The organism is Micromonospora sp. NPDC003197 (genome assembly GCF_053590565.1).
Genome location: NZ_JBSFTE010000001.1, coordinates 285,673 through 343,343 on the forward strand (window position 1 = coordinate 285,673; position 57,671 = coordinate 343,343).

At 69.1% G+C, this 57,671-nt stretch carries 39 protein-coding genes (1 of these 39 running past the window's edge); 14 read left to right on the forward strand and 25 right to left on the reverse strand.

The features are described 5' to 3' along the window. Nucleotides 1-742, forward strand: the 3' portion of a protein-coding gene (locus ACWDV4_RS01340) for an AraC family transcriptional regulator (RefSeq protein ID WP_449973886.1). The gene continues 59 nt to the left of window position 1, outside the view; the window shows 742 of its 801 coding nt (coding positions 60-801); the start codon falls outside the window, past its left edge; the stop codon is at nucleotides 740-742. 39 nt (nucleotides 743-781) lie between these two features. Here ACWDV4_RS01340 and ACWDV4_RS01345 read toward each other — a convergent pair whose 3' ends face one another. After that, nucleotides 782-1,096 carry a hypothetical protein gene (locus tag ACWDV4_RS01345; RefSeq protein ID WP_449973888.1) on the reverse strand — a complete coding sequence of 105 codons (315 nt, stop codon included), beginning with the start codon at nucleotides 1,094-1,096 and terminating at the stop codon, nucleotides 782-784. A 147-nt stretch (nucleotides 1,097-1,243) separates the two neighbouring features. Here ACWDV4_RS01345 and ACWDV4_RS01350 point away from each other — a divergent pair, with 147 nt between their 5' ends. Next, complete coding sequence (locus tag ACWDV4_RS01350) at nucleotides 1,244-1,786, forward strand: DinB family protein (RefSeq protein WP_449973890.1); 543 nt, start codon at nucleotides 1,244-1,246, stop codon at nucleotides 1,784-1,786. Here ACWDV4_RS01350 and ACWDV4_RS01355 read toward each other — a convergent pair. Beyond that, nucleotides 1,783-2,181: a nuclear transport factor 2 family protein gene (locus ACWDV4_RS01355; protein ID WP_449973892.1), complete on the reverse strand. Its 399-nt coding sequence runs from the start codon at nucleotides 2,179-2,181 to the stop codon at nucleotides 1,783-1,785. The two genes, ACWDV4_RS01350 and ACWDV4_RS01355, sit on opposite strands and share 4 nt — an antisense overlap. A gap of 95 nt (nucleotides 2,182-2,276) precedes the next feature. Here ACWDV4_RS01355 and ACWDV4_RS01360 point away from each other — a divergent pair, with 95 nt between their 5' ends. Next, complete coding sequence (locus ACWDV4_RS01360; protein ID WP_449973894.1) at nucleotides 2,277-2,696, forward strand: DIP1984 family protein; 420 nt, start codon at nucleotides 2,277-2,279, stop codon at nucleotides 2,694-2,696. Between the two features lie 285 nt (nucleotides 2,697-2,981). Here the strand turns inward: ACWDV4_RS01360 and ACWDV4_RS01365 are convergent, their stop codons facing one another. The 4 genes from ACWDV4_RS01365 to ACWDV4_RS01380 form a co-directional block, all read right to left on the reverse strand. Further along, on the reverse strand, nucleotides 2,982-3,662 hold the full coding sequence (locus tag ACWDV4_RS01365) for a GOLPH3/VPS74 family protein (protein ID WP_449973896.1): 681 nt from the start codon (nucleotides 3,660-3,662) through the stop codon (nucleotides 2,982-2,984). Then, nucleotides 3,659-4,666: an acetamidase/formamidase family protein gene (locus tag ACWDV4_RS01370; protein ID WP_449973898.1), complete on the reverse strand. Its 1,008-nt coding sequence runs from the start codon at nucleotides 4,664-4,666 to the stop codon at nucleotides 3,659-3,661. The genes ACWDV4_RS01365 and ACWDV4_RS01370 overlap by 4 nt, the downstream gene beginning before the upstream one ends. Beyond that, nucleotides 4,663-6,051 carry an APC family permease gene (locus ACWDV4_RS01375; RefSeq protein ID WP_449973900.1) on the reverse strand — a complete coding sequence of 463 codons (1,389 nt, stop codon included), beginning with the start codon at nucleotides 6,049-6,051 and terminating at the stop codon, nucleotides 4,663-4,665. The genes ACWDV4_RS01370 and ACWDV4_RS01375 overlap by 4 nt, the downstream gene beginning before the upstream one ends. A gap of 550 nt (nucleotides 6,052-6,601) precedes the next feature. Next, nucleotides 6,602-7,984, reverse strand: coding sequence for a glycosyl hydrolase family 28-related protein (locus tag ACWDV4_RS01380; protein WP_449973902.1), 1,383 nt, complete (start codon nucleotides 7,982-7,984; stop codon nucleotides 6,602-6,604). Between the two features lie 245 nt (nucleotides 7,985-8,229). Between ACWDV4_RS01380 and ACWDV4_RS01385 the strand changes: the two genes are divergently transcribed. Then, nucleotides 8,230-9,357 carry an asparaginase gene (locus ACWDV4_RS01385; protein ID WP_449973904.1) on the forward strand — a complete coding sequence of 376 codons (1,128 nt, stop codon included), beginning with the start codon at nucleotides 8,230-8,232 and terminating at the stop codon, nucleotides 9,355-9,357. 121 nt (nucleotides 9,358-9,478) lie between these two features. On the opposite strand, the gene ACWDV4_RS01390 is transcribed toward ACWDV4_RS01385, so the two are convergent. The 7 genes from ACWDV4_RS01390 to ACWDV4_RS01420 are packed head-to-tail and all read right to left on the reverse strand — an operon-like array spanning nucleotide 9,479 to nucleotide 29,116. Next, entirely contained in the window at nucleotides 9,479-10,333 is an 855-nt protein-coding gene (locus tag ACWDV4_RS01390) for a peptidase (RefSeq protein ID WP_449973906.1), read from the reverse strand. After that, nucleotides 10,330-11,643, reverse strand: coding sequence for a VWA domain-containing protein (locus tag ACWDV4_RS01395; RefSeq protein ID WP_449973908.1), 1,314 nt, complete (start codon nucleotides 11,641-11,643; stop codon nucleotides 10,330-10,332). Before ACWDV4_RS01395 ends, ACWDV4_RS01390 begins: the two co-directional genes overlap by 4 nt. A gap of 59 nt (nucleotides 11,644-11,702) precedes the next feature. Continuing rightward, a complete protein-coding gene (locus ACWDV4_RS01400; protein ID WP_449973910.1) occupies nucleotides 11,703-12,329 on the reverse strand; it encodes a DUF6406 domain-containing protein in 627 nt (208 codons plus the stop codon). Further along, nucleotides 12,322-13,221 (reverse strand): hypothetical protein, encoded by a 900-nt coding sequence (locus tag ACWDV4_RS01405; RefSeq protein WP_449973912.1) that lies wholly within the window; start codon nucleotides 13,219-13,221, stop codon nucleotides 12,322-12,324. Before ACWDV4_RS01405 ends, ACWDV4_RS01400 begins: the two co-directional genes overlap by 8 nt. Continuing rightward, nucleotides 13,218-15,245: a type VII secretion protein EccE gene (locus ACWDV4_RS01410; protein ID WP_449973914.1), complete on the reverse strand. Its 2,028-nt coding sequence runs from the start codon at nucleotides 15,243-15,245 to the stop codon at nucleotides 13,218-13,220. The genes ACWDV4_RS01405 and ACWDV4_RS01410 overlap by 4 nt, the downstream gene beginning before the upstream one ends. A gap of 32 nt (nucleotides 15,246-15,277) precedes the next feature. After that, on the reverse strand, nucleotides 15,278-28,735 hold the full coding sequence (locus ACWDV4_RS01415) for a zeta toxin family protein (protein WP_449973916.1): 13,458 nt from the start codon (nucleotides 28,733-28,735) through the stop codon (nucleotides 15,278-15,280). 33 nt (nucleotides 28,736-28,768) lie between these two features. After that, complete coding sequence (locus tag ACWDV4_RS01420; RefSeq protein ID WP_449973918.1) at nucleotides 28,769-29,116, reverse strand: hypothetical protein; 348 nt, start codon at nucleotides 29,114-29,116, stop codon at nucleotides 28,769-28,771. Between the two features lie 234 nt (nucleotides 29,117-29,350). Between ACWDV4_RS01420 and mycP the strand changes: the two genes are divergently transcribed. Then, the gene (gene mycP, locus ACWDV4_RS01425) at nucleotides 29,351-30,676 is read left to right on the forward strand and encodes a type VII secretion-associated serine protease mycosin (protein WP_449973920.1); all 1,326 of its coding nucleotides are present in this window, start codon (nucleotides 29,351-29,353) and stop codon (nucleotides 30,674-30,676) included. A gap of 85 nt (nucleotides 30,677-30,761) precedes the next feature. Here mycP and ACWDV4_RS01430 read toward each other — a convergent pair whose 3' ends face one another. From ACWDV4_RS01430 to eccD, 4 genes are all read right to left on the reverse strand, one after another. Then, entirely contained in the window at nucleotides 30,762-31,052 is a 291-nt protein-coding gene (locus ACWDV4_RS01430; protein ID WP_449973922.1) for a WXG100 family type VII secretion target, read from the reverse strand. Nucleotides 31,053-31,077: 25 nt separating this feature from the next. Further along, the gene (locus ACWDV4_RS01435; protein WP_449973924.1) at nucleotides 31,078-31,413 is read right to left on the reverse strand and encodes a WXG100 family type VII secretion target; all 336 of its coding nucleotides are present in this window, start codon (nucleotides 31,411-31,413) and stop codon (nucleotides 31,078-31,080) included. 174 nt (nucleotides 31,414-31,587) lie between these two features. Next, a complete protein-coding gene (gene eccB / locus ACWDV4_RS01440) occupies nucleotides 31,588-33,012 on the reverse strand; it encodes a type VII secretion protein EccB (protein ID WP_449973926.1) in 1,425 nt (474 codons plus the stop codon). A gap of 81 nt (nucleotides 33,013-33,093) precedes the next feature. Continuing rightward, nucleotides 33,094-34,482: a type VII secretion integral membrane protein EccD gene (gene eccD, locus ACWDV4_RS01445; protein WP_449973928.1), complete on the reverse strand. Its 1,389-nt coding sequence runs from the start codon at nucleotides 34,480-34,482 to the stop codon at nucleotides 33,094-33,096. Between the two features lie 158 nt (nucleotides 34,483-34,640). Here eccD and eccCa point away from each other — a divergent pair, with 158 nt between their 5' ends. The 4 genes from eccCa to ACWDV4_RS01465 all read left to right on the forward strand — a co-directional run bounded on the left by eccCa (nucleotide 34,641) and on the right by ACWDV4_RS01465 (nucleotide 42,474). Further along, entirely contained in the window at nucleotides 34,641-38,591 is a 3,951-nt protein-coding gene (gene eccCa, locus ACWDV4_RS01450) for a type VII secretion protein EccCa (protein ID WP_449973930.1), read from the forward strand. 183 nt (nucleotides 38,592-38,774) lie between these two features. After that, nucleotides 38,775-39,530: a hypothetical protein gene (locus tag ACWDV4_RS01455; protein ID WP_449973932.1), complete on the forward strand. Its 756-nt coding sequence runs from the start codon at nucleotides 38,775-38,777 to the stop codon at nucleotides 39,528-39,530. 32 nt (nucleotides 39,531-39,562) lie between these two features. After that, a complete protein-coding gene (locus ACWDV4_RS01460; RefSeq protein ID WP_449973934.1) occupies nucleotides 39,563-41,269 on the forward strand; it encodes a hypothetical protein in 1,707 nt (568 codons plus the stop codon). A gap of 56 nt (nucleotides 41,270-41,325) precedes the next feature. Then, on the forward strand, nucleotides 41,326-42,474 hold the full coding sequence (locus tag ACWDV4_RS01465; RefSeq protein WP_449973936.1) for a hypothetical protein: 1,149 nt from the start codon (nucleotides 41,326-41,328) through the stop codon (nucleotides 42,472-42,474). Nucleotides 42,475-42,484: 10 nt separating this feature from the next. Here ACWDV4_RS01465 and ACWDV4_RS01470 read toward each other — a convergent pair whose 3' ends face one another. Further along, nucleotides 42,485-43,726, reverse strand: a complete 1,242-nt coding sequence (locus tag ACWDV4_RS01470) for a helix-turn-helix domain-containing protein (RefSeq protein ID WP_449973938.1) — start codon at nucleotides 43,724-43,726, stop codon at nucleotides 42,485-42,487. Between the two features lie 158 nt (nucleotides 43,727-43,884). On the opposite strand from ACWDV4_RS01470, the gene ACWDV4_RS01475 reads away from it, so the two are divergent. Then, on the forward strand, nucleotides 43,885-44,130 hold the full coding sequence (locus ACWDV4_RS01475) for a hypothetical protein (protein ID WP_449973940.1): 246 nt from the start codon (nucleotides 43,885-43,887) through the stop codon (nucleotides 44,128-44,130). Here the strand turns inward: ACWDV4_RS01475 and abc-f are convergent. Further along, nucleotides 44,112-45,725, reverse strand: coding sequence for a ribosomal protection-like ABC-F family protein (gene abc-f, locus ACWDV4_RS01480; RefSeq protein WP_449973942.1), 1,614 nt, complete (start codon nucleotides 45,723-45,725; stop codon nucleotides 44,112-44,114). The two genes, ACWDV4_RS01475 and abc-f, sit on opposite strands and share 19 nt — an antisense overlap. 172 nt (nucleotides 45,726-45,897) lie before the next feature. Here abc-f and ACWDV4_RS01485 point away from each other — a divergent pair, with 172 nt between their 5' ends. Together ACWDV4_RS01485 and ACWDV4_RS01490 are read left to right on the forward strand one after the other, a co-directional pair. Further along, nucleotides 45,898-46,497 (forward strand): TetR/AcrR family transcriptional regulator, encoded by a 600-nt coding sequence (locus ACWDV4_RS01485; protein WP_449973944.1) that lies wholly within the window; start codon nucleotides 45,898-45,900, stop codon nucleotides 46,495-46,497. A gap of 75 nt (nucleotides 46,498-46,572) precedes the next feature. Then, nucleotides 46,573-48,198 (forward strand): ABC-F family ATP-binding cassette domain-containing protein, encoded by a 1,626-nt coding sequence (locus ACWDV4_RS01490; RefSeq protein WP_449973946.1) that lies wholly within the window; start codon nucleotides 46,573-46,575, stop codon nucleotides 48,196-48,198. 82 nt (nucleotides 48,199-48,280) lie between these two features. Here ACWDV4_RS01490 and ACWDV4_RS01495 read toward each other — a convergent pair whose 3' ends face one another. Then, nucleotides 48,281-49,537, reverse strand: coding sequence for an erythromycin esterase family protein (locus tag ACWDV4_RS01495; protein WP_449973948.1), 1,257 nt, complete (start codon nucleotides 49,535-49,537; stop codon nucleotides 48,281-48,283). Nucleotides 49,538-49,631: 94 nt separating this feature from the next. On the opposite strand from ACWDV4_RS01495, the gene ACWDV4_RS01500 reads away from it, so the two are divergent. Then, complete coding sequence (locus ACWDV4_RS01500) at nucleotides 49,632-49,823, forward strand: DUF2795 domain-containing protein (RefSeq protein ID WP_449973950.1); 192 nt, start codon at nucleotides 49,632-49,634, stop codon at nucleotides 49,821-49,823. Between the two features lie 35 nt (nucleotides 49,824-49,858). Here ACWDV4_RS01500 and ACWDV4_RS01505 read toward each other — a convergent pair whose 3' ends face one another. The 5 genes from ACWDV4_RS01505 to erm form a co-directional block, all read right to left on the reverse strand. Next, a complete protein-coding gene (locus ACWDV4_RS01505; protein ID WP_449973952.1) occupies nucleotides 49,859-50,602 on the reverse strand; it encodes a bleomycin resistance protein in 744 nt (247 codons plus the stop codon). Then, complete coding sequence (locus ACWDV4_RS01510; protein ID WP_449973954.1) at nucleotides 50,595-51,092, reverse strand: MarR family winged helix-turn-helix transcriptional regulator; 498 nt, start codon at nucleotides 51,090-51,092, stop codon at nucleotides 50,595-50,597. Before ACWDV4_RS01510 ends, ACWDV4_RS01505 begins: the two co-directional genes overlap by 8 nt. Nucleotides 51,093-51,153: 61 nt before the next feature. Beyond that, entirely contained in the window at nucleotides 51,154-51,807 is a 654-nt protein-coding gene (locus ACWDV4_RS01515) for a response regulator transcription factor (protein WP_449973956.1), read from the reverse strand. Next, nucleotides 51,771-53,723 (reverse strand): sensor domain-containing protein, encoded by a 1,953-nt coding sequence (locus ACWDV4_RS01520; protein WP_449973958.1) that lies wholly within the window; start codon nucleotides 53,721-53,723, stop codon nucleotides 51,771-51,773. Before ACWDV4_RS01520 ends, ACWDV4_RS01515 begins: the two co-directional genes overlap by 37 nt. Before the next feature lie 102 nt (nucleotides 53,724-53,825). Then, a complete protein-coding gene (gene erm / locus ACWDV4_RS01525; protein WP_449973960.1) occupies nucleotides 53,826-54,620 on the reverse strand; it encodes an ErmE/ErmH/ErmO/ErmR family 23S rRNA (adenine(2058)-N(6))-methyltransferase in 795 nt (264 codons plus the stop codon). 433 nt (nucleotides 54,621-55,053) lie between these two features. On the opposite strand from erm, the gene ACWDV4_RS01530 reads away from it, so the two are divergent. Beyond that, nucleotides 55,054-57,477 carry an acylase gene (locus tag ACWDV4_RS01530; RefSeq protein ID WP_449973962.1) on the forward strand — a complete coding sequence of 808 codons (2,424 nt, stop codon included), beginning with the start codon at nucleotides 55,054-55,056 and terminating at the stop codon, nucleotides 57,475-57,477. Nucleotides 57,478-57,671 lie beyond the last annotated feature (194 nt).

Genomic DNA, 57,671 nt, shown 5'->3' on the forward strand with positions numbered 1-57,671 from the left:
CTTTCCTCTGGCCTCTGGGCAGTGGTTTGTCCCGCACAGTCACCCGCAGCACCAGTTGGCCTGGGCGCGGCGTGGGGTACTCAGCGTCGCTGTCGACAATGCCTACTGGGTACTGCCGCGCACGCGGGCGTTGTGGCTACCCGCAGGGGTTGTCCACCGGACCGGCGCGACCCGCGACGCGGTGCTGTGCAGCCTCTACTTCGAACCACACAGATGCGATCAGGGCTGGACAGAACCCATGCCGGTCGGCGTCGATGGGCTGCTGGCCCACCTAATCGCCTACCTCAGCCGCAAGGACCTCCCCGACGACGCACGGCTACGGGCCGAGGCGGTCGTGCTGGACCTCCTGCGCCCCTTGCCGGCCGCACCCATCGATGTGCCGGACCTCGCCGACGACCGCGTACGCGCCGTGGCCGACGCGCTGCTCGCCAACCCCGCGGACCCCCGGAGCCTTGACGCACACGCACGGGCCGTCGGCGTAAGCCGACGCACCCTGACCCGGTTGTTCGCCCATGACGCCGGCATGAACTTCGACCGCTGGCGCACCAATGTGCGACTGCGTGCCGCCCTTCCCCTCCTCGCTGAGGGCCAGCCCGTTTCCCGGGTCGCACATACCGTGGGATACGCGACGCCAAGCGCCTTCCTCGCGGCGTTCCGGCGAACCGTCGGCACTTCCCCGGGACGTTACCTCGATGGCGACACTTCGTTTGAGGCATCCGCTTCGCGCACCGCCGATGAATGACGACTACCGGGGCAAGGACCCAGCGAGCCTACTCCCGTCTTACAAAGAATGAGCTGCGCTCATCAATCGACCGACTGATGAGCAAAACCGATAAGCGGCGACGCGCGGCCGGATCGGCGCCGAATCATGCGACATACCCAACGGCACACTGCGAAAGATCGAAAAAGACATGGAACCCGTCTTCGGCAAAGGATGGCTCCGATAAACACCGGAGAAGAACAGGAACGATCCGGCGAGATCATCTACCCAGTGCCAGTCACCGCAGATCAGGTACGCGGTATGCCGGACCGCCTCGCGCCGAGCAGCGAAGTACTCGCTGAACTGGCGCCTGTCCTCATCCTCGTCGCGTCGCATCCGACTCCCTTCACCAGTAGGTGCCTCCCCGGGACGGGATCGGTTGCCTGGACTTCCGAAGAATTCTTCGCGACTGAGAAACCAGGTCGCCAGCGACTGAGAAGAAACCCGGTCGGCAGATGGTCGGCGGCATGCCAGGATCCCGGGATGCCGACAACTCGCGTGGATCTGCTGACCCGACAACTCGACATCGCCTGGGCACTGTTCGAATACCACCTGGCCAACCTCGACGACACGGTCTGCCACTGGGAGCCGGCACCGGTCTGCTGGACCGTACGACCGGACGAGCACGGTCGCTGGGTGGCCGACTGGGCGGTGCCCGAGCCGGATCCCGTACCGGCCGTCTCCATCGGCTGGGTGACCTGGCACATCGGCTACTGGTGGACGACCACGCTGGGGCACTGCTTCGGGTCCGGCGCACCCGAGCGCGAAGAGATCACCTGGCCGGGCAGCATGGCAGCGGCGGCAGACTGGCTACGCAGCCTGAGGGACGACTGGCAGGCAAACCTGCTGCCCCTCACCGATGCTGACCTCGACTCCGTCGAACGGACCGCCGGGCTGCCCTGGGGCGAGAAGCTGACGTTGGCCGACGTGGCGGGTTGGGTAAACATCGAGCTGACCAAGAACGTCGCCGAGATCGGCCTGGTACAGAACCTCTACCGGGTGCAGCGCGAACCGGGCAGCGTCTAGTCGAAGAGGCCGTCCGGTGGCAGGTGCCGCCCTTCCCTGACGTGTGAATAGTCCCGGGCCTCCGCCACCAGGCCGGACTCGTCAAAGCGCAGCACCGTACAGCCGGAGATGGTGGTCGGCTTCTCGTCGACATAGATCACCGACCAGTACTCCACGGCCGCCGTAGCGCCGTCGACCTGTGGCTCGGCGAACCAGGTCTCGGCGGGGCGGGTCTCCTCGGCGAAGCACTCCGTGACGTACTCCCGAAGCCCGTCCCGCCCCCGGTAGGGCCGGAACATCGACGCGAAGTGGTCGCCCTGCTCGGCCTGTAGGGCGACGATCGCCTCCACGTCCTTGACCGGCCAGGCTGTCGCCCACGTCCGAGCCCAACGCTGGGCCGCTTCCCGGGTTTCCATGCTTTCCCCCACCACGAACCGCTACCTGATGTCGTGGCTACTCATACCAGCAGCCTCTGACATCGGAGTGGGCCGCACGCGCTGCGGCGCGCCGGGTGGAACAACTTCGTGCGCGCATCACCGCCAGCGCTCGGTACCAGGAGGGCGAAACACCGGCCGAGGACGCGCAACGGCTGCTGGTCGAGGTCGGTGACGTGCTGGAGACGCTTGAGTCGTTGATCCGCCGAATCAACCGGACCAACGCCGCTGTCTCGATGGGCGACGACGGTACGTTGACTGATGCGCTCGCCCGTCGGGACATCCTCCGTACCCGCCATTCGGTGATCACCGCTGCGGCGGACGCTGCAGCCGACAGTCAGCGGGGGTACGTGCGCCAGCTCAGGTCCGAGTTGATGATGATCTCCGCGCTTCCGGTCGCGGAACTACGCGAACAGGCCGACCGACTAGCCCGAGAGATCCGCGAGTTGGACGTACGGATCCAGCGCACAAACTGGGAGGCGGACCTGCTGGACTAGACGCAGGGCGACAACGTGAGCAGGTAGTCGTCACGGAGGCGTGCACACACCGAGGTCGGCGGTCTCCGACCCTTTCTTGGCGCGTGACGGGCAACGCGGGGTTCGACTCCCCAGTAGACAACGCAGCCCAGCACCGCGTACAAGTGACGGCGCACAACGCACAGCACACCACCACGTGCAGATCCGCGACGACGAGGGCGGGCTCGGGGTTATCACGTTGTCCACCCCACAGGCGGTCACATGAGTCCCGGGACGAGCGGGACCCACGTGCCGAAGCCGGGAAAACTAGCCGTACACCGAGATGGCCGACTCGCCGATCAGACCCTCGACCACCTTGACGATTTCCTTCACCCCTGGGTACTCGGTGGCGGCCCGGTTGAGCATCCGCCGCATCACCGGGCGGACATCCTCACCGCCCGCGTCGAGGTACAGGGTGGACTCCAGCCCGAGGGCCCGAATCAGACCGGCAAGGACGTCGGTCTGCGGATCGGCTGCCTCGACGCCCTGTAGGACGTATCGAAGTCGACCCCGTACCCGAGGAATGATGGCCGAGTCGGACGGCGGGTAAGCGACAGTGCGGACGAGCAACCGGCGGCGGTTGGTCTCGGTCACCAGGCCGCCAGCGATGAGCCCGGCGCTGGTGCGCTGGTACGCATCAACCGCGAGCAGCCGCAGCGCGTCCGGCACCGAGATCGACGCCTGCTGCCCGGCCAACATCGTCACCGCCCAGTCGGTAACCGGGTCACCGGTCATCTGACGGTCCACCACCACCGCCGCTGAGCCACCGATGACTCGGACCCGTTCGACCGGCATCACCAGTCCGATCAGGATCGCCCCGGCCAGCCCGATGGAGAGCGAGGGCCGGTGGGCCATGGGCTCGCCTGCCTCGGTGTGGGCCAGTACGAAGAGTTCGCCCCGCAGCGGCAGCCGGTTGGGCGGTGGCGTCAATGTGAAGGGTTGACTCATCCCGACCTACCGGAGCGCCCAGCCAACTCCCGCAGACGCTGATGCGTGCCCTGGTAGGCCGGCGCCCCGGAGAGTACGGCCTTGTCGATCGAAGCGTGCATCGTGTAGTTCGGGTCGCACACGTTGCCGGGTGCGGCCAAGCCCGCCTGCGAGACCAACTGGTAGGCGTCCAACAGTTCCAGGCCGGTCAGGTCGACGGCCCAGGTGACCAGATCGTGTTGGCTGATCCGGTAGGCATCCTCCAACGGCCGGGCCGCACCGATCGAGATCAGCTTGTCGTCTGTCTCGATCCGGGGCCACGGCGTGGTCACCCCCTTGATCAGCTCCACCGCGACGGTGACCTGCATGGCGGTCTCCACGGCCACCCCACAGACCTCCCCCTGCCCCTGGCGGGCGTGCCCGTCGCCGAAGGCGAACAGCGCACCCGGCACGTTCACGCCGAGGTAGACGGTGGTGCCGGCACGTAACTCCGGCGTGTCCAGGTTGCCGCCGTGGGCATCCGGCACGATCGTGGAGCGGGCCTCGCCACCGGCCGGTGCCACGCCGACCGTGCCGAGCATCGGGTCCAGCGGCAGGTCAACGGTAAAGTCGGACCGGCGTGCGTGATAGCGCACTATCCCCGCCTCAACGTCGATGTCGTAGCGCCAGACCCGCTCCTCCAGCGGAGGTTGCAGCGTCGCGGTGGTGTGTGTGCTGGTCAACGCACCGAAGTGCGGGAAGGTCGCCGACATGCCCCAGTCCCGAGCCGGGGTGAGGTCGGCAAAGTGCAGGGCCAGGGTGTCCCCCGGTTCCGCGTCGACTACGTGGAACGGCCCGACGACCGGGTTGAATGCCTGGCAAACCTGGGTGGGCAGGTCGTCGACAGTGCGGACCGCACCGCCGAAGCAGTCCTCGGTGGTGGTGACCAGGACGTTTCCCGGCTTGACCTCCGCGACCGGCTGGTGTCCGCCGAACGTGTAGATCGGCTGAGCGCCGGATGGGGCGTGACGGATGAGACGGGTCATTCGGAGTCCTCCTCGTTGCCCAGGCCGGACAGCACCGGACGGCGGCCGGCCACGTACAGCCCGATCAACACGATGATGCCGATGCCGAGCCACACGAAGCCGAGACGCTGCGCGGCGATGTTGGCGTTGATCACGACATAGGCGAGAATCACGAACCCGACGGCCGGCATGACCAGGTGGACGAAGTAGTTGCGGCTACGCCGACGGACCAGGTAGTGCCAGATCACCGCCAAGTGCAGCACCAGGAATGCGGTAAGCGCGCCGAAACTGATCAGGCTGCTCAGCACCGAGATGCCGTCGTCGCGTGCACTCATGTAGAGACCGATCACGAGCGACACGGCGGCGGTCAGCAGAATGGCGTTGGCCGGTACACCATGCTTCACAGAGACCTTCGACAGGAACCTCGGCAGCTGACGGTCCCGAGCCATCGCGTACAGCAGCCGAGAGGTCGCTACCTGGGCCACCAGGGAGTTGGCGAAGCCCCAGGCGAGTGCGGTGGCGATCGCGCAAAGGGTGGCCAGCCACGCCCCGCCGGCCTCGCGGGCGGCGTCGTAGAAGGCGACCCCGTCCGGGTCTCCGGTTTCCAGTACCTCAGCCGCGTTCGGCAGCAGCATCGCGGCGACCCAGGTCTGGGTGATGAACAGCAGGCCAGCCAGACCGAGGGCCGCTGCCATGGCACGGCCGATCTGCCCTGCGCCGCCCCGGTTCTCCTCTGCCAACATGCTGATGCCGTCAAAGCCGAGGAAGCTCAACACCGCTACCGAGACCGCACCGAAGACGATGGGCCAGGTGAAGGTGTCCGGGTTGAACAACGGTTCCATGGAGAAACCGGTGCCCTTGCCCTCCAACAACGCGACGAGGCCCACGGCAAGGAAGACCGCCAGGACGATCACCTGGCCGATCAGGAAGATCCGCGTGATCGCCGCGGTGAGCCGGATACCCCGGTAGTTGACGATCGTATTGAACAGGACGAACAGGATCAGCCACCCCCACACCGGAATCACCGGCACGGTGGAGTGCATGGCGACCGAGGCGACCAGATAGAGCATGCTCGGCACCAGTACGTAGTCCAGCAGCACCGCCCAACCGGCCAGGAAGCCGACCGGCGCGCCGATACCCCGACCGGCGTAGTTGTAGACGCTGCCGGCCAGGGGGAATGCCTTGACCATCTGCGTGTACGACGATGCCGTGAACGCCAAGGCAACCATGCCGATGAGGTACGTCAGGACGACCATCCCACCGGAGCTGCTGTAGACCGACCCGAAGATGCCCATCGGGGCGATCGGCACCATGAAGATCAATCCGTAGAACAGCAGGTCCGTAAAGCCCAATGTGCGGCGAAGTTCCTGCCGATAGCCGAATTGGGTCGGCTGCTCGGTACGCATTGCTTTGTTCCTCCCCTTTGGTGCGCCAGCCCGGTGTACTACCTCGGTACCGGTCCCTGAAGCAGGGATGGGGGTGGTCGGACTGGGCATATCAGTTTCGAGGTCCGGTTCGCCGGCAGATCACGCGATGCCCAGGGGCAGACGGGCGAAGAGCCGGCAGGTGCGCCGGATCAGCATAGATGTCGCAGCGTGGCCACTTGTGTCCAGAGTGGCATGTGTACGCTCTGTGCAAGCGTGACAGGGCTGCCGTTATACGGAACGCCATCGCCGAAAACCGGAATAGTTCCTCTAAAGTCGACAGTCGACGCGCTGTACTGCACTTCTATTGACGGGGCTGGTTCTACACCCCGATACGCAGCGCTACTTCAGCTCGACCGCTCTCCCAATCGCATACGTTGCGTGATGACGCTGGAAGCCTCCACGCGAGCCGGGGGGCAACGTGGTCGGGGGGGGCAACGTGGTCGGGGGGCAACGTGGTCGGCGGAGTTTGCGACCGAAGCGGGCCGATCAACCGTAGCGGTCGACCGGCCCGGAGTGGGGATGCTCGTCGTCAGCCGGAGACGTCGGCGATCGCCCAGCTGTCGCGGAACGCGTACCGGGCGGGCGTGCCGGCGTACTGCAGAAAGGCGTCCGCGTCGGACGTGCCGCCGACCGCCTTGGTGTTGTGGTACGTCCGGCAGCCCTCGTAGATCATCTTTCCGTTGGTGAGACTGGTGCCATTGGCGCTCACCAGATGCCGTCCGGCGAGTACGCAGTCCTGGTAGCGCACGATCGGCAGCCGATTGCTGGTGGCCTTGTACTCGTGGAAGCTGTACGGCTTGCCGTTGGTCCCCTGCACCGCCCCCACGTCGGAACAGGATGTGAACGTCACCGATCCGTTGTTCCAGTTACAGTCGATGATCCGGTGCTTGTCCGTAGCCCGGGGCTCGAACCGGACGCCATTGACGTTCAGCCGGGCGGCTGTCGTGTTGCCGTTGGCCAGCGGCAGGTAGAAGTACTTGCAGGTGTTCTGCGTCCCGTCGCTGTTGCCGACCATCGACCAGGAACCGCCGAAGACGTTGATCGATCCGCCGCGATCGAAGCGGAAGAAGTTACCCTTCCGCAGCGCGAAGTTGCACGACAGCACAAAGAAGTTGAGGAACTGGTTCTGCTGGTCGTTCGTGGGGCTGATGCCGCCGCAGCGCAGGAACGCATCGGTGTATTCCGAGGCGGTGTCCGTCGAGCAGAGCATGAAGTGGTGCTCGCTGTTGTTGTTGGCCTGCTGGTCACCGTCGATGCCGATGACCCGGTCCCACTGACCACGCCACTCGACATTCTGATAGACAAAGTACTGGTTCTGGCCGTAGCCGTACTCCGGGTATTGGTAGTTGGTGTCGTCGCCGTCGCGAGAGTAGTAGTAGGCGAACCGGTTGTTCGGGTTGGTCGAGCTGAAGCTCATGTCGTAGAAGTAGGCGTACCGCAGCCGCATCGCAGCGGTGATCAAATTGTTCTCGCGGGGGTCGGCGTTCGCGGCGAAGCTGCTCGCGAAGTTGATGTTCGTGACCCGAGGGCCACCGCCTCGAAACCGCAGGCCGAAGACCTGGTCGGACTTGCCGGCGGTCGGCGACCACATCAGCGTGTCCTTCTTGGTGACCCGGTACTGCCCCGGCGGGAAGTAGACCTCCCGCTGAACGTGCACTCCGTTCCGGGACGCGACCGCAGCCGCGACCGCAGCCCGGATGGCGTCGGAGTCGTCCGTCGTGTTGTCGCCCTTGGCACCGTAGTCCCTGACGTTGATCGTGTAGACGCCGTCACCCACGGCATCCACGGGGGCCGCCATGGCCGGCGAGGCACCGGCGACCGCGAACGCGCCGACACCTCCCGCCGCACCGAGCGCGAACCCGCGACGGCTGAACATCCTTGGTTGCTCTGGTTCACCCTGCTGTGCTGGCATCCCGACGACTCCTCAGCGGTCAGGCTCGAACTGCCGTCCAAGCTGGTCCACAGTAGATAGACCGCCCGAAACCGGACAAGAAACTTGATCAGAAATTAAGGATCTTGTTTATGGGCACTCCGGGCCACGTACGACATTTCTCTACGGGTATGGCTACCCGCAGCATGAAGAGTCAGGCTGGCCGCTACCTGAAGAGTCGGGCTGGCTTGATCGAATTCCAGCCCGGCAAACGGCAGGCTGACGACATGACAAAGTCGCGTTCCCGCAGCGCAGGCATGCTGGCACTGGTCGTCCTCGGATTCCTGACGGTAACCGCAGTACCAGGCTCGGCCAGCGCGCCGACCATAGCGCCGAAGCGGGAGAGCCGCCCGAAGGTCGCCGTCATCGGCACCGGGGGCACGATCGCCGGAAAGTCCGAAAGCCGGGTCGGCTTCCAGAGCTACCAGCCCGGCCGTACGCCGGTCGCCGAGCTGGTCGAATTCCTGCAACCGGAGGTCGGTCAGGTCGCCGACGTCTCCTCGGTCGACTTCGGCGAAAAGGGCTCCAGCGAGTACACGATCGCCGAGTTCCACGACCTGTCCCGGCTGGTCGACGAGCAGTTGACCCGGGCGGACGCGGTGGTCGTGGCCACCGGCACGCAGACCATGGAGGAGCTGGCGTACTGGCTGGACCTGACCGTACGCAGCCCCAAACCGGTGGTGGTCACCGGCTCGATGCGCCCCTGGACGGTCATCGGCAGCGACGGGCCGCCCAATCTCTACAACGCCATCACGCTCGCGGCCGGTCGGCGTACCCAGTGCTTCGGCACTGTGATCATGATGAACGACGAGATCCTCGCCGCCCGGGACGCCACCAAGACCAGCACCACTCGACTGGACACCCTCCAGTCACCCGAGCTGGGCGTCCTCGGCACGGTGGACGAGAAAAACGTACGACTGCACCGCGCCCCCGCCCGGGTCCGCGACTGCGATCAGCCGAAGCAGTGGCGTACGCCGTTCGACCTGGCCACGATGCCGCGTGACCAGCTGGCCAAGGTGGAGATCGTCTACTCGTACGCTGATGCCGGTGGCGAGTCGATCACCGCGATGGCGGCGGCCGGAGTCAAGGGCGTGGTAGCTGCCGGCACCCCGTCCCCGGCACAGACGGCGGCGCTCATGTCGGCGATGCAGTCGGGCATGGCCGTGGTCGCGGCGAACCGCAACAACACCGGTGCCGTGTACGACACTCCCGGTCCGGTCATCCCCGCCGAGGACCTGCTGCCGCAGAAGTCCCGGTTGCTGCTCCTGCTCGCGCTCAGCCGTACCGGTGATCCGGCCGAGGTCCGCAGTCTGTTCCAGCGCCACGCCGTACCGGAGTTCGACCCGATCCGCTGACCACCCCGGCCGACCACCCCGACCGACCACCCCGGTTGATCAAGAGATTTGCGTCAGCCAAGAACCAAAAGTTGACGCAAATCTCTTGATCAACGCGGCATAGCGGGGTAGGTACGGAGGGTCAGCTGACGCGGTTACGGGGACGGGTCAGGGCGAAACCGACCACACCCGCGACGGCGGCCAGGATGCCGCCCCCGATGGTCCAGTACCAGCGGGACGACAGGTTCGGCCACCGTACCCAGTCGAACCAGCCGTCCTCCTCGTCACCGGCCGCCGCCGGGTCCGGCTTGCTGAGGGTCGGATCGTCGACCACCACCTTGCCCGGCTCGACCGGCATCGCCAGCGACTGCTTGAGGTCGCCGCCCTCCGGCTTGGTGTCCCCGTCGGACTCCACGCCGACCACCAGGCTCACCTCGATCGGCAGGCCCAGCTCCTGATCCGGCAAGGCGCTGCCGGAGAGTCGGACGTAGTAGGTGCCCGGCAGTGGGTCACCAGACCACGGCTCAGCCCATGAACGTACCTGCCGCAGTTCACAGTCGAGCTCGACGCTGGTGGCGGCCTTGGCCGCTACCGGGGTCTGCGCCCCGGCGACACACGCCTGCCGTCGGCGCAGCCCATCGAAGACCTCCACGGTCCAGGTGGAGTCGCCCTGCCGACCCGCCGTCGGCAACGAGACGGTCGCCGCCACGTGATGGGTCTCCCCCGCCTTGGCCGTGAACGACCAGTACAGGTAGTCACCAATGGAGGCGCCGACCCGTACCGGTTGGCCGGGACTGATCCCGGCGGCGGTGAGGAACGAGGTGCCCGCCTTGTTGATCGTCGCGGCCCCCGGGGACGGGGTCGGTGTCTCCGCACTGGCGGCGGCCGGCAGCCCGATGGCGATACCAGCAGCGGCAAGCACCACCGCCGCCCGCCGAGCCGAGGTCGAGGCCGGCGTCAAGGCCGGCGTCAAGGCCGGCGTCCTCCGAATCGTCATCGGGTCCTCCAGACCGCAACCCACCAGCGGGTCAGCCAACCGACGAGCAGGCCACTGAGCAGACCCGCCAGGGTCAGTACGCCCAGCAGCACCCAACCCCGGCCGAGACCCGGGCTGTTCGGGGCAGGCGAGGCGTCGACCAGGTCGATGGTCAGTTCGAGCGGCATACCCGGAGCCTGACCGGCACCGGCCGGTGCGGAGAAGGAGTTGCTGACGACCAGGCAGACGACGGTGGGCTCGGGAGCCTTCTCGGTCGAGTTCGTGAAGATCCCGCCCTTCTCGTCGTCCTCCGCCTCTTCCTCGTCTTCATCGTCCGCCGCCGACCAGCGCACGCCGGTCGACAGTACGTCCGTACGGCCGCTGCCCGCGTCGTTGCCACGGACCAGTTCCCGCCCGTCGGTGGCGGTGGCCCGCAGCAGTACGCCGTAGTCCCGGTTCAACGGCCGGTCCAGGGCGATGCTGACCGAGGCCCGCAGCTCCTGCCCCGGCTTGACCGGAATCCGGTACCAGCGGTGCTCCTCGAAGCGCTCCCGGTCGGTGTAGACCCCGGGGGAAAGTACGGGTGCCTTGGCGCAGACGTCGGTGCCGACCACCTTCGCCGGGGTCTTGGCGTGGGTGTCCTTGGCCCGTTCCACGATCTGCTTGATCCGGCGGGTCAGGTCCTCCTTGCTCTGCGCGGAGGTGTACGTCCCGCCGGTCGCCGAGGCGATGCAGACGAGCTGCTTACGTACCTTCTCGTCGGGGATGAGGCCGAGCGTGTCGACCACCAGGTGGGTGCCCTGGGCGGCCAACTCGCGGGCCACCTCGCACGGGTCCGGCGGCGCGCAGGTGTCCTCGCCGTCGGTGATGAGCACGATGCGACGGGTCGTCTCACCGGTGCCGAGGTCCTTGGCTGCCTCCCGCAGGGCCAGCCCGACCGGGGTGAAACCGGTGGGGCGCAGGCTGGCGATGGCATTCTTAGCCTTCACCCGGTCGACCGGGCCGACCGGTACGAGCTGCTGGGTGTCCTGGCAGCCGACCTTCTTGTCGTCGCCACCGTAGGTGGCACCGAGGACGCGAATGCCGAGGTCCGTCGTCTCGGGCACCGCGTCCACGACGTCGTTGAACGCCTCCTGGGCAACCTCGATGCGGGTACGTCCGCCGATGTCCTTGGCGCGCATCGAGCCGCTGACGTCGAGCACCAGCTCCATTTTGGGCGGTTCGACGGGTGTGGTCTCGGGCTCGGCGGCGTACGCGGGAGGCACGCCCAGTGTCGGAAGAGCGGCTAATAGTCCTAACAGGACTATCGGAAGCCGTCGTTTAATGATCACGGCGACGATCCTAGTAATCGCCACATTCATGGTTGATTTGGTGGCGTCACGATCATCTACTAAGGATCAGCCAGGTCCTCGGTAGCCGATGCCGTGCTCTGGTGGTCGTCGCGAAGTCGACGCAGCAGCGCTGGATAGTCGCGCAGGATCTGGTCGACCTGTTCGGTGTCACCGGGCCGCAGCGCTCGTCGCTCACGCGCATAGCCGGCCTGCTCGGCGCTCAGCCGCTCCTGCTGCCCGGGGTCGGTGGCGTTGGCCAGCCGGGTCGAGCACGAGGCGATCAGCGCCGACAGGGTCTGCTGGGCCAGCCCGAAGCGCGCCGCTTCCTCCTCGGTCCAGGCACCCAGATCGGTCAGCCCGGCGGCAGGCCGGTCCCGGACGGCCCGGGGCGGCTCGCTATTCGGCTCGGCCCCGGACGCCGGCTGGTCCGGCTGGTTGGTCGGCTCGATCCGTACGGCGTACCCATTGGTACCGGCTGCGGTGATCGCGCTGACCATCCATGCGTGCCCATCGAGCGGAAAGGTGTCTCCCTCCCGCAACGCGTGCTCAGTTTCCCGTCCATCCATCGCGGCCACGGTCAGACCAGCCAGCGCACCGCTGGCATCGACGATGGTGTACCGGGGGGCGATTCGTACCCGACCCACGGTGTACGACCGGTTGGCCAGCAGCCAGATACCGTCACTCACCGCTCACTCCCCGCTGTCCGACCGGACGTTCCCGAGAACTCGTCGCCGACGCATCCGCCGCCTGCGCTGCGATGTGCACCTCAGCCGTCTGCGCATAAGTCGGCTGCGCTGCGGTCTGCTGCACATCAGTCGGCTGCGTCATGGCCTCGCGGTCGGCCTCCATCAGCCGCCCGGCCAGCACCTTCAGCACCTCACCAGGCACCCGTGCCCCGGTGGGCTGGTCCGGATCGACGAGCGCATCGCACCCCTGCGGCCAATGAGTCAACACCTCGTGGAAAGGCGCGATCAGCCAGGGCACGTCGCCGAGGCGGGCCTGCACCCGGGCCGGCGCACTGAAGAGGACTACCTGCACGCTCGCATCCTCGGCCGTCGCCCCCCACCAGCCGAACTCCGGATCGGTCAGATCCCGGGACAGTGACCCGTACGGCCAGATGGGCACGACCACCTCGGAGGTGAGCAATGCCTCCAGGTAGGGGCCGAGTTCGGTACGCGCCGCCCGAAGTGCCGCATCCAGCGGGTACGCCGCACAGGCGCGCGTCGCCAACTCGCTGACGAGTTCCGCCCCGATCACCGCCTGGGTCTCCAGGGTCGGATCGACAACCAGCGAGTACGCCGGATCAGGCCAGGTCGCCACCAGATCAAGAACCGGGCAGACAAGGTACCGGGAATCCGCATCCCCGATCGGGCTGGCACGCAGCCCGTCCACGGTGGTGAAGGTGATGACACACGTGTCATCGCCGACCGGCAGCACCGCCCACCGATCGGCGTCCGGATCGGTGGGCATCACCAGACAGCTGTCGAGCAGCGAGCCCAGGTAGGCCTCCCCGTCCCCACTGCGCGCCGCCTCGTGCAGCAGCCGCGCCTGCTGCTCGTCCGGCAGCCAGTCGGTCATCGCTGGCCCCTCTCCACGGTCGCACCGGTCATCGCCACGTCCGGGATCAACCGGCCTGGTACGCCGAAACTCCGCTCCCAGTCGGTCGGTTCCAGCCACACATAGCTGTTGACGCCGCCGCCGACCAACGCGACCATGTCGTCCGGCAACCGGGTCAGCGCCCGTGGTGTGTCGCCCGTCATGCCAAGTACCTCAGCAGCGACCGTTGCCTCATCGTCGGTCAGCCGGTGCAGTACGACCAGCTGCGCCTCCCCCAAGCGGCGGGCGTTGAAACTGGTCAGCCGGCGGAGCACGGTGAGCCGGGTCTGCCAGGGGCGCATGCCCGCCCGGGGAGTGGTCTCGTCGGCACCGAGGTCATCGACGATGAACGTCGGCTGCCGCGGATCCGCCACAACCGGCGGCTCCACTCCGACAAACAGTCGGTCCGCCAGTCCGGTGGCCGCCGCGAACTCGTGCCAGTCGTCCGGATGCGCGGTGAACAGGTGCACCCGGGCACCCATCGCGAGGGCCCGGGCCGCAAGCACCCGGGCGGTCCAGGCACCACCGACCAGCGTCAGCTCGGTGGGGCGTACCCGGAAGACCCGGACCACTGCGGGGCGACGGTCGACGTCGTAGCCAAGCCACAGTCCCACGGCCGGACGAGCCCCGCCGACCCGCCCGCCAGTTGCTGGCAGCCGCTGCCACGGCACGTCCAGCGGGTCGAGCCCGGCAGCGGCAGCCGAGGTGGCGTAGCTGCCGGTTGGCGGAAGCGCCGCGCTGGTGGGTCCGGCGGCGTAGACAGCCGGGGCGTGCCGGCCGTCGAGTCGCACTGCTGTGTGGCTGGCCCGCCGTGCGCTGTCCCGTACCGCGCTCTGGCAGGCAGCAAGCCCGCCCTCAAGCGCGACGACCCGAACGAGCCGCCGGGCCAACAACTCCCCCGACACCTGCACCAGGGTTACCGCTGCTGTCGTCGCGATCGCTGGTACGGCTGTGACGTCCGGCCCGGCACCACCGGCACCACCGGCATCGCTGACGGCGTAGACGCTCTGCGCTGTCCCGTCCAGCCGTACCGCCTGCCACCGTTCATCAACTTCGACCGGCCGATCGGGCACGAGTCCGGTGATCGTGAGCGCCGCCGTCAACTCCCGTTCCCCAAGGATCTGGCAGGCGTAGCCGGCCTGCCGAAGCAGTCGACTGGCCCGCAGCATCGCCGTGGCCGTCGCCCGTGCAGCGGCACCCGGGTCGCCCCCGTGCCGGGCTGCTACCACCGCGCTGTCACAGGTGTCGATTCGGACACAGAGCCAGGAAAACCGTTGTGCCACCGTCTGCTGCCCGGCCACCAACTGGCGGTACGACGTGACCGCTGGTGCCCCGGCCGGCAGCAGGCCACTCGGTGCGCCGACGATATGGTCGATCAACTGGATCGCAGACGGATCCGCGCGGTCCTGAAAGATCCGCGCAAGCACCTCGGTCGGTGGCCCGTCCCGGTCATCGGAGCGTAGGTCGACGCGGGGTGCCAGCTCCGCGACGGCGAACCAGCCACCGGCGTCCTCAGCCACGCCGACCTGGCCGCCGCCGCGCTCGACGGTTCGCGTCCGCAGTGGCCCCGCAACCGTCACCAGCCCCGCAACCGTCACCGGCTCGGCTACCGCCAGCGGGCCGCTGGTCGTCGGGTGTTCCGCACCCGCGAACGAGCCGGCGGACGCCGAAAGCTGCGCAGCAAGACGGCTACGTCGTCGAACCATCCTGCGCCATCTGCCCAGCGAGCGGTAGTGCCACCTGCTGCCCGGCAGCAGGGTCACCGGGCCGAGACAGACCAGCATCCCGATCAACGTCGCCCAGGACCACCATCTGGTGGGAGACACGGCGACGAGTGCCATCCCGACGCCGATGCCCTGTACCGCCACCAGCGGTCCCGCCCACCGGAGGAACAGAGGGCTCGCATCCGGTCGGGTCGCATCGACGGGGTCCGGTGTGGCTCGCTCGGCCGAACCACCGACGACGGTGGTGCCGGGTGCCGAGGCGGGAGTCGGAAATGGCGACATGTCAGCGCACCTCGTCTCCATGCGGCGACCGGTCAGTTACCGCTGTCACGATCGGTCCTTGTCCGGGATTGGAGCACGGGCGGCAGGGAAATCCCCGGCGGCAGCAATCCGGCATCCACGGCCGAATCCAGCGTCGCCAACACGTCCGGCCACAGATCCTCCGGGACCCGTTGCGCCAGCCGGGCCAGATCGCTCAGAAACTTCTCTGCCTGCTGCGCGCTCCACGGCGCGCCGTGGTGACCATCCACAATTTCCCGACTGATCGGATCGACGTGCCACTGCCCGTCCTCACCACGTTGATTGTCGTAGAGCAGGCGGCCGTCCCAGGTATAGGCCGTCACCGTCTTGATCGCTCCCGGTTCGCCCGCCGCCACGGCATCGATCATCGCAAGGCTGGCCAGCAGCCCTTCGTGATCGCCACGCAGCCGGTCGGTAGGCACGTACCGGCCGTAGTTCAGCAGCGCGCGCTCCCGAAGGTAGCGATCGAGCATCTTCAGCCGGTTGATCGGCTCGGGCGTGACGACAACGGCAAGCTCCATGTCGTATCCGGCCTGACGGTACCGTTCGATCAAGACTGTCGCAGCCTGGGGATCAGCCAGGACGGCCTGCCGGATGACATCGACGCGCTGCTCGATCGCGTACCCGTCAGCCAGGTCCGCCCAGCGCTGAGTGTCTCCGTGAACTCGACTGGCAGCCGTACGGTCGTCGGTGCGGGCCAGCAGTTCGTAGTCGGGGTGGTAGGCATGGAATTCGTTGGCGTCGATCATCAGGTGGTCTTCGATGCCACTCGCGAGCGCCAGCTTTCTGGTGAAGTACGGGTCATCCGCTCCGGCCGGGGCGACCACCAGAAGCACCGACGGGGTACGGTCCGGCGGCTCCACACCGGCCAGCACACTCGGCACGATCTGATGCTCGAAGATCGCCTGGCTGGCGGTCGGCGGCAGCAGGTCCGTGGTGGCAACGCCGGCCGATATGGCCGGTGCCTGCGGGTCGTTCGCCATCTGGGTCACGTACCACCGCTGGAACAGGTCGGCCACTTCCGTCACCGGCACCCGTCCGTGCTGGTATCCCCAGGGGTTACGCAGCACCACCTCCCCGCCCGCGACCGCGACCACCTCGTAGGCGTGGTTCCCGACAAGCCCGTATGGGGGAACCTCACCGGCGGCCATCTCCCGAGTACTTGTGATCACGGGCCGCCCGGCGTCAAGGTGTGCCCGCCACCGGATCGACACCTCCTCCGCAGCGTCGTTGGTAAACCTCACCATCTCCGCGGGGCGGCCGGTGAGCATGGTCAGGAAGAGCGCCTGCTCCAAGCCGCCATGACCATGTCGATGCCCTTCGTAGCCCGAGTCGCCGGGCGCACCGAATATGTCGAGACCAGACGCCGCCTTCTCCAGTAGCGCTGCCCAGATGGTGGCACCCGAGGCATCCAGCGCGAACGCCTGCCCTGCGGACCGTCTGAGATCAGCACCAGCCGGAGACGGGTCGTACCAGGCCGTATACGACGGCAGGTCCGCCGAAACAGTCAGCTCGATGAGCCGGCCGGTCGGCCAGGTCACGCTTCCGGTCACGGTCGCCTCATGCAGCCGCACGGTGTAGCCACCGTCCAGGCGCTCCTGAATCAACCCGGGCAACACCTCGGGTAGGTACGCTGCCAGCGCTCCCAGCAGGGCGACCACACCACAGTCGTTGAGTTCTCCCTGGTTGGCCTGATGACGTCGCGGCTGACCAACAAACAGCGGCAGGGTGTGTCCGTCGAGGCCCACCGGCGGACGGTACGCGATCGGTGAACGCGACTCCCGTGTGAATCCCGTCAGGTCCGGCCGGTCGACATGCAGCCGTACCGGCAGCGGCGACGCCGGTACCGCCGACGGGGCGGCGTCCCCGGCCGCCGGCACCAGGTCGCGTAGCTGGCGTACCGCCGCCGCCAGTTGATCCGCCGCGTCCCGAGACAGCTGTCCGGCGAACAGGGCGGCACCCGCCGTGACGCCGTCGGCGAGTTCGACCCGCTGCGACTCGGACAGACCCGGCGTACGCAACGCGGTGGTGGCGAGGTCGACCCACGCCAGCACCGCTCCGGCCGCCCCCTCGGCCGCCGGCCGGGCCTGCTGCTCGACCACCCGGTCCACCACCGCCGAGCGCCACCCCGGGCCGAAGACGCCAACCGGATCATCGAAGACGGCCAGCAGATAGTCCCCGCGCCAGTCCGGACCGACCGCATTCCGCATCAGCAACCGCCGGGCGACAACGGAAAACGTGTCCGCCGTCCGGTCCGTGGGCAACAGCAGTCCCCCCTCCACCAGCACCGCACCGGCGTACTGCAGAGCCGTGATCAGCGGCAGCACCCGCGGCGCTTCGATCAGACGCTGGCCCGATCCGGTGGCAAACGGATCGAGCCCGGCACCCGCCAGTCGGGCAGCGGCATCGTCGATCCGCGCGGCCAAATCCTGCCCCACGCGCGCATCACCGGCCAGCATGTCGTCCGCAACCGGCTCGCCGGTCGTCTCGAGCACGGCTCGGGAGTCGACGAACACGGTACGCACGCGCCGCTCCAGCTGGGTCGGTTGGTGAGCGAGACGGAACAGTTCGCCGATCTCCCTCGCGATGGCCTCCCGCACATGGCCGACAGGCAGGCGCGACGCGACCGTGACGAGCACGGAGAACGGCACCCCGGGTGCTGGCGGATAGCGGGGCACCCCGGCCACAGCCGGCGGTGTCCCAACGTCGTCGCCGAAATCGGCGCTCCGGAACCAGATCCGTGCGGTCAGACCCTCGTGGCGCACCCACATGGACTCCGGTTCCAAGGTCACCTCTGCCCCTGGCAGGGCGATCGCCACGGCTTCGGCCCGCCGTGCGAGGGCTTCCTGCTGGATCCGGTCCGGGTCGGGGTACGGCATGAATCCACCGGAATACGTGGTCCGCACCAGGGTCGGGGCAGCAGCCGGTGGGGTGGGGTGGCCCTCCGAGCTATCGGCCAGCCAGTCCATCCAGATCCGGACCGTGTCGGCGAGGCTGCTACCCGCCTCCGGTAGGCCAACCACTTCGTCCGCCAGTCGGACCACCATGGACCGGAAGCGGTCTCGTTCCTGCTCAGTCCAGTCTTCGATGCTGATCTCATGGATGTCGACGATCGCTTCCGACTCGGGATCCGACTGCCACCCGCCGTCCGGATCCCGCGAGTTGTGGTAGAGCTTCGTCCCGTCGCTGCCGAGCAACTGGATCGCGTCCACGGCCCCGGAGTGGCCGGGATCTGCCGCGTCCAACTGGGCGAACACCTCGATCAGCCGCTCCCCCTCGGCGTCGACATCCGGCAGGTGCTCCCCCTCGCGTAGCGCCGGCAACCATCGTTCGAGGTGTTCCAGGGTGTGCAACAGGCTGGGCACCGACATCGCCGTCACCTCGACCCGGTAGCCCGCGTCGCGGTAGTGGTCGATCGCCGCCATGGTCTCCTCGTAGCCGGCTGACGGGACATGGCGCACGGCGTCCACTCGCTGCTCGATGATCAGCCGGTCGGCCATTTCCGCCCACGCCGAGATGTCCGGGCCCAACCGATCGGCGGCCGTACGGTCGCCTTCTCCCGCCGACCCGGTCGCATGGTCGGGATGATGCGGCAGCAACCGGTACGGATTGACCACTGCCGCCCCCGACCCGCCGAACCGGTCCTCGACAAGGGGCTCGAACACGGAGGGTTCGCCCGCCGGGCGGCCCAGGGTGATGACCACCGTGGGTGCCTCCCGGGGTGGCCCGGCGGACAACTGTGGGGCGACCCGGGTCTGGAAGATCTCCGTCAGGGCTTCGGGCGAGAGCATGCCGTCCGGTGGCGCTGATCGTGTCGTTGCGCCCTCGGCCGGGCGGCCTCCGGGTGGATCAGCCCCGACCGGGGGCTGTTCGGGCTCTCCCCCGCCGCCCATCCGATACCAGTCCTGCGCCACGATCACGTCGTCCGGCTCGTACATCGGCCGGGCTGGTGCGGGTGACACCCCGTACGGCAGGACGGTCTCGAACGCACCGGTCGGCTGTCCGTACCCGGTGAACAGCGGCCGGAACTGGCCATCGCTCATCGCTGCCGCCGCTGCGATGACCGATCCGTTGCGGCCCAGCCAGACCGGATGCCGCGACGCCTGCACCGCCCGCCCAGTGGCCTGCTGGAACTTCTCTCCGAACGAGTTGGCTCCACCGACCAGTGCCTCGCAGACCAGCAGGGTGAATCCCTCGGGGGCGGTAACCCCGGCGTCGGTAAGCACCTCGGCCAGCACGGTCGGCTCCACCCAGCCGCCGTCGACGAACGCCCGACCGCCCGTACCGTGCATGACCACGCCGACCTGCCCCGCCGGCACCTTTGTCTGGGACACGGCGGCCCGCAGGGTGGGGTTGGCCGCATCAGCCAACGAGCGCACCCAGACGATCTCGGTGCCGTCGGCTCTGAAGATCCGCTCCAGGTACGGCTTGAGCTGGTCGCTGGTCCACGTCTGGGTGCTCGTTGCCGTGGGCTGGCCGCCGGTCGTCGGGTTGATCGGTGCCCATACCTGCCCCCCGGCCGGTGGGCGGATGCCCCGGTAGACCTCAAGCTGCGAAAAACGGTTACGGAAGGTCTCCTTCAGCACCCTGGCCAGGTCCGCACCCAGGGTCTGCTGGCCGACTCCGCCACCGGCCTCGGCCGCGTACATCGTCCAGGTGCCGAGTTGCATGCCGTCGAGCAACGGCGCGCCGGACTCGCCCATTGGCACGCGTGCCGCAAACGCCTGCCCGGTACGCTGCTGCGAGATGCCGTCCTGCGCGATGTCGGTCTGCACCACACTGTCCGCGGTACCGAGCACCCGGATCGGTTTGCCGAGCAGATCCTGCAACTCCGCAGCCAGCCGTTCGGCGTACGAGCGGCCGGTTGGCGAGACGGTCGGGTCGGCGGCACCGCCAACGACCAGCACCACCACCGCCCCCTGTTTGGCCCGGGTGCCCGCCACCACGGGTCGGAAGTCGGGGGACCGGATAAGCAACTCGGCAAAGGCGCGCGGGTCCAGCACCGTATCGCCGACCTGCATCGAATCGGCGGCCCGGTCGTAGTGGCCCGCGACGGTGTAGGTGTTGACGAACCGAGGCAAGGCGTTGGCACTGTGATAACCGTCCACGGTGCCGTCATGCGCCGGGAAGTACCGGCCACCGGTGGCCACCCGCTGGTTCGCGGGCGGATCGACGGTACCGGTCAGCGGGATACCTTGGGTAAGGAGCACACCGCTGCCCCACCGCAGATCGTGCTGCCGGAGAAGTACGGTCTCCGGGTCGATGAGCAGCTCACCAGCGTTGTCAGCGCGGAATACGACCCGCAACTCGGACGGATCAGTGGGGGTTCGCGCACCAAGTACCCGCTGGCCGCTCACCGTGACCTCGATGAGCAATCCGGCCTCCGCCCGCAGATAGGCCGTCTTGCGATCGCCGAACACGCCGCTGACGTGTTTGACCACACCGGTCGCACCGAGCGAGCGGGTGCCGCCGTAACTCACCGCAGGCTCCGCCGTCGCGGATTGTTGGGCCCACGTGCCCGGTTCGGCGTCCCGGTCGCCGACCGGCCGGGTCCCGGCACCGCCCAGGCCACCGCTGACCGAGCGGTTGTCGGTGCGGCCCGCCTGCGCCTCGTTCGGGTGAAAGCTCTCCGAGTAGAGGTATGCCGGCAGCCAGCTCTGCGGCCGTACGTTGAACAACTCCATCCGGACGGTGACTCCGCCGGCAAGCTGGAACACCAGTCCGCCCGGCCGGTTCATCCCGGGTGCCTGGAACCCCTGCGGCTCCACCGCCTCGGCGAAGTAGCGCACCAACGTCGGGTAGGAGAGCACCGAGCGCAGGTTGTCGATGGGCAGACCACCCGGCGCGAAAAGTTGGGTGACGGCCCGCTTGACACGCCCGGCCTGATGGGGGTTCCGTCGGGACACCGTGTCGACCACCTGGTCGAAGACGCCTCGGATGATGTCCGGGGCGATGGCAGCGAGCAGCACCCGCCGAGCGTCGACCTCCTGCCCGGTCAGGATGAACGGCACGGCGTCCGGCTGGGCCCGCAGGGTCTCCGCCATGGAGGCGAGCGGCTCGACCTGCACCAACGGGCCGACGGGTCTCGGGGGCCGCTGACCGTCCGACATGGTCGAGTTGGGAATGAGCACCTGCTCCCGCAGGTCCACGAAGCCGCTCCCCGCCGGGTCCGGCGCGGCGGGCCACCCCGCTGGTCGGCGTACCACCCCGGGCAGGCCGAGGCCGAGCGCCTTGGCCCACACCTTCCACTCCCGTGCCGGCACTACGTCGATGGTGATCCGCATCGGCCCGGTGTAGCGGTGCGCGTCGTCGGCCACCCGTAACGTGTCGCGGCGGGCACGGGTCGACACCTCACCGGTGGTCGCGCTGCGTCCGATGCTGTGGGTGCCGGTCACCCGCCCACTCGCGTCGGCCAGGAGGAATTCCTTCGGAAAGCCGTGCTTGTCGCCGGTGCCGGACTGATGACTGAAACCTGCCGACGTTGCGTGCTGCCGTGGCCGTTTGGCGAACCCGGTAACGAAGTGGCCGGTCGACATGTCCGGGATCGTGTCCTGGTAGGCGTATTCGCCGATCCGCTCGGCCCGAAGCACGATGTGCACCTGCCGGTCGCCGATCAGGCCCGGTCCCACGCTCTGCAACACCACCCCGCTGCCGTACAACAGATGCGGATCGCCGCTGAGCGAACCGGCGGCGAGGATGGTGTCCAGGTTCGCCGGCAGCGCCGTCCGTTCCGCCAGGACGTACCCGCCGGGTCCGGTCGTCGCGACCGGGACCCAGTGGGCCCGCAACGCCCAGGGCGCCTTGGCCTTGAGCAACTCCCGCACCTTCTGCTGTACGGGATTGAGCCCGTCGGGTGGCTGAGGCTGGGCGGGATCCCAGACGAAGCGTTCCGTGGTGGCGAGCCGCGGAATCTCGCCGGGGGGCAACTTCTGTGGGACCGAGGCGCGCCGGACCGGTGCGCCGGGGGTCTCCCGCTGGAGGATGAGGGCATCCTCGACGAGCAGGTACCGGACGTCGATCTTCGGGATGGCACTCGCCTGCGCTCGGGGTCCTGCCTTCACCGACTCGACGGTCAACTCGTAGAGCAGGTGTGCCGAATGCTCGACGTGCGGGCTCGCCGGATAGGGCAACCACCGGCCGCTGGTGCTCTGGAGGCGGTGTTGGTTCTTCTCCGATCGTCCACTCGACCAGGTGCCGGTCCCGTCCGGCAGCGCGACAAGTTCGGTGCCGGCCGGAACCTCGTTGAGGCGACTGTTTACCGGTACAGAATGGGACCGACCGGTGCTCTTGGTGTGTTCGAACTTCGGGTTGGCCTCGACAATCTCCAATCGGCTCAGCGGGACCTGTCCGCCGGTGGGACGCAGGTCGTGCGTGGTCAGCCGGATGTGCACCCGCGCCACCCGGTGCGGCTCGCGCACCTCGAACGTCAACCTGCCGTCCGGCGCGCGAAGCAGGTGGGAGATCTGCTGGTCGGCGGCCGAGATCATCCGAGCCGCTTCCCAAGCCAACGCGGGAGAGATCCCCGCGTCGGTGAGCATTTGGGCGAGGTTCTTCTCCAGCTCCGCCCCGCCGTACAGCTCGGTCGGTATGTCCTGCTCGGTGATTGGCTCCGGTGCCCCGAGCTGATGCGCCCGGTCCGGCGGGACCAGCAATGGCCGGTGTTTCCTCGGCGGCTTGGCCGGCAACGGCTGGGTCGCGGGGGTCAGTGGGGTGGCGCTCCCCAGGGGCGTGGCGGGCTGCGGCGGCGACCCGAGCGGCACCAGGCCCTTGGGTACGACGACCCGCATCATGCCGCCCTCGATCACCGTTCGCCCCACCACCGTCCGGTTGGCGAGCGTTGGGCGGTGGGTCCGGGAAACGAGTCGCCGTACCCGGTCACCACGCCCCAAGTTGCCGAGCTTCGGCTCGAACCGGACCCGGACGTCCACGACGAGGTCCACGCCCCAGTCGAAGGTGACGGCTGGACCCTCGTACGCCGCGCCCCGGGTGGCGAAGTTGAACCGGGCGGCCACCGAGTTGGCCGACCAGTTCCACGTCCGGTTGCCCATACCCCCGAAAGTCAGCGTTTGACCTTTCCAGGTAACCGGCAGGGTGAATTCCCCCCCACCGCCGGCGCTCGCCGAGGCGGTGACGCCACGGTCGTTCGCCATGTCGGTGAACGAGGTCGGCACCACACTGACTGTGGCCTTGTCCAGCTCGCTGAGCTGTGCCGGTCCCTTACGGGCCGGCAGCACCCGCACCTCCACCGTCTGCTGTCCACCGGGGACTTCGCGGGTGGAGAAGAACCGTAGACCGCCGAGGAACGGCTCGTCCGATCCGGGGGTCGCGGCAGTGACGTCCGCCCCCGGATCGGGCCGGAACAGGTCGACCTGGTGCGCGATCATGGTTTCGGTCGACAGGAGCGCATCCAACTCCAGGCGAAGCTGGTGCAGCTCGCGTGCGGTGTACCCGGCCAGGTGCGGGTTGTTCGTCATATCCTGGAGCAGGGCGATGACCCGATCGACGACTGCCTCGGCACCGGCCAATCGGTCCAGGGCTCCGGTGCCGATCCCCTGCCCAGCGACCACCGCCCGGGGCGGCTGGTACGGGACCAGGGGTACCGGCCCGTCCCGCTGCACCGTCGGTACGGTGCCGTCCCGGAGGGCCCGCATCCGCGCCTCGAAGCGGTCCGCCTCGCGCTGCGGCACGTGCAGGATCACCGTGCCCGTTTCTGACACGCTCGCCGGCAGCCCAGCGACATCCGAGGCCAGTTCGGCGCTGAGGTCCACCGTCACCTCGAAGACGACGGTGTCGTCCTGGTAGCCGAGGGCACGCCACTCACCGCCACCGACACTGGTGGTCGCCGAATCGGATCTGTTGTGCTGTACCGAGCCGGCACCCTGCGCCTTGATCTTCGCCCGCCACGAGTCCGGGCCTAACTTGCTGTCCAAACCAATGGACGCCTTGGCTCCGGCACCGCCGCCGAAGTTGGACGCGTACTGCTGGCCGCGTCGGCTCTCGATCTTGAATTCCTGCTTGCCCAATGTGCCTACCCGCCGCACCTTCGTCACGTCGCTGCGCACGACCATGCCGAGCCAGTGGCCGGGTGTCGGTTCCAGGAACCCCGTCGGGGCACCGCTGCTGGTCAGACTCGAGTAACGCCGGAGCATGGCCGATTCGGAAAGCGCCTCCTCGACCTGTCGCTTGAACTGCTCTGTGGCCCCCGGAAACAGGCTGAGCACCCGCTGCGCCAGAGCAGTCAGCCCGGAGATCGACTCGGGCACGGTAAAGACTGCGCCAAGCGCCACGCGGGTCTGTTCCCGTTGCTGCGGAGCGGGATTCGCCGGAAGAACGATGTCGGGCTGTGCAGGTTCGACAGCTGCATCGCTGCGCCGGGTGGTCTCGATCGGAAACGAGATGGTCAGATTCGGCGCGGGGTGGCTCGTCGGTGTCGACGCGGCACCACCTGGTGAACTGACCTGGATCTGCCACTGCGCACCCTTGAGATCGAAATAGGCGCGCTCCCCGCTGCGGCCGACCTGCCGCATGGCGCTCATCACCCGCACCGTCACCTGACCGGCGGAGGTGCTGGTCAACCCGCCCAGGGTCAGCTTGCCTCCGACGACTCCGATCGACCCACCCAACGGAGCGTTGAGCCCGGTCGTCCTCGAATAGCCGGTGTTCTGGACCAGGTGATTCTCGTGCGTCTGGTCGGCCGGTGTGCCATGCCCCTGCCCGTGCCCGGCCCCCGGGGTCGACTGACCGGCCGCTGTCCGTCCGTACCCGGACAGTTCTGCCTCGACTTCGCCAGCATGCCGCCACTGGATCGTCGCGGCGCTCAGGTCCAGGCGCAGCATTACCTCATGGCTGTTCCCCTGGCCGTCGGTGAGGTGCAGCCGTACGCCGTTCTCGCTGACCAACTGCCGGCCTGCCGCTCGGCTGCCGAGGCGGTCGAAGAGGTCGAGGATGCCGTTCTGGACCTGTTGGTCGATGTGCCGCTGTTGCTCGGTGGTCGGTGGGGTGGGCTGTCCCGGCAAGTTCAGCTGAATGGAACCGGCGATCTCTTCGGCGACCCTGGCCTCGTTGGTTCCGCCTTCGAGGCGCAGGCCACCGATCGACTCGACCTGCCCCCGTTCTCCCCAGGAACGGCCGTACTGGTGCGGATCGGACCAACCGGCCGGCGGTTCACTGTGGACCGCGTCGTACGCGGCCCGCTCCTGCAGCAGAGTGTCCTGCGTCTGCTCTGCGGTGGTCGCGAGGTCGACACTCCCGGGTATGAACCCACTCGGCAGCAGGCCGAACTGCGCCGCGAGTTCGGCAAACAGCAGTTGCCTCGTGTCGGCCGGTAGCCGGGGCGGCCCGGCCGGCGTGCCCTGGGTAGCCGGGGTGGCCTCCAGCGCCGGCATGCCCAGCTCGTCGAGCCGCTCACGCGCATACCGGTAGATTTCAGCCACCGTCCCGGGGTCGAACGGCATGGCCGGATCCTGGCCGGCCAGGTAGAGGAAGTGCGCCGCCGCATCGAGCATCGCGGCGGTTTCCTCGGGAGTGTGCGGGCTACCAGCCGGCGGGTCGGTCAGCACCTCGGCCAGCCGTAGCCAGCCCGGGTCGGTCGGGCTGCGGCGCGCCGGCGGAGCGATCGTGTCGGGCGGCAGGCCGAGTTCGTTCAGCGCGTCGGTCAACCCGCCAAGACGTGCCTCGCCCGCCTGGGAAATCTGGGCCGCCGCCTGGGCCGCCGGATTTCCTGGTGACGGTGGCCCGTGCGGCGGCTGACCGGCGCCCAGCATCTCCCAGGTGTCGATGTGCTGCGCTGGGGCGTCCAGGTCATAGTCGGAGGCAGGCCGACTGAGGTGCTGGGCCGGGTCACTGGTGACATCCGGGAAGTGCGGCGAGGGCGGGCCGACCGTCTCGAAGGTGCTCGACGGTGGCGAATCCGCAGGCATGTTCGGCCGAAGGCTGCCGTCAGGCAGGACCACCGCCGGCACGGCAACGACCTGGCTGGTACGCGGGTTGAACCAGACCGGGCCACGGCTCGCCACCACCGGCGCGTACACCAGTTCGCTGAACTGTGCCGCGAACGACTCGTCGTCATCGGTGAGCCCTTCGCAGATCGCGAGGACGAACCCGTTGGACGGGGCCGGGATGCCGTGCTTGAGGAACCCAGCGAGCAGGATGCCCGGGTCGACCCAGCCCTCGTCCACAAAGACTCGGCCGTTGGTCGCATGGCCGAGCACGACCACCTCACCGGTCGACACCTGGATCTGCCGTGCGGCCTGGATTGTCTCGGGCGTGGGCGGGCTGCTCGCAGAGTGCAGGACCACGACCGTGCCACCGGATGCGGCCTGCTCCACGAACATTCGGGAGAGGAGTTCGTCCAACGTCAGGAAGGGGGCATCGGCTGGCGGCGGGCGCTCTGCGGTGGGGGCGAACGTGGGGTTCCCGCCGCGCCCCGGCCCTCCATTCGGGCCAGCGCTGTCGGCTGGCTCGGTACGCGGCACAGGCTCCGGTCCCGGCTTTGGACCTGTGCCGTCACCAGGCACCGGCTCGGCCCCATCTCGGGTCGGCTCTGGGCCACGGTCGAGCGGACCGGCCGGGCCTGCTGATTCACCGTCGCCCACTGGTCGGCCGTTCTCCCCGCCGGGGCGTGGACCTGTTCCGTCGGGAGTCACCTCGGGAGGTCGGTCACCACCACGTCCCCCGCCGGGATACGGGCTTGGCCCCTGACCGGCAACGTCACGTCCCACCGTCCCCCGACCAGACTCGACAGGTTGGGCCTCCGGTCCGGCCGGCCTACCGCCACCAGCAGGTGGTCGGCTCTCCATGCCGCCCGACACCACCGTCGACCCGCCCGACCCGTTCGTCGAGGGTGACCCAGGCGGACCAGGCGGACCAGGCGGACCAGGCGGACCAGGCGGACCAGGCGGACCAGGCGGACCAGGCGGACCAGCCGGGGCAACCGGACCAGGCGGAGCAGGCGGAGCAGACGGACCAGGCGGAGCAGACAGGGCAGCCGGACCAGGTAGAGCAGGCGGACCAAGCGGGCCAGGCGGCCCCGATGGCCCCGTGGGTCCTGGCGGCCTCGGCACGAGGGGAGCGGATGCCCGGCCATCCCCCCGCATCGGCCCCGCCGGCCCCTCACCCGCCGCCGCACCATTCCCGGTCCGCACCAGCGAGCCACTACCGCCGGTACCGCCACCCGTCGGGCCACCACCAGTCGGGCCGCCACCACCAGTCGGGCCACCACCAGTCCCGCGGCCCGCTGCCCCGGACGTCGACCACGTCCCGTCAGCGGACCGGCCAGCCATCGGTGGCGCCTCGGGCGGCGGTGTGACAGACACGACCCGCCCATTCGCGGTCACCCCGACATACTTCGGCGTCACCCCCGCCGGAAGCTCCGGACCAACCCCCCGCACCGGCTCCGGCATCCGAAACGGAAGCTTCTCGGCCACGCCCACCAGCCGTATTGCCCGTGCCAACGGCTGCCCGAGTCGCGCCGCACCAGCGGTCCCCAGCCCGAAGACACCACCCATCAACGCGGCAGCAAGAAACTCCGACCCGTGGGGCCGCTGCCACTCCCCATGAATCACGCCAGCGGACAACCTGCCCGCCACCGGAAACGCCACTGCCCCCGCAGCCGCCGTCGTCAGCACCTGGACGGAAAGCGGCACACCACGCTGCAACACCGTCGGCGGTAGGAACTTGTTCAGCCCGCTTCGGGTCGTCACCATCAGCGGGCCAGCGATCGCCCCGGTCAACGTGCTGAGCCCCAACGACGTCAGATCCAGCCCCGGCCGGTTTCCCTGGGCGATCTGGATGGACTGCGCAACCAGGTTGGCCGTGCCCATCATTCCGGCCGCCAGCAACGCCTCCCGTCCCAACGTCGACAACGTGACGTCGCGGACCACCACCTGGGTCAACGGCGGGAGAAGGGTCCGCGCGGCCGTTGGCACCGCTGCCCGGCTCGTGACCCGGACCGCCACCGCCCCGGCGATCTTCTTGCCACCCATCCGGCGGAGGAGATCCGCCATGATCCTCGCCCCGGCAGCCCGGCCCGCGGTAATCGCCGTGGCCTGTGCCGCCGCCCCGGCAGCCGGATTGAGCAGGAGCGACAAATACATGATCATCATCGTGAGGGCGAGCATCGCCTGCAGGTTGAGCTTGGCGAATTCGATGTTCATCGCAGCGCCGTTAGCCGCCGAAGCCGCAGCGGAAGCCACCTCGGCAACATCGGCCAGGCCACCCTCATCACCGCTGAGCAGCTGCCACCGTTTGAGCAGGGCCGGCCCGACATCGCCACCCCAGGCACCGAGAACCTGCGTCACACCAGCGCCAGCATCCTGATGCAGGGTCCTTAGTGTTCGTTCCAGCGCAGCCCAGTCCGCCCCCAGGCTTCGCAACCGATCCTCGTCGCCGTCGGGCCAACCCGTGACGAAGAGGATCGCATCGCGGACCTTGTTCCACAGGTCGCTGCCGAAGTCGGGGATCGGAACCGACACGCGTTCCTCCCTGCTATCCAGCGCTGCCTGGCGTCAGAACTTCAGGTCGGGGACGTCGTTCACTGGAACCGCTTTGACCAACGCCGCAGTCGTGACATCGTCGTTGACCGTCTCCGAGAGCCCACTCTTCAGGCTGAGGCCCATCTCCCACACGAGCCTGGTCAGCTTCTCCGCCGCCTCCAACGCCAGCGGTGCTGCCGCGTACTTCTCGCCGAAGGCTTGCCCCGCCTCGTCATTGCCCCACGTACTACTGCTGCTGGCAATACGGATATCCGCTACCTGGCCAAAGAGAGTCTGCCGGCAGGCCTCAGCGGCTTTGTCGATCTTCGCCACACCCGCTGCTGCTACGTCCGCGCTGAGGATCGTCTCCTTACCACTCACCAGACGTCCTCCTTCGAACGATGCCGCCAGCTGTTCGTCGAACCCGCCGAAGGTCTCTTCCCAGTCGCAACCGCGCTAGATGTGCAGGTCGTCAGCGGCGACGAAGTCACGAGGGGCGTAGCCATCCACAACGGAACCGTGGCCGATCCTGATAGGAACGATACTGAAGCTCGTCGACACAAACAACGCGTTCGGACCATGCTCGCCGACCCCACCAGTCACTGGAGGACCCGGATGGCGCGATCCCGACAACTCGCCAGATCCGCCGGCTCGCTCGCGATGCTCGTCACTGGCGTCACCGTGCTGGTCGCCTGCGTCGTGGCGGTCGTCACGGGAACCGCCGGCCCGGCCGTCGCAGCCGGTTGCTCCGGAAACGTCCCGGCATCGGGCGACATCGCCGCCAATCTGCCCCCCGAGCAACTCATGCTCGGCGCTGGCCGGGTCTGGCCATCGACCGCTGGCCAGGGGGTCACCGTCGCAGTCGTCGACACCGGCGTCGACGGCAGCCACCCACAGCTGTACGGGGCAGTCAAGCAGGGCTGGGACCTGGTCACCGCGACGCCCGGGGGCACCCTGGACTGCACCTCGCACGGCACGGCGGTGGCCAGTGTCATCGCCGCCCGTCCCCTGTCCGGCATCGGATTCGTCGGCGTCGCTCCGGGGGCCTCGATCCTGCCGATACGGGTCACTGAGGGCAGCGCCGGCAGCGAACGCGACATTTCGGCGTCACTCGCCCAGGCCATCCGATGGGCTACCGACCACGGCGCCCAGGTCATCAACCTGTCACTCGTCACCGGCGACGACAGCGCGGCGTTACGCGCGGCCGTAACCTATGCACAGGATCGCGACGTGCTGCTGGTCGCTGCCGCCGGCACCCGTTCCGACGAGGCAAACGCCGACGAGGACCCACCGCGGCCGGACCCGCCGTCCTATCCCGCCGCCTACCCGGGCGTACTCGGCGTGGGAGCGGTTGACGATCGGGGCGTACGGCTACGCAACTCGCCAATCGGCCCGCAGGTAGACCTCGTGGCCCCGGGAGGCAACGTGCTCGCCGCGACCCGGGTACGCGGACACGCCTACTGGTCGGGCACCGGCATCGCGGCTCCGGCGGTCAGCGCCGCAGCCGCCCTGGTGCGTGCCGCCCACCCCGGTCTGAGCGCCGTCGAGGTGCAGCGCCGACTGCTGGCCACCGCCAATCGGGGGCCTGGTGGCAGCGACTCCGCCGGTTACGGTCGGGGATTGCTCGATCCGTACCGGGCCGTGACGGACTCGGTCGCCGGTGGCGCGGCGATCGTGTTGCCGGGGATGGCGGCGCGGGCCGATGACACGGCCCGGCGGGAGAGCGACCGGCGGTGGAACTCACTGGCCCGCACCGCCGTTGTCATCGCGGCTGTCTCGCTCGGCGGTGCGATGCTGGTCACGATCGTCGGGGCCCTCCGGCGACGGCGGCGGCCGGATGACGGGTGGACGCTCGCGTCAGGCGATCCGGCTGACCCGACCGATTCGCTGGATGCCCCAGAAGCCTACTTCGCCATACCGAAGCCACCCCACCCGAACTGATGGGCCGGGTCGGCCACCGCCGACCGGCCCGGCGACAGCCAGTTGAGCTGACGGGCCGGGCCTGCCGCGCACTGCCCGGGGTAGCTCAGCCGCCGGCAATCGCGGTGTTGGCGCGCTCCCGCTCCTGCATGACCTGGTTGGCCTCGGCAACCGCGCTCTTGAGCTTGCCGATCACCTGGCCGATTTCTTGGGCGGCCCGACCCCAGTCGGACTGGCAGCTCCGGTACGCGGCCTGGGCCGTGCCGTCCCAGGCTTCCGACAGCGGTTGCATCACCTCTTCCAGGGCTCTGATCTGGTCCAGCATTTTCGCGTGCGTCGAGGACAGCGTGTCCACACCCATGTCGAGCGCGCCGAACTGGACGGTTATCTGCGACATCTGATCCTGCCTCCCGGTCGCGTGGTTAGAACTTGAGGGCTGCGGTGATGGTGCCGGCCTCAGCCGCCGACCGACTGACGGTCTGCTGAGTCTCCTCATCGGCCGTCGTATAGCCACTGCCGATCCGGCTCAACATCTCCACCAGGCGGCCGAGTGCCCCGTTGATCTGAAGCATGTCGCTGCGCAGCGCCTCGTGCGCGTTGTGGAAGGCCGTACCGCCGGCCCCCACCCAGGCCGTTCCCAACATGCTCAACTGCGTGCTCATGGTCTCGGTGGTACTGCTGATTTGTCCGGCGATTTCCGCCGCGCGCGTTGCCGCGTTCGCCATGACCTGGGTATCGGTTTGCAAGCCGGATGCCATCGCAGAACCGCCTCCACTCCACAAGGGACTCAACTCGCACGGGAAAACACCCCAGGATGCAGGGGCATCGATATGAAGGTACCCAACCGCATCGACCGCACGGAAGACAGCGCCGGCAAAACCTGACGTCGGCCCCCCTCGCGACCATCGTCATCCGTCACCGAATCGGCGTCCTCAACCCTGTACGGGTCGACGGGCCGCGGACGGGTCCAACGGTGGGCCCTCCGGCACCCGGGCGACCAACGCGGCCGGCAGACGTACCGGTTGCACGTTGGCGTAACCGAGCAGGCCCTGCACGGTGTGATCGGTCAGGGCATGCCGCAGCCCCAGATCGGTCACCAGGAACCGGGTACCGACCGGTGCCTCCGGCGCGGGAACGGCCTCGACCACCGCCGCCCAACCGGGGCTGACCTCGACCCGGTCCGCCAGGGACGCCCCATCGGCCGACCTCCGCGAACCGCCGACTGGCGCTGCCGGGGTCGGCTGCCCGGCTGCGATCACCAGGCGCGGTGGGCTGGCCGCATCGCTGAACTCGGCGCAGATCGCAGAGTTCGGCAGCTCGGGGGCGGTGATGCGCGGCAGTGTCGCCGGTGGCGCTCCACTGTCCGGGGCCGGGGGTTGCTGCTTGTCGGCCCCCGCCGCCTGCGCGGGACTCAACGGTCGGGCCACTGGCCACCCGTCGGGGTACGCCGACCGGGTGGCCGGATCGGCGAGCAGGATGCTCGCCTCCACGGCGGTCAGCGGTGCCAGCCGCTGGCCGTCGGCGACGAGGTAGTACTGCCGGTCGGTGCCGGCACCGTTCATGACGTACACCTGGCCGACCAGCGCACCGCTGACCGCGGTCGACGGCGTGCCACGCCCGAGAACGGCGCGGCTACCCAGACGTTGCCCGGCCGGAAGTGTGTCCAGCCAGGCCGACGCCACCGGGGTCGCGGGCTGCTGGTCGAGGCCGAGTGCGGTGAGCACCACCGACCGGTCCACGATCTCGTGGCGGTGTCGACGCCAGATCAGGACCAGCCGATGGGTATCCACCTCCTCGGCGAGCAGCGCGTCGTCGCCCAACTCCCGACCGGTGACCGGAGCGCCGCCAACCCGGAGCACGGTCGCCGTCGCGACCCGCCCGGTACCGTCCCGGGCCTGCTGTACGCACGTCGTCCACGCGGCACCGGTCACCCGGCCGGCAGGGGGTAGGGCATCGGGCGCGCCGACGATGCCCAGGGGCACCCCACGCGGGATCCCGAGCAGCGAGTTGGCCGAGACCTGGGTGGTCTTCGGCGTACCGCCCAGAGCGAGCAGCGCCGAGGCGAAGTTGGCCATGGGATGGAGGACACCCTCCCGGTAGACGTACCGGGTGCCGGTCTCCCGCTCCACGATGATCGAACTACCGTCGCGCCACTTGTCACTGCCGCCGGGCCGGACCATGGCGTAGACACCCACCGCGGCCAGGCCGACAACCGCCACCATGATCCCCGCCAGGCCGGCGCCAACCAGCCGGCGGCCGGTCGGCTGCACCGGGTCGATGTCCTGATAGGCCAGCGCCGACACGACCCGCTGCATGATGAACTGGTACGACTGCATCTGATCGCGGCGGGTCGGCATGTTTCCTCCGGTCTCGTGAGCCGTTGGTCCGGCGTCGTAGCCGTTCAGGTAAGGAACAATCGGGCCAGCGGATCGGCCCGGTCAGCCCGCTACGCCGCGCATCGCCGCGTACAGGCCGAGGACGCCACAGGCCAGGGGTACGACGGCGAGCAGCAACAGGACGTCCAGTAGGTCGGCGGCCCGGGCGAGATACACCGACGGCCGGCGGTTGGCGGTACGCAGCCCCACCGCGACGGCCCCGAGCGCCGCACCGCCAAGCGCCACGGCGTACCAGGCCGATCCCGGGTCGGCCATCGTGCTGGCCTGGCCGACCGCCAGCGCAACCAGGCCGATCAGGCCACAGGCCAGCATCGGCAGGCGGTGTCGCACCGTCGGGAACAGCCGGGCCCGCAGCAGGTACGCCACCGCCAGCACCAGGGTGAGCAGCGGAGCTGCGACGCCACCCGCCGGACCGAGCAGGACGAGCCCGATCGCGGCGACTACCGCCGTACCGGCAAGAAATCCGGTCAGGATGTCGTCGGCCCGGGTGACAGCGGCAAGCGTGGCGGCGGCCGGTGTGGCCCGTTCGACGCTGAGCAGGTCGGTCGCCGAGCGCGGCACCGAGGGCAGCGGCAGCCGCCCCAGCCGTGCGGCCAGGGCCGGCCAGAGCGGGGCGAGCAGGAGTAACGCCGCCCCGGTGGTCGCGGCCGTGCCCACCGCGTCGAACGGGCCGAGCGCCACCGCAGCGCCACCCGCGCCGGTCAACGCCGCGGTCATGGCGGCCACGAACAACCATCGCTGGCCGGTCTCGCCCAGATATCCGGCCAGCCCGGCCAGCAACAGCGCCGCACAGCCGGTGAGCAGGTGCGGCGCACCGAACCGGGACAGCGGCTGGGTGCCGCCGAGCAGCAGGAGACCGCCGGTGAACGCGGCCACCAGCCCGTAGCCGGCCAACAGACGACCGATCTCCGGCTCGTCGTACTGCCGTGACAACACGGCACCGCTGGTAAGGAGGACAACGGCCATGCCCAGCGCGCACCCGGCGGCGGGTGTCCAGGGTGGACCGCTCAGCAGGCTCACCAGTAGCGCGGCGAACACCAGTACACCAGCGATGACGGCACCGCCCCAGCGGCTGACCCGCGCGTCCCACAGAGCGCCGCCCTGGCGGGCTCCGGCCGCGATCGCCTCCACGATGTCGTCGTACTCCGGCTCGGGCCAGTCGGTGTGCGCCTGGACCAGGTGCAGCACCTCGCCGTCGCGTACGCCCTGCGCCGCGACGCTGCGCGCCACGTCGAGCCGGGTTCCATCTCGTCGACGGAGCACCCACCCACCCTGCTCACCCGCACGGTCGACGACTTCCTCACCGGCGTGCGACAGCATCGCCGGCAACAGGACCGCCAACGCCAGCTGTTCCGGAAGAGCGAGGTCGAGGCGGCGCTGGGGCGCCACGACCACCACTCGGGTGAGCCCGACATCAGGGTCCGTCGCCACGCCGGCCTCCCTGCCTCACCGCCTACTGCGGCTTACTCGATGCGCGGCTGACCAAATTAGCAGTCGTCGACCTATCATGTGCCGCAAGCAGTACCGCCGCGGACACCCCGTTTCCCGGGCCGGTCCGCGAGCACGGGCGCGGAAAGGCGGAGCCGGCCGTGGGTGTCACTGTCCACCGTAGACCTCTGCGACTGCCGGCACCGGAATATCCCACCGGTGAGGTCCTGCTGGAATCGCCTCCGGAGATCGCCGCATCGAGCGGCCGGCGGTGGACCCAGCTGATGATGATGCTGCCGATGCTCGCCGGGTCGATGGCGATGGCGCTGATGTTCGCCGGCCAGAGTGGCAGCACCCTGGCGTACGTCACCGGCGGGCTCTTCGGCCTCTCCAGCCTCGGCATGATCATGTCCCAGCTCAGCCTCTCCGGCGGCGGGCAGACCCGACAGGAAATGATTCAGGCCCGCCGTCAGTTCATGCGCCATCTGGCCCAGCGTCGGCGCACGGTACGCCGCAACTCAGTCCGGCAGCGCGCCGCCCAACTGCACCACCACCCGGAGCCGGACAGCCTCTGGTCGGTCGCGGCCAGCCCGCGACTGTGGGAACGGCGTCCGGGTGACAACGATTTCGCCACCGCGCGCATCGGCCTCGGCCCCGCTGAACTGGCTACCCCACTGGTGCCGCCGGAGACCCGTGCGGTCGAGGACCTGGACCCGATGTGCGCGTCCGGGCTCCGGCGGTTCATCCAGACCTACGCGATCGTGCCGGAGCTGCCGATCGTCATGGCGCTGGACGGGTTCAGCCGGGTCTACCTGCGTGGGGAGGCCGACCGTACCCGGGCCCTGGCCCGGGTCCTCACCGCCCACGCAGCGACCTTCCACGCCCCCGACGACATGCTGGTGGCGGCCTGCGTGGGCGACGCTGAGCGGGCGGAGTGGGAATGGCTCAAGTGGCTGCCGCACGCCCTGCACCCCCGACGCACCGACGCGCTCGGGGCGCTGCGTCTGCTCTCCGGCACGATCATCGGGTTGGAGGCCCTGTTGGACGACGTGGTCGCCGGGCGTCAACGCTTCACAAGCCGGGCGCGCGACGGCCATGGCGGTGCCAGTGGCCCACACCTGCTGCTGCTCGTGGACGGCGGGGGCACCTCCGGCTCCGACCACCTGTTGGCCGAGGGCGGCCTGGAGGCGGTAACCGTGATCGATCTCAGCACACCACCACCACGAGTACTCGACCGGCACACCCTGGTCCTCGACATCGACGCGCAGGGCGCACTGCGGACCACCACCTTCGAGGGTGCAGCCGAGGTCGGCCGAGCCGATGCGATCGCGACAGACGTGGCCGAGGCGCTGGCACTACAGATCGCCCCGCTACGGCTGACCAGCGCGGCACGTACCGAACGCCGGATGAACGCCAACGTGGGATTGGCCGACCTGCTGGAGCTAGGTGATCCTCGGGAGTTCGACCCCGCGACGACCTGGGCAACCCGACCGCAACGCGAGCGCCTTCGGGTACCGATCGGGATCGGCCCCGACGACGCACCGGTGGAACTGGACCTGAAGGAGTCGGCGCAGGACGGTATGGGGCCACACGGCCTGTTGATCGGTGCCACCGGCTCGGGCAAGTCCGAGTTGCTGCGCACCCTGGTGCTCGCTCTGGCCGCGACGCACGATCCCGAGCTACTCAACTTCGTACTTATCGACTTCAAGGGCGGCGCGACCTTCACCCGCCTGGAGGCTCTTCCCCACACCAGTGCCGTGATCACCAACCTCGCCGACGAGCTGCCGCTGGTCGACCGGATGGCCGAGGCCCTCAACGGCGAGCTGACCCGTCGCCAGGAGTTGCTTCGCGAGGCGGGAAACTTCGCCTCCCAGCGGGACTACGAACGCGCCCGCAGTAGTGGTGCCGCGCTGGCCCCGCTGCCGAGCCTGCTGATTGTGTGCGACGAGTTCTCCGAGCTACTCAGCGCCAAGCCCGACTTCGTGGACAACTTCGTTCAGATCGGCCGGGTGGGCCGGTCGCTCGGCATTCACCTGCTACTCGCCTCGCAGCGCTTGGAAGAGGGTCGGCTACGCGGGTTGGACACCCATCTGTCGTACCGGATCGGGCTGCGTACTTTCTCCGCCGCGGAGAGCCGCACCGTGCTCGGCGACGCAGCCGCCTACGAACTGCCCCGCAGCCCCGGTCATGGTTACCTGCGCTTCGCCACCGATCCGCTGAGCCGCTTCCACGCCGCCTACGTCTCCGGGACGCTGTCGAGCGCGGACGCCGCCACGACGGCCGTAGGCGAGCACCAGGTCCGCCTCTACACCACCACGTACGTCGCCCCGGTCGCGACCAGAGCCGACCCCACGGCACCAGCATCGCCGGAGGAGCCCGGCGGCGAGAGCCTGCTCGATGTCCTGGTCGACCGGATGCGCGCCCGTGGTACGCCCGCACACCAGGTATGGCTGCCGCCGCTGACCAAGCCACCGACCCTGGACCTGCTGCTGCCGCCGCTGCGTGTGGTTGCCGGGCGTGGCCTGACCACCGAGGACACCCGGTTGTACGGTGCCCTACGCGCCCCGGTCGGAGTGGTGGACCGGCCCCTGCACCAACGTCGTGACCCGCTCTGGCTGGACCTGTCCGGCGGCGCGGGACACCTGGTCGTCATCGGCGGGCCACAGAGCGGCAAGAGCACTCTGCTGCGTGCCCTCGTCACCGGGATGGCGTTGAGTCACACCCCTCGCGAGGTGCAGTTCTACTGTCTCGACTTCGGCGGCGGCGGGCTGCTCGGCCTACGCGGCCTGCCGCACGTCGGCGGGGTCGCGACCCGGCTCGACCCGGGGCCGGTACGACGTACGGTGGCCGAGATACGCCTACTGCTCGCCGAGCGCGAGAGGATCTTCGCCACCCACGGGGTGGACTCGATGGCCACCTACCGGAAGATGCGGTCCACCGGACGGTTCGCCGAGGATCGCTTCGGTGACGTCTTCCTCGTCGTTGACGGCTGGGGCACCGTACGCGCCGAATTCGAGGAACTTGAGGCGGCCTTGACCGATATCGGCAACCGGGGCCTGTCGTACGGTGTGCACCTGGTCGCGGCCGCGACCCGCTGGATGGATCTGCGCTCCGCGGTGCGGGACGTCTTCGGCAGTCGGCTGGAGCTTCGACTCGGCGAGCCAGGCGACTCGATGCTGGACCGGCGGACCGCGATGAACGTACCGGAGAAGATGCCCGGTCGCGGCATCACCCCCGAGCGGCTGCACTTTCTCGGCGCACTGTCCCGCCTCGACGGCCAGCAGCGGGCCGAGACCGCAGGGGACGGCCTCGAAGCGCTGGTCCGGCAGGTCCAGGCGGGTTGGGACGGCCCACCGGCACCCCCGGTCCGGCTGCTGCCGGCGATGCTGCCGGCGCAGGACCTACCAGCGGAGGCGAACGAGCCGGGGCTGCCCATCGGCATCGCCGAAACCGACCTTCGGCCGGTGACCCTGAACTTCGACGCCGACCCGCACTTCGTCGCCTACGGCGACTCCGGGTCGGGCAAGACCGCGTTCCTGCGCACCCTGGCCCGGTCCATTGTCGAACGCCATTCGCCCCGCCAGGCCCGACTCATCGTGGTCGACTACCGACGTGGGCTGCTCGGGACGGTGAGCGAGGAACACCTCATCGGCTACGGAACATCGGCTGCCGTCACCCGCACGATGATCGACGAGGTCGCGGCCGTGATGGCTGACCGGCTGCCCGGCCCCGACGTGACCGCCGAGCAGTTGCGGGATCGGAGCTGGTGGCGCGGCCCGCAGCTCTACGTCCTGGTCGACGACTACGACCTGGTCGCCACCGGCCAGCAGAACCCGCTCAGCTCACTGGTCGAGTTCCTCGGGCAGGCCAGCGACATCGGCCTGCACCTCGTGGTCGTCCGGCGCAGCGGAGGTGCCGCCCGTACCGCCTTCGACCCCGTACTGCTGCGGATGCGGGAGTTGGGTTCCCCGGGCATCGTCATGTCCGGTGAGCGGGAGGAGGGTCCACTGGTGGGCAACGTACGACCGTCGGCACAGCCGCCCGGCCGGGGTTGGTTGGTCGATCGGCGGCACGGTCCCCGGCTGGTGCAGCTCGCATTCACCTCGCCGTGACCTTGAGAGAGTGCCCTCGGTGACTATCATCGATGACGGTCGGTCGCCGCTCGTCGACCATCCGATCCGTACCACCCCGACCGCGGTGCATCGTCGGTCGGCCCTGACGACTGGGGGTGTGGTTTGTCCGAGGAAGGTACAACGCCAGCCGGCTCGCAGATCCGGGTCGATGTCGCTGCTCTGATGGACTACCAACAGGCGCTCGAGCGCCAGACCGACGAGTTCAGGTTGACCACCGGCAACACGCTCAGCGGGTTGATGCAACTCATGTTCGGGGCGATCGGCGGGCTCGACGAGTTGAACGAGTTCCAGACCCGATACTTCACGGTGGTCGCCCAGGATCTACCGAAGAACGTCCTCGACACGACAATGGGCCTCACCTACCTGGCGGTCGGCGCCAAGACGATTGCGGGCACCTATGGCGAGGGCGACAACTTCTCGGCCGAGATGCTGCAACGCGTCGACAGCGCCCAGATAGCCAAGCTGTTCACCGAACCGCCGCCCGGCACGCAGGGCGAGGTCGAGCCCACCGGGTTCAAGGATCTCGACGACAAGACGAAACAGATCCTGGCGGACCTCAACCTGGCGGCACAGACCAACCAGAGTCTCAGCAACCAGCTCGACGACAACAACCGGACGATGAACCCCAAGGACGGGTCGGTCACCGTCACCGTCTCCGCCCCGGACCTGCCCGCCCGGCCGACCGCACCCGGTGGCCCCCCGCCGGTCACGGCCGAATCCCTCGGGCTGCCGAAGTCGTACACGACACTTCCTGAGGACGAGCTGCCGCCAGATCGCAGCGTGGAAATTCCCGGCGCGCCACCGAGGACCCAGGTCACGGTCATCGGTGGGCCCGGGGGTCCCATGGTCATCAGCACTCCGGTTCCGCAGACCGAGCAGATCTACGACGAGGACTACCGGAGGGACAACCCCTCCTAGGCCGACGCTCCGGGATTCGCCGAGGAGGTGTGATGCCGAACATCAACGACGCCAGCATCGACGAGTTGTGGTACGCCGTTCGCAATCTCAACGACGAGGCGGTCCTGAAGATGGCCGACCTGTGGCGGTCGCTGGGCGAGCGGCTGTCCTCCTCACGCACCACGCTCAAGACCGGATCCGACGAGGTCGCCAAAACCTGGCTGGGAACGGCGGCCGATGCCTACCTTGAGAATGTCGAAAAGACGAAAAGCTCCCTGGAAGCGGCAAGCATCGCCGCCTACTCGAATGGGAACAGGCTTGAGCTGATCGGTCTCAAGATGGGGACGGTCCAGCGGGAGCTACGCCCCCTGTGGGACGAATACCAGCAAAAAATGAAGGACATGGCACGGGAGGCCAGAGAGCGGGAACGATCACACAAGGGCTCTTCATATTCCCTTATAGACACATATATCGCCGCCCCGATCCGGCGGGCAAGCGACGCGCTGTTCGCCGACACGCCCAACCCGCAGGCCGAGCGGGACAAATTCTCCGAGCGCGCCCGGGTCATCGTCCGGCCTCTCGTGTCGATGGTTCAGGAAACCGTCCTGGTCAAGCCACCGGAGTTCACCGGCCCCAAAGCCGTGAACGCCACCGACCTGCTGACGCTGCGGCTGGAGATGCTGCAAAACCAGCAACTGAGCATGGCTGCACCGGGTGCGCCCGGAGCGCCGGGAGCGGTAGCGGCACCCCCGCCGCCGGTGGCTCCCGCACTGGGTACGCTGCCCCGCCCGCCGGCGTCACCAGCCGCCTCGGTGCCACCGGTACCGAAGCAACCAACCGCCTCGGGCATCAGGCCACCCGCTCCGCCGCTGCCCCGGGCTCCGCAGCCCTCGACCTCGCCGCCCCGGCCCGGCCTCGGGCTGCCCGGTAGTCGACCGCCAGCGCCACAGCCGGGGCAGATGCCGCCAGCTCGGCCCAGCGGACTCACTCCACCAGTCCGGTCTGGGGGACCCGCTCCAGTGGCCGGTCGGCCACCGGTCCGGCCGGGTCTGGCCGGCAATCGACCCGTCGGGCTGGGCAGCCCCAACGCACCATCACCAGCGCGCGGGGCGATCCCGGCGGGCCTGCACCTCGATGGTCCGGGAACCCGCGCCGGGGTGCCGGGCGTACCGCCCGGCACCGGGGGCGCCTCCCGCCGCAGTCGCGACAAGCGCCCACCCGTACTGGGAACGGGCCGGCCGGAGGGCCCACTGTCGGAGGAGCTGGGCACGCTGACGCCCCCGCCCATGAGCCCCAATCTCGCCGGCCGGCGGGCCGCACCTACCCGACGTGAGCCTTTGGCATCCGGTCCGATACCGCCGATCGGGGCACCCCAACCGCCGGGACGGACCGGGCCGCGCTCACCTGCCACACCGGTCGCCCCGTCGGACCGGTCCGACAATCCCTGGTTGCCGGTCGAGGCCCGCCGGCCGGATCTCACCGGTCAGGCCGGGCGTGGCCGAGGTCCGACCGGACTCGGCCCGACCCTGGTGGGCGCACGCACCCCGGGGCGCCCTGGGTCGGGCGATCACACACAGCAGGCAGCCGGTCAGCGAGCGGAGCAACACGACCGCGATCACCGAACCATCGAACCGACGGACGATCATCCGTGGGAGATCCCCACTGCGGCCGGCGGTGTCGTCGACACCCCCGTGGCGCCAGCTGTGCCACCGACCGGCGAGCCGGCCCTACCCGGCAACACGGCAGTGACCTCTCGATGATCTCCTGCGTCCACCCGGCGAGCCACCTGCGCCCACCGCACCACGTAGTAGCGCAGATGACGACCGCGATGGATACGCTGACTGCCAGCGGCTGGTCCGGACACCGGATCACGACATCACCACCACTCGTCGACATTGCCCGAGAGGGGCTGCCGGTGGAGACCGACGATCGGGTTGAGGCATGCCACTGGATGCTCCTGCGCCTGGCCGGCTGGGTGCCCGACACCCTCCTAACCCAGGGGCGACATTGGCTCGCCGATGGGCGGTTGACCGATCTGGCCAAGGCGGTCGCGCATGCGGTCCTCACGGCCCGGGTCCGGATGGTCGACCTGGACCTGGACCTGCTGACCGAACTCTGTCGCGAGGGCGGAACGGCCATCCCCGCACTCCAACTGGTCGAGGTGTCGCCCCTGGAACACATGCCGCTGTTCGCCTTCACGGCACAGCTGACGACCGGGGACGAGCCGGACACCGAGCTTGCGGAGCGGCCCGACCCGGTGGCTCGGGCGGCGGTCGACGCGGCTGAGGCCGAGCCTGACGTCCGCGCGGTCTGGCTGGCCTGGCGCTTCCCCGTCTGGGGCGGGCCATGGCCCCCGCCGCGCCGGGTCTTCGTGGTGGAGACCGAGGAGGACGCCGATCTGGTACCGCTGACTGCCCGCCTGCAGTACGCCCTCCGTACGGCTGGCGAGGTCGATCCACAGGTCGAGACGTACCCGACGCGCACCGATCCACCGACCTATCAGCAGCTCGCCCGCTCGGGTGGCACCCTGCTGTGGGCCCGCACCCCGGACCCTGGCATCCGGATTGCCACCGTCTTCGACGAGGTCGACCCGCAGTCGGGTCCGGCGATGCGACCTGATCACATCGTCCTTGATGACGTGGAGCGGCGACGTGTGCTGGCCTACCTGAGTCGGGGTGAGCTCCTGCTCGAAACCCTGTCCAAGATGGACGACGTGTGGGAGCCGGAGGCGCTGGCGGTCGTACCGATCAACTTCCGGACCGATGGGCACTGGATCTGGAGTGACGCAACCACCTACTACCTGGACCGGTACGGGCTGGCGCCGGACCCGCTGTTCCTGGAGCACATCCGAGGCCGACGGTACGTCTTCGACGAGAGTGGGCTCGACGGCGCTGCCATACACCGGGCCCTGGCCGTGCTGGAGAAGCCGCTCGACGAGGAGCCGGCCTGGGTGGTCGGCGGGTAAGACCTACGGGTCACCCGCCGAGGCCGAGGCGTTCGCACAGGCCCCGTAGCTCGGTCCAGCCGGTGCCCCGACGGGACCGGTCCAACATGCCGCGTACGGTCTCCACAATCAACGGGGTGCGCATCCGCTGCGGACCGAGCCGTTCGGCGGTGAGCAGCAGGCGCAGTGCTTCCCGGTCGTTGCCGATCCTGGCCAGGGCCCGCCCGGTGTCGGCGTAGAACGCGAACTGCCGGGACACCGAATCGACCAGGTGGGGACGCGTCCCCCGAGCGACGTCAACGGCGTACCCGGGGTCATCCCCGTCGGCTGCCATCGCGATACGCCAGAAGTTGATGTTCGTCGGCCCGAACATCAACCGGAGCGCGGTGGATTCGCCGGTCCGCCGGGCGATTGCCTCCGCCTCCGCGAGGGGCGCGTCCACGTCCGCCGTACGCCCCTGCGCTGACCAGGCGAATGCCAGGGTCAGCAGCAGTTGCCCGTAGGTCTCCGCACCGGCTGATGCCGTCTTTCCCCGCCCGAGGTCGCGTATCCCCCGCTCGGCGACCTGCCCGGCGCGCGACACCAACCCCATGCCCAACGCCGCGTGCGCGCGCGCCCAGGCCGCCAATCCCAACAGGACCGGGTCCTCCGTCGCCTCGGCGGCCTGCTGTGTCCGGTCAGCCACCAGGCAGGCCGATCCGGGATGACCGGCATAGCGGACCACGAACGAGGCGGTGTCCAATGTGATGACCAGGGCTCGCAACGCCCGGTCACGTTCCGGGCCGAAGGCGGCCCGGTGTAGGCCACGGATTAGGGCCGGAAGGCGGGTGGCTGCGGCGACATACTCGCACCGGGCACGCAGGTCGCGGACCAGGTCCAGTTCGCGGCCCAGTCGGGCAAGCGGCTCGGCCGGTGGAGGGGTTGAGCCATCCGGGCGGCAGTCCAATTCCACGCCATCCGGGCGGCAGCCAAGGTCCGCGTCGACCACGGCGCGGACCGTCTCGTAGATTGCGCCACCGGTCTCCACCCGGTCCCGGCTCACCGGATCGGCGGGCAGGCTGGTGAGATCGGCGACCGGACAGCGTAGGGCCTGGGCAACAGCCGCCAACGTAGTCCGGTTGTCGGCGGAGATGAGCCCGTGCTCGATCCGCGACCAGGTGGAGGGCGCAATGCCGGCCCGGTCGGCGGCGTGCCGGATGCTCCAGCCGGCTAGTTCACGCCGCTCCCGGATGCGCTGGCCGATGGCCGTGTCCACGCTGATCCGACGGGGCATGGCAATCCTCCCGAGCTGCTGTGGAATGCCACGTTACGGCAGTGTTGCGACTATGCAACAGCCCTCGGTCAGCTAGGCATTACGGTCCGTTAATCATCGTCGCGTTCCGACCCGGCCCGATCCCGGCGACTGCGCACGATGCCAGGCAGCCCGTCCCGGTGCCACCAGTTCGCCGCCAGCGCAGCCGGCTCGATCAACTCTCGTCCGGTCCGAACACGAAGGCGGCGATCACCATGACCGACCGGCAGCACATCGACAACCAGTACGACGCGGCGCAACTGGCGGTCCGCCAGCACCGGGACAACGGGCGGTGCTGGCGCTGCGACCACGCCGGCTGCTGGTGGTACGACTGGGCCCGCGCCTATCTCGCCGAATACCAGCGCGGTCAGGCGATCGTGTCCTGACCGGCTGGCCGACCATCGCGCAGCTCCCATGGCTGGCCAACGAACCGGCGGCGGAACGCTCGGTCGTGCGAGACGACCACCAGCGCCCCCGGATAGTCGGCCAGCGCCTGCTCCAACTCCTCGACCAGGGTGAGCGACAGGTGGTTGGTGGGCTCGTCCAGCAGCAGCAGGTCCGTTTCACCGACCAGCAACCGGGCCAACGCCAGCCGGCGGCGCTGCCCGACTGACAACGCCCCGACCGGCACCCGCAGGGTGTCCGCGTGGAACAGCCCGAGCGCCAGCAGCCGATCCCGATGCTCCTCGACGTCCCCGGGGCGTCCCTCGGCGTACGCCGCCAGCACGCTCTGCCGGGGCCGGTGGACCGGCGACTCCTGCGGCAGGTAGCCGATTCGGCCGTGCCGCCGTACCGTCCCGTGGTCGGGGGCCAGTTCGCCGGCGAGCACCCGGAGCAGGGTGGACTTGCCGGCCCCGTTGGGCCCGTGGACGAGCAGCCGCTCACCAGCGGCCACCGACAGCGCGTCGACCGCGAGCCGGTCGGCCACCCGTACGGCGGCCAACTCGATGAGCGGTCCGGTGGTGTCGCCGCCGGCCAGCCGCCCGGCGAACCGCAGCGGCTCGGGCGGCACGGGCACCGGCTCGGCGGTCAGCCGCCGCAGCCGCTCCTGCGCGTTACGTACCCGGCTGGAGATCGAACTCTGCACTCGGCCCCTGTCCCGGTCGTACGCCAGTTTGTTGTTGTCCTTCATCGGCCGGCCGGGCGCGGCCCGGTGCGCGGTGGTGGCGGCGTACTCCGTCAGTCGGCGGATCTCCGCCTGCCAGTCGAGGTACGCCTGCTGCCACCTGGCCCGGGCGGCGGCCTTCTCGGTCAGATAGCCGTCGTAGCCGTTGCCAAAGCGGCTGACCGTACCGTCCGCCACCTCGACGATGGCGGCGGCCACCCGGTCCAGCAGCACCCGGTCGTGGGAGACGACCACGACGGTCCCCCGGTGGGCCCGCAGCCGCTCCTCCAGCCAGGTCAGCGCGGTCCCGTCCAGATGATTGGTGGGCTCGTCGAGCAGCAACACCTCCGGGTCGGCCGCCAGCAGACAGGCCAGCGCCAGTCGGGCCTGCTCACCGCCGGAAAGACTGCCCAACCGCCGATCCCGACCGATGTGTGCCAGGCCAAGACCGTGCAGCGCCTTGTCCACCCGCGCGTCGGCCTCGTAGCCGCCGCGCGCCTCGTACGCGCTGAGCAGTTCCCCGTACGCGGAGAGCCGCTCGGCCGTGGTCAGGTCGCTCTCCAGCTCGCGGAGGCGACGTTCGACGGCGCGCAGTTCGGCGAGTGCGGCGTCGATCGCCTGCCCGACGGTGTGCTCCCCGGGCAGGTCCAGGGTCTGGGCGAGGTGCCCTACCCCGCCGTCGGCGGTGACGGTGATCTGTCCGTCGTCCGGAGTCTCGACCCCGACGATCAGCCGAAGCAGGGTGGACTTGCCGGAGCCGTTCTCGCCGACGATGCCGACGTGTTCACCGGGCGGTACGGTCAGCGAGATCCGGTCGAGGACGAGCCGTTCCCCGTACGACATGGTGACGTCGTGCAGAGCGAGCTGGATAGCCAAGGGAGCCTCCGATCGAGGTGGTGAACCTGGTCGACTTCGACGTTCGACGGGTGCCCCATCGCTACTGCCCTCCTTGGTCACCGACTTGGTCAGCCACGGCATAATGCAACTACTGTTGCAATATTTCGTTGAGCATGCCAGCGATTGCTAGGTAATGCAACTGGAGTTGACTTTGACCACACATGGCACCGTACGGCCCGGCGGGCGCACCGCGCGGACCCGCACCGCCGTACGCGCGGCGACCCTCGCCGAGCTGGTCGCCCACGGCTACCAGGGGCTTACCGTCGAAGGAGTGGCGGCCCGCTCCGGCGTACACAAGACCACCCTCTACCGACGCTGGGGCAACGTCGAAGGTCTGATCGCCGACGCACTGGAGCTGGCCAGCGGCGAACCCTGGCCGGTCCCCGACACCGGGACCATCGAGGGTGACCTGCGGGCCCTGGCCCGCGAGGTGCTGACCGGCTTCACCGACCCGCAGGCCGGTCCGGTGGCCACCGCCTTCGTCGCCGCCGCCGTCCAGAACCCGGCGGCAGGCCGGGCCCTGCACGCCTTCTTCCAGGCCCGACACGAGCAGTCGGCCCCGATCGTCGACCGCGCCGTCGCCCGGGGCGAGCTGCCTGCCGGCACCGACTCGGTCGAGGTCGTCCGGGTGGCCATCGCACCGCTGTACTACCGGCTCTTCGTCAGCGGCGAGCCGATCGACGAGACCGTCGCCGACCGGGCCGCCGCCGCCGCGCTCGCCGCCGCCCGAGCCGGGGTTTTCACTGGGTAATTCGGTGGTGATCAGACCGCCACGCCGGGAAAGCTGCCCTTCGGGGAGGTCTCATCGCCGGACGCGGAGGACCCAGTGGGCCACATCGAGGTAAACGAACTGACCCACCAGCTGCCGGACGGGCGGCCCCTGCTCGACGCGGTCTCCTTCCGGATCGGTGAAGGCGGTAAGGCGGCACTGGTCGGCCCGAACGGAGCTGGCAAGACCACCCTGCTCCGGCTGATCTCCGGCGACCTCCAGCCCAGCTCCGGGCAGGTCCGGCACGCGGGCGGGTTGGGCGTGATGCGGCAGTTCATCGGCGGCGTACGCGACGACCGGACCATCGCCGACCTGCTGCTCTCGGTGGCCCCCGACCGGATCCGGGCCAGCGCCGCCGAACTGCGTCGGGCCGAGCAAGCCCTCGCCGACGGCCCCGACCACGAGTCGACCCAGCTGGCGTACGCGCAGGCGCTGACCGACCACACCGACGCCGGCGGGTACGACATCGAAGTGGTCTGGGACAGCTGCACCACCGCCGCCCTGGGCCTCGACTTCGACCAGGCCCGGGACCGGCCGGTGAACACCCTCTCCGGAGGCGAGCAGAAGCGGCTCGCCTTGGAGGCGCTGCTGCGCGGACCGGACCGGATCCTGCTGCTCGACGAACCGGACAACTACCTCGACGTGCCCGGCAAGCAGTGGCTGGAGGAACAACTACTGGCCAGCCGCAAGACCGTACTGCTGGTCTCGCACGACCGGCAGCTCATCGCCACGGCGGCCGACCGGATCGTCACCGTCGAGTCCCGTACCGTCTGGGTACACGGGGGCGGCTACGCGACGTACGCCCAGGCCAGATCGGACCGCATCAACCGGCTGGACGAGTTACGCCGCCGCTGGGAGGACGAGCACAGCCGGCTCCGGCAGCTCGTACACACCCTGCGGCAGAGCGCCACCAACAACGACTCGATGGCCTCCGCCTACCGGGCCGCCCAGTCCCGGCTGCACCGGTTCGAGGCAGCCGGGCCGCCCGAACGGCCGCCGAAGGAGCAGAACGTCCGAATGCGGCTGCGCGGCGGTCGTACCGGTAAACGGGCGGTGCTCTGCCAGACGCTGGAGCTGACCGGGCTGATGCAGCCCTTCGACACCGAGATCTGGTACGGCGAGCGGGTCGCGGTGCTCGGGGCCAACGGTTCCGGCAAGTCCACCTTCCTCAGCCTCCTCGCCCAGCTCACCGGGGACGGGCCACCTGCGGTGGCGCACCGGGGCGAGGCCCGACTCGGTGCCCGGGTGGTCCCCGGCCACTTCGTACAAACGCACACCCGCCCCGATCTGCACGGTCGTACGACAGTCGAAATCGTGATGAGCACGCACTCGTGCACCCAAAACGAGGCGATGTCGGCATTGGCCCGGTACGAGCTGGGGCCGGCCGGGCGGCAACCGTTCGAGACGCTCTCCGGTGGCCAGCAGGCCCGGCTACAGATCCTCCTGCTGGAACTCTCCGGCGCGACGCTGCTACTGCTCGACGAGCCGACCGACAACCTCGACCTGGCCAGCGCGGAGGCGTTGCAACAGGGCCTGGCCGCGTTCGAGGGGACCGTGCTCGCGGTGACCCACGACCGCTGGTTCGCCGCCGACTTCGACCGGTTCCTGATCTTCGGCGCAGACGGGCGGGTCTACGAACACCCCGAACCGGTCTGGGACGAACGCCGTGTGGAGAGGCGTTAGACGTTAGACGTTAGGAAGGGCCCCTTCCTATGCAAAATGCGATAAGAAGGGGCCCTTCCTAACGTCTCAGCGCCCGCGAGTGTCACACCCCCGCCGGGTAGGTCTCCAACTCGCCGGGGACCGGGGCCGCCGGCAGCGGATTCAACGCGCTGGTCTGGTCGCACCAGATGAACGCGTCGTAGCGTTCCGCCAACCGGGTCGGCACATAGTTGCCCCACTTCTCGAACGACGGGTCGTAGACCACGCCGATCGCGCGGTGGTCGAGAGTCTCAGTGGCCCAGTCGGGCTGCTCGCCGTCGTCGAAGACGACCAACGCCCGCTCGGGCAGCAGGCCGTGCAGCTGGTGTTCCAGCGATCCGGAGCGGGCCGGCGGCACCACCATCGCCTCCCACGGCGCACCCCAGCGCGGCCCGGCGATCACATTGCCCTGATAGCTACCGAACCCGACCAGTACGACCTCGTCGTCGCCGTACCGCTCCCGGGCCAACTGACCAATGTTGATCATCCCGTCGTCGGCCATGTCGGTGGCTCGGGCATCGCCGATGTGCGTGTTGTGCGCCCACACCACGGCCTTCGTGTCCGGGCCGTAGTAGTCCAGCAGCCGGTCCAGCGTGTCCGCCATGTGGGTATCCCGGACGTTCCAGGACTGCGGGCCACCGGCCACCATCGCCCGGTAGTAGCGCTCCGCCCCCGCGATCACCTCCGCGTTCTGCCAGGCCGAGAAGCGGTCCGGCCCGTCGGCGAGGGCCTGCTCGCGGGTACGCGCCAACAGCCGTATTACCTCTTCCTCGCAGCGTGCCGAGACGAACCGGCTCGCAACCCCGTACTCCTCGATCCGTCGACCGTACGGCTCGAAACAGCGGTACGCCTCCTGCGCCGCCTCCAGGGTGGCCGGCTCCTCCTCCCCCAGATAGTCGAAGATCGCCTGCATCGACTCCCAGAGGCTGTACACGTCCAGCCCGTGGAAACCGGCCCGCGTCGGTTTGGCCTGCTCCAGGTTCCAGGCCCGCAACCACATGGCGAACCGGGCAACCTCGCCGTTGGCCCACATCCAGGTCGGCCACCGGTCGTACCGCCCGAGAGCGGCCAACGGGTCCACCATGCCGCCCGGCATCGCGGTCACCGATCGGTGCACCCGGTCGCAGTCCGGCCAGTCCCCCTCGACCGCCACGAAGGAGAACCCCTGCTCGGCAATGAGCCGCCGGGTCAACTGCTCCCGCAGCCGGTAGTAGTCGTGCGTACCGTGGCTCGCCTCGCCCAGCATGACCACCCGGGCCGAGCCGACACGCTCCAGCAGCGGATCGAAGTCGCCCGGTCCCCCGAGCTGGTGAACCGTCATGCCCTGCGGCTACCCGACCGGATCGGGCACAAACGCCCGCCGCCCCGCTCCGGTGGGCAGGTGTGCCGACGCGCACAGCGGGTAGCCGCAGGGCATGACGGTCAACGCCCTACAGGTGCAGGAATACCTCGTCGGCCTGGACTTTCCGATCTCCAAGGAGGATCTCGTCCGGCGCGCCCAGGAGTCCGGTGCCGGTACGGCGATCATCCAGCTCCTACGCTCCCTGCCGGCCGACCAGTTCGCCTCGCCGGCCGAGGTCGACTCGGCCCTGAGCGAGGTGGCCTGAACCGCTTGTAACGCCGCCGCTTGTAACGCCGCCGCTTAGGACGCCGCCGCTGCCAACTCCGCTGCCTCGGCCAACGCGTCGGCCAACCGCGCCCGGTCGGCGTCGGTCAACTCAATCGCGCGTACCCGGGTCAGAAGCGCAGCCACGGTCGCGCCGTCCACCTGCCGCGCGGCGAGTTCCGCCCGGTAGACCAGGGCTTGGACCCGGTCGACGGCGGACGCGGACGCCTCTTCCTTGGCCAGGGTGGCGTCCAGGATTCGGGCAGCCTGCGGGACGTCCCCTTTGGAGTCGCCGAGCACGATGGCGTTCTGCAACACCTTCGCCAGTCGGCTCTCCGGCACGTCGTCCTCATCCGGCGCATCGACTTCACCCGATTCAGCGCCCATACCGGGTGCCTGGAAGATCCGGATCCAGTTGCCGCCGGGGTCGACGACGCTGAAGCCGGAGAGGCTGCCGGTGTTCTTCCGCCTGCGGGGCCGGGTCATTCGGGGAATACCGGAGACCAGCAGCTTCCCGTACGTCGCCCGCATGCCCTCGGCGAACGCCTGGTAGATCGCCTCGATGTCGGGTACGGACACCAGGCAGGACCCGTACGACTGCTCGGGGTCGAAGTCTGCCAGTCCGAAGAAGTGCAGTTCCAGATCCTCCCGCCGCAGCGCGAGGTACGGATTGGGGCGGGTCTGCCGATAGGTCGACTCGAACCCGAGCGCCCGATAGAAGTCGGCTGTCTCGTCGATGGATCGGCAGGGCAGTAGGGGCACGGTCCGTTCGTCAGCCATGATCTCTCCCGTCCGACTGGGCATCTTCGTGGGCTGGCGCGGCTTGCTCGTCGATCTCCAGCTGCCGGGCGAGTTCCCGCAGCGTCCGGGTGGCGGCCCGCAACTCGTCGAGGGTCGCTCGTTCGGCGATCCGGTTGGACCACTCGGCCTGCCGCTGCTCCACATAGTCCAGCGCCACCCGACCCCGCGCGGTGATCGCGATGAGCTTTGCCCGCCGATGTCGCGGGTTCTCCTCGAAACGGACGAGGCCGTCCCGGGCCAGGGCGTCGGCGGTCTGCTGCACGCTCTGCCGGGTCAGGCCCATCACCCGGGCGACCTCCGACACCGTGCTCGGTTCGTGGTCGACCACCCCGAGCACCTGCCAGCGGGCGCTGGTGAGGCCGGCGGGTCGGGCCAGTCCGTCGCCGGAGGCCAGCAGCAGACCGTTCGCGCGGAACACCTCAATGACCAGTTCGGACAGTGCCGACCCGGACGGGGTGAGCTGAGACATGACAGGTAGCCTGCCGCCTTGACAGGCACCTGTCAACTTATACTGGTCAACGCCTTGCGGCTCAGTTGCCCGCCCCGTTGAGGTAGGCCAACACGGCGAGCACCCGCCGATTGTCGTCATCGGACGGGGCCAGGTCGAGCTTGCCGAAGATACTCGCCGTGTGTTTACCCACCGCGCTCTCGCTCAGGAACAGCCGCTGGGCGATGGCATTGTTGGAGCGTCCCTCGGCCATCAACCCCAGCACCTCCCGCTCCCGTGGGGTCAGCCGGGCCAATGGTTCGGTCCGGCCGGTCCGCACCAGCAACTTGGCGATCACGTCCGGGTCCATGGCGGTGCCACCAGCCGCGACCCGGCGCACCGCCTCGACGAACTGTTCGGCGTTGAACACCCGGTCCTTGAGCAGGTAGCCGACCCCACCCGACCCGTCGGCGAGCAGTTCCCGGGCATAGAGCTGCTCTACATGCTGGGACAGCACCAGCACCGGCAGGCCGGGCACCTCGTGCCGGGCCGCCAGCGCCGCCTGCAACCCCTCGTCGGTCTGGGTCGGCGGCAGCCGTACGTCCACCACGGCGACGTCCGGACGCAGCTCGACCAGGGCCCGCAGCAGCTCCGGGCCGGTCTCCACCGCCGCGACAACCTCAAACCCGTGTACGGAGAGCAGCCGGACCAACCCCTCCCTCAGGAGGTAGAGGTCTTCGGCGACGACAACACGCACGGCAACTCCAGACTGACCGTCGTCGGTCCACCCGGCGGGCTGCTCACCGCGACGACGCCGTCGAATGTACCGAGCCGACGTTCGATCCCCCGCAGCCCACTCCCGGCAGCCGGATCGGCCCCGCCCCGACCGTCGTCGGTCACGACGGCCCGCAGCCGGCCGTTGGCGTACCGCAGATCGACGGTGATCCGACTCGCCTTCGCGTGTTTCACCGCGTTGGTCAGCAACTCACTGACGGCAAAGTAGGCGGCTGACTCGATCGGCTCCGCCAGCCGGCCAGGCAGCTCGACGGTCACCTCGGTCGGTACCGGCAGGTCCAGCGCCAGTGCCCGGATCGCGTCACCGAGCCCGCGCTCGGCCAGCACCGGTGGATGGATGCCGCGAACCAGGTCACGCAGCTCGACCAGTGCCTTCGCCGAGCTCTCCCGCGCCTCGGCGAGCAGCGCCCGCGCGGCAGCCGGATCCTGGTCCATCAGCTGTTCCACGGCCCCCAGGGTCAGTCCCACGGCAACCAACCGCGCCTGTGCCCCGTCGTGCAGGTCCCGCTCGATCCGGCGCAGCTCGGTGGCCTGGGCATCGGTCGCGTCCGCCCGGGTCTCGGTGAGCCGCTGTACCCGCAGGGCGAGTTGGGCCCGCTTGGTCGGGGCCAGCAGCAGCCGGGTCCAGCGGTTGTGCAGCCGCAACATCGCCGGCGCGACCAGCAGGCCCAGCAGGCCCATTGCCAGACCGAGCGGGATCGCCAGCCCGGCCAATACTGTCGGGCCGAGCCCGACGGAGGTCGAGAAGAGCCAGCTCTGCGCCGCCGAGTCCACCCCGACCAGCCGCAGGATCCCGGACACCGTCAGGCTGATCAGGCCAAACCAGATCAGCCCGAAAGGCAACAGCAGCGTCACGCCGCCGACCAACGGGTCGGTCACCAGCCACAGTACATCCCGCCAGGTGGCCGGGTCCCGGGTCAGCCACTTCAGCCGCTGGTTGTACGCCGCCCACCGTGCCGTCGTGTAGAGGTTGGCGTCGACCTGGTAGAGCCCATCCGGCCGCGGTGCGGGCAGCGCCGGCTCCGGCCGGTAGGGCGTCTCCACCGCCACCCCGGACCACTTTCCCAGCAGTTCGCGACGGTACCCGGCCAGCCAGCGGGTCAGCTCGATGACCGGCGGAAGGAAGTAAACCTGACCGACGCCGAAGCCGAGCACCATCACCAGCACGGTCAGTACGGCCAGAAACACGCCGAGCAGGGACAACGCGAGCAGGTCGAGCAGGCGCACCAGGACGAGCAGGTGGTGACCGATCCACGCCTTCCGACGCTCGGATCGAGCTGTCGAGACGGTCGGTCGCAACAACAGCGCGGTCCACCGGGCGTGCACCGCCACCAGAGCCGGAGCGATCGCCACCCCGGCCAGCGCGCCGGCCAGTCCGGCCGGTACCGCCCACCAGTACGCACCGGCCTGGGTAGCCGCGAATCCGATACCGCCGACGACCAGCCCCGCCGGCAGGGCACCGAGCAGCCCGCCCACCACGGTGTTGAGCAGCATCCAACTCAGGTCCCGATAGGTGGCGTTGTCCCCGAGCAGCCAGTCCATGCGGGCCGAGAACGCCGGGAACCGGGGCGACCGGTAGAGCCTGTTGAGATGCAGGTACCGCCCGTCCGGTTCCGGTTGTGGGGGTGCCGGCCGGGGCCGGTACGGGTCGGCGATCACTATCCCCGACCAGCGGTACGCCAGCCGACGGGCCAGGTTGGGTAGGTGCCGCCCCAGCTCGACCGGCCGGGGCAGCAGGAAGATCAGTCCCAACCCGAACCCGGGCACGAAGACAGCCACATGCGCCGCGAACCCGAGCGCCCCGGCCAGCGCCACCCCGGCCAGGGCCAGGCCACGTACGACGGCGATCAGATGACGCCGTACCCAGGTGCTCGTCATGCCGCAAGCATGCCCTGAGCTGCCGGCCCACCGTATTGTCGGCAGGGCCCGAACCGGGGTGTGGCTAGCTACACCCCGGCCGCCTTACCTCCTGTTGTCGGGCTATCGCAGCAGGCGGAACAGGGCGAGCCACTGCTCCGGCCAGACGCACCCGACCGGGGTGGCGGTATCCAGCCGGCTGGCCCGGAACGCGGCGTCGAGTCGCCGCTGTGGGTGGCGTCTGCGCAGCGACGCGTACAACGAACCGCCCACCCCGCCGAAGCCGAGGTCGACCAACGCCCGGTAGGCCGGCAGATCATCCGGCGGTAACAGCGGAACCGGTCGCCGTTCCAGCCGGAGGATGCCGGCGTCCACCCGAGGTACCGGGCGGAACGCGGCGCGCGGCACCCGCCCGGCCAGCCGCCAGTGGAACAGTGGCCAGGTCAGCACGGTCAGCTGGCTCCACCGGCCGAAGTCGCCGGTGCGCTTGCGGGCGTACTCCAGCTGGGTGAGCAGGGTCGCCGAGGTCAACCGGGGTGCGGCCAGACACCAGTCGACGACCCGGGCGGTCAGTGCCCACGGGATGTTCCCGGCGACGGCGAACGGCTCCCCCGGCGGTCGGGCGGTGAGGAAGTCGGCATGCCGGCAGGTGACGTTACGCAGCGGCGCGCAGACCGACGTCAGCTCCGCCAGCAGTTGCGGGTCGACCTCGTACGCCAGGAGCCGGTCACACTCGACGGCGAGCGCCCGGGTGAGTTGGCCACGACCGGCACCCACCTCCACGATCAGGTCACGTGCTCCGGGCCGTACGGCGTGGACGAACCGCTCGATCGCCCTCGGGTCAGCGAGAAAGTTCTGGGACAGTACGCGACGGGACCGGTCGCGTTCGGTGTTCCTACCTGACTGGCGGTGTGCCACAGCCGACGTCCTGTCTGCCACCCGGGCGACTACCGGGGTGGCGGTACGGACAGGCAGCGCGAAGTGGGCCTGCCCGAGCGGATCTGGACTCGGATGGCCCCGGCGTACGCGTCAGACGTCGCGCAGAACGAAGACGATCAACTGGTGAGGTGAGTCAGCAGTGGAAGAAGTGATCAACTAGCGAGCGCGGCCTGACCGGCCAGGGCCGGACGCCGGACTCGCGGGCGGCGAATCAGAAAGTCGTCCCGCTGAGCCGACGTCGCGAACGCGTCGATCAACGTGATCGCTGCACACATAACGGCCACGCTAGTCGCGGGTCGGGCCGGGCGACAACCTGTTTCTCGGTTAAGCCCGGAGTGCTACTGGCGTACATCCACGAGATGACATCTCTGGGCTGATGTGTGATCTGTGGCGTCATGCCTAATTTGTTGCAATGACACGGGAAGACAGCACACATGTCGCGCCACCACCCGACGCGCGTAGGGCACATCCCGCCCGCGCCGGCACCGCCACAATCGCCGCTGCCACCCTGCTCGCCGCTGGTCTCGTCGCAGGCACGGCACCGGCCCAGGCCGAAACGACCGAGTCGGCCGGCGGCTACTCCGCCGAGATCCGCCGTACGTCGTACGGCGTACCGCACATCACCGCCACGAACTTCGCCAGCCTCGGCTTCGGCGCGGGATACGCACAGGCCGAAGACAACATCTGCGTGATCGCCGACAAGATCGTCACCACCGACGCCACCCGGTCCCGGTACTTCGGGGCCACCGAAGTGAACGTGGACAGCGACCTGTTCTTCCAGAAAGCCAAGGATGACAAGGTCGCCGAAGGGCTCCTCGCCGGCACGCCCAACGGCGTGTCGGCGCCGTCGCAGCAGGTCCGCGACCTCGTGCAGGGCTTCGCCGCCGGCTACAACAACTACCTGCGCAAGACCGGGGTGGCAAAGCTGACCGACCCGCAGTGCCGCGACAAGCCCTGGGTACGGCAGATCAGCGCCCTCGACCTCTGGCGTACCAACTGGGCCAACATGATCCGGTCCGGCACGCTGGAGTTGCTCCGTCCGCTCGCCGACACCGTGCCACCGGTGCCGGGCGCTGCGGCCGGTACCGCCGCTGGCGCGGCGGGCAGTCCCGACGGTTCGGAGGGCAACGCTGGTGGGCTGGGCAGCAACGCCTACGGGTTGGGCAGCGCGGCGACGGTCAGCGGCGGCGGGATGCTGCTGGCCAACCCGCACTTCCCCTGGGACGGGCCGGACCGGTTCTACCGGATACACCTGAAGATCCCGGGCAGCTACGACGTCGAAGGGGCGTCGCTGCTCGGCGATCCGGTCGTCCAGATCGGACACAACGCCTCGATGGGCTGGAGCCACACCGTCTCCACCGCGCTACGACACACGTGGCACGAGCTCAAACTGGTGCCCGGTGACCCGACGTCGTACCTGGTCGACGGGAAGCCGGAAAAGATGACCCAGCGCACCGTAACCGTCCAGGTGCCGAAGTCGACCGGCGGCACGGAACCGGTGACCCACACGTTCTACGACACCCGCTTCGGCCCGGTCATCGCCACCCCCGACTTTCCGTGGACGACCAGCACCGCGTACGCGATGACGGACATCAACGCTGACAACGCCCGTGCGCTGGACGGCTGGCTGCAGCTCGGTCGGGCCAAGACGGTTCGGGCGGCGAAGGCGGTCCTCGACCGGTACCAGTTCCTGCCCTGGGTCAACATCGTCGCCGCCGACGCGGCCGGCGAGGCGCTCTACGGCGACCACTCGGTCGTCCCCCGGGTCACCGACGAACTGGCCGCCGCCTGCATCCCGGCACAGTTCAAGGCCCGGTACGCGAACAGCGGTGAGGCGGTCCTCGACGGCTCGACGTCGGCCTGTGGGCTGGGTGCCGACCCCGACGCCGCAGTGCCCGGAATCCTCGGCCCGGCCCACCTGCCGGTGCTGATCCGCACCGACTATGTCACCAACTCCAACAACAGCCACTGGCTGGCCAATCCGGAGCAGCCGTTGACCGGCTTCCCACGGATCATCGGCAATGAGCAGACGGAGCGCGGCCTGCGTACCCGGGTCGGGGTGCTCCAGGTGCAGCAGCGGCTCGCCGGCACCGACGGTCTGCCGGGCACCAAGTTCACCACCGAGAACCTCTGGCAGGTCCAGTTCGGCAACCGGGTCTACGGGGGTGAACTGGTCCGCGACGACCTGGTCGCGTTGTGTACGGCGAACCCGAGCGCCACCGCGTCGAACGGTGCCACCGTGGACCTCACCGCCGCCTGCGCCGCACTTCGCGGCTGGGACCTGCGCGCCGATCTGGACAGTCGCGGTGCCCACCTGTTCAACGAGTTCGACCGCTCCCGCGGCCTGCTGTTCCGGGACCCGTTCGTGGCGACCGATCCGGTCAACACGCCCCGGGTCCTCGCCGCCGAAAACCCGAGGGTCCTGACCGCGCTGGCCGACGCGGTGCAGCGGCTGGCCGGCATTCCGCTCGACGCGCCACTCGGCGACATACAGACCGAGCCTCGGGGTGCTGACCGGATCCCGATCCACGGCGGTCCCGGTGGCTCCGGGATCTTCAACGCGATCAGCAGCAGGTTCACGCCCGGGGTCGGCTATCCGAAGGTCATCCACGGCGCGTCGTTCGTCATGGCCGTCGAGTTCGGCCGCAACGGTCCGTCGGGACGGCAGATCCTCACCTACTCGCAGTCGGCCAACCCGAACTCGCCGTACTACGCCGACCAGACCCAGCTGTACTCGCAGAAGGGCTGGGACACCATCAAGTACACCGACGCCCAGATTTCAGCCGACCCGAACCTGCGCACCTACCGGGTACGGGAGAGCGGCCGTACGCGGTAACACCGCAGTAGCCCTCGTTGGTCGTCCGGCCGTGCTTGATTGGCCGGACGACCAACGAGCAGGCCGACGAATTAAATCCAGCGCGGGCATTCGAGCAACCGAGCCTTTTATCGGCGAACATCGCGCCCACCGTTGCGCAGCTTGGCGACGTATGGCAGCACGAACAGATACAGACCGCTGAACATCAGCAGGAT

Bases quoted from the DNA above. Each gene is read 5' to 3' on its own strand.
- ACWDV4_RS01345 (WP_449973888.1), bottom strand. From the start codon at position 1,096: ATGCGACGCGACGAGGATGAGGACAGGCGCCAGTTCAGCGAGTACTTC.
- ACWDV4_RS01350 (WP_449973890.1), top strand. From the start codon at position 1,244: ATGCCGACAACTCGCGTGGATCTGCTGACCCGACAACTCGACATCGCC.
- ACWDV4_RS01355 (WP_449973892.1), bottom strand. From the start codon at position 2,181: ATGGAAACCCGGGAAGCGGCCCAGCGTTGGGCTCGGACGTGGGCGACA.
- ACWDV4_RS01365 (WP_449973896.1), bottom strand. From the start codon at position 3,662: ATGAGTCAACCCTTCACATTGACGCCACCGCCCAACCGGCTGCCGCTG.
- ACWDV4_RS01370 (WP_449973898.1), bottom strand. From the start codon at position 4,666: ATGACCCGTCTCATCCGTCACGCCCCATCCGGCGCTCAGCCGATCTAC.
- ACWDV4_RS01375 (WP_449973900.1), bottom strand. From the start codon at position 6,051: ATGCGTACCGAGCAGCCGACCCAATTCGGCTATCGGCAGGAACTTCGC.
- ACWDV4_RS01380 (WP_449973902.1), bottom strand. From the start codon at position 7,984: ATGCCAGCACAGCAGGGTGAACCAGAGCAACCAAGGATGTTCAGCCGT.
- ACWDV4_RS01385 (WP_449973904.1), top strand. From the start codon at position 8,230: ATGACAAAGTCGCGTTCCCGCAGCGCAGGCATGCTGGCACTGGTCGTC.
- ACWDV4_RS01390 (WP_449973906.1), bottom strand. From the start codon at position 10,333: ATGACGATTCGGAGGACGCCGGCCTTGACGCCGGCCTTGACGCCGGCC.
- ACWDV4_RS01405 (WP_449973912.1), bottom strand. From the start codon at position 13,221: ATGACCGACTGGCTGCCGGACGAGCAGCAGGCGCGGCTGCTGCACGAG.
- ACWDV4_RS01410 (WP_449973914.1), bottom strand. From the start codon at position 15,245: ATGTCGCCATTTCCGACTCCCGCCTCGGCACCCGGCACCACCGTCGTC.
- mycP (WP_449973920.1), top strand. From the start codon at position 29,351: ATGGCGCGATCCCGACAACTCGCCAGATCCGCCGGCTCGCTCGCGATG.
- ACWDV4_RS01430 (WP_449973922.1), bottom strand. From the start codon at position 31,052: ATGTCGCAGATAACCGTCCAGTTCGGCGCGCTCGACATGGGTGTGGAC.
- ACWDV4_RS01435 (WP_449973924.1), bottom strand. From the start codon at position 31,413: ATGGCATCCGGCTTGCAAACCGATACCCAGGTCATGGCGAACGCGGCA.
- eccB (WP_449973926.1), bottom strand. From the start codon at position 33,012: ATGCCGACCCGCCGCGATCAGATGCAGTCGTACCAGTTCATCATGCAG.
- ACWDV4_RS01455 (WP_449973932.1), top strand. From the start codon at position 38,775: ATGGACTACCAACAGGCGCTCGAGCGCCAGACCGACGAGTTCAGGTTG.
- ACWDV4_RS01460 (WP_449973934.1), top strand. From the start codon at position 39,563: ATGCCGAACATCAACGACGCCAGCATCGACGAGTTGTGGTACGCCGTT.
- ACWDV4_RS01465 (WP_449973936.1), top strand. From the start codon at position 41,326: ATGACGACCGCGATGGATACGCTGACTGCCAGCGGCTGGTCCGGACAC.
- ACWDV4_RS01470 (WP_449973938.1), bottom strand. From the start codon at position 43,726: ATGCCCCGTCGGATCAGCGTGGACACGGCCATCGGCCAGCGCATCCGG.
- ACWDV4_RS01495 (WP_449973948.1), bottom strand. From the start codon at position 49,537: ATGACGGTTCACCAGCTCGGGGGACCGGGCGACTTCGATCCGCTGCTG.
- ACWDV4_RS01500 (WP_449973950.1), top strand. From the start codon at position 49,632: ATGACGGTCAACGCCCTACAGGTGCAGGAATACCTCGTCGGCCTGGAC.
- ACWDV4_RS01505 (WP_449973952.1), bottom strand. From the start codon at position 50,602: ATGGCTGACGAACGGACCGTGCCCCTACTGCCCTGCCGATCCATCGAC.
- ACWDV4_RS01510 (WP_449973954.1), bottom strand. From the start codon at position 51,092: ATGTCTCAGCTCACCCCGTCCGGGTCGGCACTGTCCGAACTGGTCATT.
- ACWDV4_RS01520 (WP_449973958.1), bottom strand. From the start codon at position 53,723: ATGACGAGCACCTGGGTACGGCGTCATCTGATCGCCGTCGTACGTGGC.
- ACWDV4_RS01530 (WP_449973962.1), top strand. From the start codon at position 55,054: ATGACACGGGAAGACAGCACACATGTCGCGCCACCACCCGACGCGCGT.